Source organism: Streptomyces sp. NPDC091412 (assembly GCF_044756885.1).
Classification (GTDB): Bacteria; Actinomycetota; Actinomycetes; order Streptomycetales; family Streptomycetaceae; genus Streptomyces.
In genome coordinates this window covers 1-54,575 of sequence record NZ_JBIVTV010000007.1, presented here as the reverse complement: position 1 = coordinate 54,575, position 54,575 = coordinate 1, and the positions used below count along the sequence as shown (strand labels likewise).

The 54,575-nt window shown below is 69.5% G+C and carries 64 protein-coding genes and 4 pseudogenes (1 of these 68 running past the window's edge); 57 read left to right on the top strand and 11 right to left on the bottom strand.

Translation table 11 applies throughout. The features are described from left to right. From ACIQMV_RS19365 to ACIQMV_RS19315, 11 genes and pseudogenes are all read left to right on the top strand, one after another. Positions 1-835, top strand: the 3' portion of a protein-coding gene (locus tag ACIQMV_RS19365; protein ID WP_402594114.1) for an ISL3 family transposase. Its footprint begins 614 nt before the window's first position; the window shows 835 of its 1,449 coding nt (coding positions 615-1,449); its start codon lies beyond the left edge, outside the window; it ends in the stop codon at positions 833-835. Continuing rightward, entirely contained in the window at positions 738-986 is a 249-nt protein-coding gene (locus ACIQMV_RS19360) for a transposase (RefSeq protein ID WP_402594112.1), read from the top strand. Before ACIQMV_RS19365 ends, ACIQMV_RS19360 begins: the two co-directional genes overlap by 98 nt. A 469-nt stretch (positions 987-1,455) precedes the next feature. Continuing rightward, positions 1,456-1,914: a transposase family protein gene (locus tag ACIQMV_RS19355; protein WP_402594110.1), complete on the top strand. Its 459-nt coding sequence runs from the start codon at positions 1,456-1,458 to the stop codon at positions 1,912-1,914. Further along, positions 1,892-3,055, top strand: a complete 1,164-nt coding sequence (locus ACIQMV_RS19350; protein WP_402594108.1) for a transposase — start codon at positions 1,892-1,894, stop codon at positions 3,053-3,055. Before ACIQMV_RS19355 ends, ACIQMV_RS19350 begins: the two co-directional genes overlap by 23 nt. 51 nt (positions 3,056-3,106) lie before the next feature. Further along, positions 3,107-3,538, top strand: a complete 432-nt coding sequence (locus ACIQMV_RS19345; protein ID WP_402594107.1) for a DUF4259 domain-containing protein — start codon at positions 3,107-3,109, stop codon at positions 3,536-3,538. Between the two features lie 647 nt (positions 3,539-4,185). Next, a complete protein-coding gene (locus ACIQMV_RS19340; RefSeq protein ID WP_402594106.1) occupies positions 4,186-5,010 on the top strand; it encodes a tyrosine-type recombinase/integrase in 825 nt (274 codons plus the stop codon). A 5-nt stretch (positions 5,011-5,015) separates the two neighbouring features. Further along, complete coding sequence (locus ACIQMV_RS19335; RefSeq protein WP_402594105.1) at positions 5,016-5,471, top strand: DUF6262 family protein; 456 nt, start codon at positions 5,016-5,018, stop codon at positions 5,469-5,471. Between the two features lie 82 nt (positions 5,472-5,553). Beyond that, a complete protein-coding gene (locus ACIQMV_RS19330) occupies positions 5,554-5,913 on the top strand; it encodes a hypothetical protein (RefSeq protein ID WP_402594103.1) in 360 nt (119 codons plus the stop codon). Positions 5,914-5,997: 84 nt separating this feature from the next. After that, positions 5,998-6,582 (top strand): hypothetical protein, encoded by a 585-nt coding sequence (locus ACIQMV_RS19325; RefSeq protein ID WP_402594102.1) that lies wholly within the window; start codon positions 5,998-6,000, stop codon positions 6,580-6,582. 89 nt (positions 6,583-6,671) lie between these two features. After that, a pseudogene (gene istB, locus ACIQMV_RS19320) lies at positions 6,672-7,199 on the top strand (IS21-like element helper ATPase IstB); the annotation flags it as partial. Continuing rightward, a pseudogene (locus ACIQMV_RS19315) lies at positions 7,195-7,395 on the top strand (transposase); the annotation flags it as partial. The pseudogenes istB and ACIQMV_RS19315, both read left to right, overlap by 5 nt. Before the next feature lie 108 nt (positions 7,396-7,503). Here ACIQMV_RS19315 and ACIQMV_RS19310 read toward each other — a convergent pair. The 4 genes from ACIQMV_RS19310 to ACIQMV_RS19295 form a co-directional block, all read right to left on the bottom strand. Further along, positions 7,504-8,442: a hypothetical protein gene (locus ACIQMV_RS19310; protein ID WP_402594101.1), complete on the bottom strand. Its 939-nt coding sequence runs from the start codon at positions 8,440-8,442 to the stop codon at positions 7,504-7,506. A 396-nt stretch (positions 8,443-8,838) separates the two neighbouring features. After that, positions 8,839-9,045 (bottom strand): hypothetical protein, encoded by a 207-nt coding sequence (locus ACIQMV_RS19305; protein WP_402594099.1) that lies wholly within the window; start codon positions 9,043-9,045, stop codon positions 8,839-8,841. Positions 9,046-9,517: 472 nt separating this feature from the next. Continuing rightward, positions 9,518-10,012, bottom strand: a complete 495-nt coding sequence (locus ACIQMV_RS19300; protein ID WP_402594097.1) for a GIY-YIG nuclease family protein — start codon at positions 10,010-10,012, stop codon at positions 9,518-9,520. Then, entirely contained in the window at positions 9,975-10,265 is a 291-nt protein-coding gene (locus ACIQMV_RS19295) for a helix-turn-helix transcriptional regulator (RefSeq protein WP_376653184.1), read from the bottom strand. Before ACIQMV_RS19295 ends, ACIQMV_RS19300 begins: the two co-directional genes overlap by 38 nt. A 251-nt stretch (positions 10,266-10,516) precedes the next feature. On the opposite strand from ACIQMV_RS19295, the gene ACIQMV_RS19290 reads away from it, so the two are divergent. The 12 genes from ACIQMV_RS19290 (at position 10,517) to ACIQMV_RS19235 (ending at position 17,431) form a co-directional block, all read left to right on the top strand. Beyond that, positions 10,517-10,945: a hypothetical protein gene (locus ACIQMV_RS19290; protein WP_384438031.1), complete on the top strand. Its 429-nt coding sequence runs from the start codon at positions 10,517-10,519 to the stop codon at positions 10,943-10,945. Further along, a complete protein-coding gene (locus ACIQMV_RS19285) occupies positions 10,942-11,085 on the top strand; it encodes a hypothetical protein (RefSeq protein ID WP_384438034.1) in 144 nt (47 codons plus the stop codon). Before ACIQMV_RS19290 ends, ACIQMV_RS19285 begins: the two co-directional genes overlap by 4 nt. Continuing rightward, positions 11,082-11,258, top strand: coding sequence for a hypothetical protein (locus ACIQMV_RS19280; RefSeq protein ID WP_384438037.1), 177 nt, complete (start codon positions 11,082-11,084; stop codon positions 11,256-11,258). Before ACIQMV_RS19285 ends, ACIQMV_RS19280 begins: the two co-directional genes overlap by 4 nt. A 260-nt stretch (positions 11,259-11,518) precedes the next feature. After that, a complete protein-coding gene (locus tag ACIQMV_RS19275) occupies positions 11,519-12,160 on the top strand; it encodes a hypothetical protein (protein ID WP_402594094.1) in 642 nt (213 codons plus the stop codon). A 60-nt stretch (positions 12,161-12,220) separates the two neighbouring features. After that, positions 12,221-13,318: a hypothetical protein gene (locus ACIQMV_RS19270; RefSeq protein WP_402594092.1), complete on the top strand. Its 1,098-nt coding sequence runs from the start codon at positions 12,221-12,223 to the stop codon at positions 13,316-13,318. Further along, positions 13,318-13,461, top strand: coding sequence for a hypothetical protein (locus tag ACIQMV_RS19265; protein ID WP_402594090.1), 144 nt, complete (start codon positions 13,318-13,320; stop codon positions 13,459-13,461). Before ACIQMV_RS19270 ends, ACIQMV_RS19265 begins: the two co-directional genes overlap by 1 nt. Beyond that, entirely contained in the window at positions 13,458-14,216 is a 759-nt protein-coding gene (locus ACIQMV_RS19260; RefSeq protein ID WP_402594089.1) for a nuclease-related domain-containing protein, read from the top strand. The genes ACIQMV_RS19265 and ACIQMV_RS19260 overlap by 4 nt, the downstream gene beginning before the upstream one ends. Then, positions 14,213-15,091: a hypothetical protein gene (locus ACIQMV_RS19255; protein ID WP_402594087.1), complete on the top strand. Its 879-nt coding sequence runs from the start codon at positions 14,213-14,215 to the stop codon at positions 15,089-15,091. The genes ACIQMV_RS19260 and ACIQMV_RS19255 overlap by 4 nt, the downstream gene beginning before the upstream one ends. Before the next feature lie 13 nt (positions 15,092-15,104). Next, positions 15,105-15,500 carry a hypothetical protein gene (locus tag ACIQMV_RS19250; RefSeq protein WP_402594086.1) on the top strand — a complete coding sequence of 132 codons (396 nt, stop codon included), beginning with the start codon at positions 15,105-15,107 and terminating at the stop codon, positions 15,498-15,500. Positions 15,501-15,506: 6 nt separating this feature from the next. Next, positions 15,507-16,613, top strand: a complete 1,107-nt coding sequence (locus tag ACIQMV_RS19245; protein ID WP_402594084.1) for a hypothetical protein — start codon at positions 15,507-15,509, stop codon at positions 16,611-16,613. Between the two features lie 24 nt (positions 16,614-16,637). Then, the gene (locus tag ACIQMV_RS19240; protein ID WP_402594082.1) at positions 16,638-16,880 is read left to right on the top strand and encodes a hypothetical protein; all 243 of its coding nucleotides are present in this window, start codon (positions 16,638-16,640) and stop codon (positions 16,878-16,880) included. A 395-nt stretch (positions 16,881-17,275) separates the two neighbouring features. Then, positions 17,276-17,431, top strand: a complete 156-nt coding sequence (locus ACIQMV_RS19235; protein ID WP_402594081.1) for a hypothetical protein — start codon at positions 17,276-17,278, stop codon at positions 17,429-17,431. Between the two features lie 34 nt (positions 17,432-17,465). Here the strand turns inward: ACIQMV_RS19235 and ACIQMV_RS19230 are convergent, their stop codons facing one another. Further along, positions 17,466-17,750, bottom strand: a complete 285-nt coding sequence (locus ACIQMV_RS19230; RefSeq protein WP_402594079.1) for a hypothetical protein — start codon at positions 17,748-17,750, stop codon at positions 17,466-17,468. A 191-nt stretch (positions 17,751-17,941) separates the two neighbouring features. Here ACIQMV_RS19230 and ACIQMV_RS19225 point away from each other — a divergent pair, with 191 nt between their 5' ends. The 7 genes from ACIQMV_RS19225 (at position 17,942) to ACIQMV_RS19195 (ending at position 22,712) form a co-directional block, all read left to right on the top strand. Then, positions 17,942-19,117: a hypothetical protein gene (locus ACIQMV_RS19225; protein WP_402594077.1), complete on the top strand. Its 1,176-nt coding sequence runs from the start codon at positions 17,942-17,944 to the stop codon at positions 19,115-19,117. A 135-nt stretch (positions 19,118-19,252) separates the two neighbouring features. Further along, positions 19,253-19,600: a hypothetical protein gene (locus tag ACIQMV_RS19220; RefSeq protein WP_402594076.1), complete on the top strand. Its 348-nt coding sequence runs from the start codon at positions 19,253-19,255 to the stop codon at positions 19,598-19,600. 17 nt (positions 19,601-19,617) lie between these two features. Further along, positions 19,618-20,088: a hypothetical protein gene (locus tag ACIQMV_RS19215; RefSeq protein ID WP_402594074.1), complete on the top strand. Its 471-nt coding sequence runs from the start codon at positions 19,618-19,620 to the stop codon at positions 20,086-20,088. A 21-nt stretch (positions 20,089-20,109) separates the two neighbouring features. Beyond that, positions 20,110-20,751, top strand: a complete 642-nt coding sequence (locus tag ACIQMV_RS19210; protein ID WP_402594072.1) for a hypothetical protein — start codon at positions 20,110-20,112, stop codon at positions 20,749-20,751. Between the two features lie 165 nt (positions 20,752-20,916). Next, complete coding sequence (locus ACIQMV_RS19205) at positions 20,917-21,540, top strand: hypothetical protein (RefSeq protein WP_402594070.1); 624 nt, start codon at positions 20,917-20,919, stop codon at positions 21,538-21,540. A gap of 80 nt (positions 21,541-21,620) precedes the next feature. Further along, positions 21,621-22,232 (top strand): hypothetical protein, encoded by a 612-nt coding sequence (locus ACIQMV_RS19200; RefSeq protein ID WP_402594068.1) that lies wholly within the window; start codon positions 21,621-21,623, stop codon positions 22,230-22,232. 282 nt (positions 22,233-22,514) lie between these two features. Then, on the top strand, positions 22,515-22,712 hold the full coding sequence (locus tag ACIQMV_RS19195) for a hypothetical protein (protein ID WP_402594066.1): 198 nt from the start codon (positions 22,515-22,517) through the stop codon (positions 22,710-22,712). A 65-nt stretch (positions 22,713-22,777) separates the two neighbouring features. Here ACIQMV_RS19195 and ACIQMV_RS19190 read toward each other — a convergent pair whose 3' ends face one another. Next, positions 22,778-23,050 carry a sigma-70 family RNA polymerase sigma factor gene (locus tag ACIQMV_RS19190; protein WP_376607679.1) on the bottom strand — a complete coding sequence of 91 codons (273 nt, stop codon included), beginning with the start codon at positions 23,048-23,050 and terminating at the stop codon, positions 22,778-22,780. 170 nt (positions 23,051-23,220) lie between these two features. Between ACIQMV_RS19190 and ACIQMV_RS19185 the strand changes: the two genes are divergently transcribed. The 17 genes from ACIQMV_RS19185 (at position 23,221) to ACIQMV_RS19105 (ending at position 41,219) form a co-directional block, all read left to right on the top strand. After that, complete coding sequence (locus tag ACIQMV_RS19185) at positions 23,221-23,898, top strand: hypothetical protein (RefSeq protein ID WP_402594064.1); 678 nt, start codon at positions 23,221-23,223, stop codon at positions 23,896-23,898. A gap of 153 nt (positions 23,899-24,051) precedes the next feature. Further along, complete coding sequence (locus tag ACIQMV_RS19180) at positions 24,052-24,315, top strand: hypothetical protein (RefSeq protein WP_402594063.1); 264 nt, start codon at positions 24,052-24,054, stop codon at positions 24,313-24,315. A gap of 149 nt (positions 24,316-24,464) precedes the next feature. Continuing rightward, a complete protein-coding gene (locus ACIQMV_RS19175) occupies positions 24,465-24,773 on the top strand; it encodes a hypothetical protein (RefSeq protein ID WP_402594061.1) in 309 nt (102 codons plus the stop codon). A 60-nt stretch (positions 24,774-24,833) separates the two neighbouring features. Beyond that, positions 24,834-25,094, top strand: a complete 261-nt coding sequence (locus ACIQMV_RS19170) for a hypothetical protein (protein ID WP_402594059.1) — start codon at positions 24,834-24,836, stop codon at positions 25,092-25,094. Between the two features lie 133 nt (positions 25,095-25,227). Further along, positions 25,228-28,458 (top strand): ParB/RepB/Spo0J family partition protein, encoded by a 3,231-nt coding sequence (locus ACIQMV_RS19165; RefSeq protein WP_402594057.1) that lies wholly within the window; start codon positions 25,228-25,230, stop codon positions 28,456-28,458. A 197-nt stretch (positions 28,459-28,655) separates the two neighbouring features. After that, on the top strand, positions 28,656-29,486 hold the full coding sequence (locus tag ACIQMV_RS19160) for an rRNA adenine N-6-methyltransferase family protein (RefSeq protein WP_402594055.1): 831 nt from the start codon (positions 28,656-28,658) through the stop codon (positions 29,484-29,486). A 165-nt stretch (positions 29,487-29,651) separates the two neighbouring features. Continuing rightward, on the top strand, positions 29,652-30,086 hold the full coding sequence (locus tag ACIQMV_RS19155) for a hypothetical protein (RefSeq protein WP_402594053.1): 435 nt from the start codon (positions 29,652-29,654) through the stop codon (positions 30,084-30,086). Between the two features lie 77 nt (positions 30,087-30,163). After that, positions 30,164-31,108, top strand: a complete 945-nt coding sequence (locus ACIQMV_RS19150; RefSeq protein WP_402594051.1) for a hypothetical protein — start codon at positions 30,164-30,166, stop codon at positions 31,106-31,108. Positions 31,109-31,151: 43 nt separating this feature from the next. Then, positions 31,152-32,021: a hypothetical protein gene (locus ACIQMV_RS19145; RefSeq protein ID WP_402594049.1), complete on the top strand. Its 870-nt coding sequence runs from the start codon at positions 31,152-31,154 to the stop codon at positions 32,019-32,021. A gap of 150 nt (positions 32,022-32,171) precedes the next feature. Beyond that, a complete protein-coding gene (locus tag ACIQMV_RS19140) occupies positions 32,172-35,060 on the top strand; it encodes a DNA cytosine methyltransferase (protein ID WP_402594047.1) in 2,889 nt (962 codons plus the stop codon). Positions 35,061-35,161: 101 nt separating this feature from the next. Next, positions 35,162-35,554 carry a hypothetical protein gene (locus ACIQMV_RS19135; RefSeq protein ID WP_402594045.1) on the top strand — a complete coding sequence of 131 codons (393 nt, stop codon included), beginning with the start codon at positions 35,162-35,164 and terminating at the stop codon, positions 35,552-35,554. A gap of 102 nt (positions 35,555-35,656) precedes the next feature. Continuing rightward, positions 35,657-36,214 (top strand): hypothetical protein, encoded by a 558-nt coding sequence (locus tag ACIQMV_RS19130; protein ID WP_402594043.1) that lies wholly within the window; start codon positions 35,657-35,659, stop codon positions 36,212-36,214. 107 nt (positions 36,215-36,321) lie between these two features. Further along, a complete protein-coding gene (locus ACIQMV_RS19125; protein ID WP_402594041.1) occupies positions 36,322-36,564 on the top strand; it encodes a hypothetical protein in 243 nt (80 codons plus the stop codon). Positions 36,565-36,638: 74 nt separating this feature from the next. Beyond that, positions 36,639-37,748, top strand: coding sequence for a magnesium chelatase domain-containing protein (locus tag ACIQMV_RS19120; protein ID WP_402594039.1), 1,110 nt, complete (start codon positions 36,639-36,641; stop codon positions 37,746-37,748). A gap of 79 nt (positions 37,749-37,827) precedes the next feature. Then, entirely contained in the window at positions 37,828-38,589 is a 762-nt protein-coding gene (locus tag ACIQMV_RS19115; RefSeq protein WP_402594037.1) for a hypothetical protein, read from the top strand. 122 nt (positions 38,590-38,711) lie between these two features. Continuing rightward, complete coding sequence (locus tag ACIQMV_RS19110) at positions 38,712-39,509, top strand: hypothetical protein (RefSeq protein WP_402594035.1); 798 nt, start codon at positions 38,712-38,714, stop codon at positions 39,507-39,509. Positions 39,510-39,785: 276 nt separating this feature from the next. Further along, on the top strand, positions 39,786-41,219 hold the full coding sequence (locus tag ACIQMV_RS19105) for a hypothetical protein (RefSeq protein ID WP_402594033.1): 1,434 nt from the start codon (positions 39,786-39,788) through the stop codon (positions 41,217-41,219). 5 nt (positions 41,220-41,224) lie between these two features. Here ACIQMV_RS19105 and ACIQMV_RS19100 read toward each other — a convergent pair whose 3' ends face one another. Beyond that, a complete protein-coding gene (locus tag ACIQMV_RS19100; RefSeq protein ID WP_402594032.1) occupies positions 41,225-41,398 on the bottom strand; it encodes a hypothetical protein in 174 nt (57 codons plus the stop codon). A 66-nt stretch (positions 41,399-41,464) separates the two neighbouring features. Between ACIQMV_RS19100 and ACIQMV_RS19095 the strand changes: the two genes are divergently transcribed. The 8 genes from ACIQMV_RS19095 to ACIQMV_RS19060 all read left to right on the top strand — a co-directional run bounded on the left by ACIQMV_RS19095 (position 41,465) and on the right by ACIQMV_RS19060 (position 48,934). Next, a complete protein-coding gene (locus ACIQMV_RS19095; protein WP_402594482.1) occupies positions 41,465-42,091 on the top strand; it encodes an HNH endonuclease signature motif containing protein in 627 nt (208 codons plus the stop codon). Next, positions 42,088-42,996 (top strand): ParB N-terminal domain-containing protein, encoded by a 909-nt coding sequence (locus ACIQMV_RS19090; RefSeq protein WP_402594030.1) that lies wholly within the window; start codon positions 42,088-42,090, stop codon positions 42,994-42,996. Before ACIQMV_RS19095 ends, ACIQMV_RS19090 begins: the two co-directional genes overlap by 4 nt. 30 nt (positions 42,997-43,026) lie before the next feature. Next, positions 43,027-43,656, top strand: coding sequence for a hypothetical protein (locus tag ACIQMV_RS19085; RefSeq protein ID WP_402594028.1), 630 nt, complete (start codon positions 43,027-43,029; stop codon positions 43,654-43,656). 732 nt (positions 43,657-44,388) lie between these two features. After that, entirely contained in the window at positions 44,389-45,408 is a 1,020-nt protein-coding gene (locus ACIQMV_RS19080) for an HNH endonuclease (RefSeq protein WP_402594026.1), read from the top strand. After that, on the top strand, positions 45,354-46,487 hold the full coding sequence (locus ACIQMV_RS19075; protein ID WP_402594024.1) for a hypothetical protein: 1,134 nt from the start codon (positions 45,354-45,356) through the stop codon (positions 46,485-46,487). Before ACIQMV_RS19080 ends, ACIQMV_RS19075 begins: the two co-directional genes overlap by 55 nt. Positions 46,488-46,667: 180 nt before the next feature. Continuing rightward, positions 46,668-47,207 carry a YrhB domain-containing protein gene (locus ACIQMV_RS19070; protein WP_402594023.1) on the top strand — a complete coding sequence of 180 codons (540 nt, stop codon included), beginning with the start codon at positions 46,668-46,670 and terminating at the stop codon, positions 47,205-47,207. A 566-nt stretch (positions 47,208-47,773) separates the two neighbouring features. After that, positions 47,774-48,058 (top strand): hypothetical protein, encoded by a 285-nt coding sequence (locus ACIQMV_RS19065; RefSeq protein WP_402594022.1) that lies wholly within the window; start codon positions 47,774-47,776, stop codon positions 48,056-48,058. Positions 48,059-48,679: 621 nt separating this feature from the next. Further along, positions 48,680-48,934, top strand: a complete 255-nt coding sequence (locus ACIQMV_RS19060) for a hypothetical protein (RefSeq protein ID WP_326753844.1) — start codon at positions 48,680-48,682, stop codon at positions 48,932-48,934. A 93-nt stretch (positions 48,935-49,027) separates the two neighbouring features. Here ACIQMV_RS19060 and ACIQMV_RS19055 read toward each other — a convergent pair whose 3' ends face one another. From ACIQMV_RS19055 to ACIQMV_RS19045, 3 genes are all read right to left on the bottom strand, one after another. Next, complete coding sequence (locus ACIQMV_RS19055; protein WP_402594480.1) at positions 49,028-50,581, bottom strand: ISL3 family transposase; 1,554 nt, start codon at positions 50,579-50,581, stop codon at positions 49,028-49,030. Between the two features lie 600 nt (positions 50,582-51,181). Then, entirely contained in the window at positions 51,182-51,700 is a 519-nt protein-coding gene (locus ACIQMV_RS19050; RefSeq protein ID WP_402594020.1) for a hypothetical protein, read from the bottom strand. A gap of 333 nt (positions 51,701-52,033) precedes the next feature. Then, positions 52,034-52,843 carry a leucine-rich repeat domain-containing protein gene (locus ACIQMV_RS19045; protein WP_402594018.1) on the bottom strand — a complete coding sequence of 270 codons (810 nt, stop codon included), beginning with the start codon at positions 52,841-52,843 and terminating at the stop codon, positions 52,034-52,036. A gap of 312 nt (positions 52,844-53,155) precedes the next feature. On the opposite strand from ACIQMV_RS19045, the gene ACIQMV_RS19040 reads away from it, so the two are divergent. After that, positions 53,156-53,356, top strand: a complete 201-nt coding sequence (locus tag ACIQMV_RS19040) for a dehydrogenase (protein WP_402594016.1) — start codon at positions 53,156-53,158, stop codon at positions 53,354-53,356. Between the two features lie 135 nt (positions 53,357-53,491). Here ACIQMV_RS19040 and ACIQMV_RS19035 read toward each other — a convergent pair. Next, positions 53,492-53,833, bottom strand: a pseudogene (locus ACIQMV_RS19035) (hypothetical protein). A 177-nt stretch (positions 53,834-54,010) separates the two neighbouring features. On the opposite strand from ACIQMV_RS19035, the pseudogene ACIQMV_RS19030 reads away from it, so the two are divergent. Beyond that, a pseudogene (locus ACIQMV_RS19030) lies at positions 54,011-54,454 on the top strand (RHS repeat-associated core domain-containing protein); the annotation flags it as partial. Positions 54,455-54,575 lie beyond the last annotated feature (121 nt).

Here is a 54,575-nt window from a genome sequence, read left to right as displayed (position 1 = left end):
GCCGGGGATCGAGGTGATCTGCCGGGACCGTGCTCCGTTCTTCGCGGAAGGCGCCACAGCCGGGGCACCCCAGGCGACCCAGGTCGCCGACCGCTGGCATCTGTGGCACAACCTCGGCGAGGCCGCCGAGCGAGCCGTCACCCACCACCGCCAGTGCCTACGCGTCCTCGTCCCCGAACCGACCGGAGACGAGGGCGACGAGCCCACGCCACCCGAAGGGACGCTGGCCTCGCCCTGGCAGAGCGACCGATTCGCCAACCGCATCCGAGCCAGGCACGCCACCGTCCACGCACTGCTGGAAGCCGGCCACAGCCGCCGGTCCATCGGCCGCCGACTTCACATGACTCATCGCACGGTCAAAAGCCTTGCCGACGCTGCCAGACCCGAAGACCTCTTCCGCGGGCAGTGGCAATACAACCGTTCCTCCGCCCTGGACGAGTACAAGCCTTATCTGGACGACCGGTGGAACGAGGGCTGCAGCAATGCCTGGAAGCTCTGGGAGGAGATCGCGCCGCTCGGCTATCAGGGCAGTTACGGCATTGTCAGCGCCTACATCAGGAAGAAGCGCACCTCGCCCCGCCCGGTCACCGCACAGCCGCCAGCACCCCGCCTGGTGACCAGGTGGATCCTCAGCCGCCCAGATTCCCTGTCCGATCGAACAACTCCGGCTCAAAGCTGTCCTGGCCAACTGCCCCGAACTCGAAGCCCTTACCGGACACGTCCGATCCTTCGCGCAGATGCTCACCGAGCGCCAGGGCGAACGGCTCCCCACATGGCTCGACGCTGTCCGCAAGGACGACCTGCCCAGCCTCCACACGCTAGCCGCGGGGATTGACCGCGACCGCGAGGCCGTCATCGCGGGCCTGACCCTGCCCTGGAACTCGGGCGTCGTCGAAGGACACGTCAACCGGATCAAGATGCTCAAGCGCCAGATGTTCGGCCGCGCAGGCTTCGCGCTCCTTCGCAAGCGAGTCCTCTTCGCGTAAGAGCCTGGCCGGGCATCGCGAAGATCCAGTGTCTGGTCGTGGACGTCGCGCGAGTGCCAGGATGCGTGACGGAGCGCAGACGGAGGGAACGTATGCGAGCGTTGTTGGCAATGCGTGAGTGGAGTACCCGGCGCAAAGTGACTGCTGCTGCGATGTTGCAAATGCTATGGCTGAGCATGCTGATCACCGCCATAATCACCTGGGACCTCTCGCTTTCTGTCTCCGTCGCGATCGCGATATGGGCCGGGCCAGCCCTGGGAGGAGTAGCAGGCACCTGGGCCGCATCGAAGACATCTGCTAGATGACAGTCAGTCACCGCTTCACGGAAAGTGAGCCAGAACCCGAGTCGGATCTGGCTCAACTTCTGTGGTGCGACCACTCTGAGTGACATCCGGGCCCCTTCGAGCCGTACGTGAAGTCGCCCGAAAATGGTCCGTGGGCAAAGCGGTTGGGCTGACAGTTCGGGGCCGTGGAAGAGGTCGTGCTCCGGCTGAAGGAGTTGTTGTTCCCGTCGATCGCGGACGTCGCGGTGCTGTCGGTGGACGTGAACATCGAGATAGTGCGCGTTGACGCGCAGTGCACGGCGGACGGCGCCGTGTGCCCGGTCTGCGGGGTCTGGTCGAACCGCGTTCATGGTTCCTACCTGCGGTTTCCCGCTGATGTGCCGAGCGGTGGCCGAAGCGTTGTTCTCCATCTGAGGGTCCGTCGGTTCACCTGCCGGATCGGGCTGCGCACGCCGTACCTTCGTCGAGCAGATATCCGGCCTGACACGCCGGCACGGTCAGCGGACCGAACGGCTGCGCTCGACTCTGGCCGCGGTAGGTCTGGCCCTCGCGGGCCGGGCCGGGGCCCGCATCGCCCGCGTTCTCGGGGTTTCCGTCAGCCGCAGCACGGTGCTCCGGCTGGTGGACGCTCTTCCCGAGCCTGAGGTGGCCGCCCCGCGTGTGGTCGGCGTCGACGAGTACGCCACCCGCAAGGGCCGCCACTACGGCACCGTCCTGGTCGACATCGAAACCCGCCGCCCCGTCGACCTGCTGCCAGACCGCGAGGCATCCAGCCTCGCGGCCTGGCTCGCCGAACGGCCAGGCGTTGAGGTCATCTGCCGGGACCGGGCACCGTTCTTCGCCGAAGGCGCCTCCGTCGGCGCCCCGCAGGCCGTCCAGGTCGCGGACCGGTGGCACCTCTGGCACAACCTGAGCGAAGCTGCCGAACGGGCCGTCGCCCAGCACCGCCGCTGCCTCCGTGTCCTGGTCCCGGCCGCCTCCGAACCCGAGCCGGAGCCCGCCCCGGAAGAGGAGCCGCCCGGTTCACCCTGGCCGACCGGGCACCGGTTCGCCGACCGGACCCGGACCCGGCATGCCGCCGTCCACGCACTGCTGGAGGCCGGGCACAGCCGCCGCTCGATCCAGCGTCAGCTCGGCATGACCTGGCGGACCGTCAAACAGCTCGCCGAGGCTGCGGCCCCGGAGGAGCTGTTCGCTGGCCAGTGGCAGAACCGGCCCTCGGTCCTCGATGACTACAAGCTCTATCTGGACGACCGTTGGAGCGAGGGTTGTACCAACGCCTGGAAGCTATGGGAGGAGATCATGCCGCTCGGCTACAAAGGCAGCTACCAGCGCGTCCGCGCCTACCTGCACAAGAAGCGCACCTCACCGCGACCGGTGACCGCCCGGCCACCGTCGCCCCGGACGGTCTCCGGATGGATCCTCAGCCGCCCGGAGACCCTCACCGAGCCTGAACAACTCCAGCTCAAGACCGTCCGCACCCACTGTCCCGAGCTCGATGCCCTCACCCGGCACGTCCGGTCCTTCGCGGTCATGCTCACCGAGCGCCAGGGCGAGCGTCTCCCGGAGTGGCTCGACGCCGTCCGGCAGGACGACCTGCCCAGTCTCCATACCCTCGCCGCCGGCATCGACCGCGACCTCGACGCCGTCACCGCCGGATTGACCCTGCCCTGGAGCTCAGGCGCGGTCGAGGGGCATGTCAACCGGATCAAGATGCTCAAGCGCCAGATGTTCGGGCGTGCTGGCTTCGCCCTTCTGCGGAAGCGCGTCCTACTCGCACAGTGATCGCAATGTCAGCGGCTGATGCGAGGATCCCGGCGACACGAGGAGATCAACATGGGCACCTGGGACACTGGCCCCTTCGACAACGACACGGCCGCGGACTTCGCCAACACGCTCGACGACGCCAAGCCCGAGGAGCGCGAGACGCTGATCCGTGGCGTCCTCACGCGCACCGTCGACGCCACCGGCTGGCTCGCCGAAGGAGAAGAAGCGGTGGCCGCCGCCGCACTGATTGCGACCCAATGTCCAGGCGGCGACCCAATCGACACACCCTACGGCCCTGAGAAACCCATGCCCGCCTTTCCCAACGATCTTCGGACGCTCGCGGACGAGGCCCTCGCCCGCGTCATCAGCGACGAGGCCGGGCCAGCCTCGAACTGGGTCGACCCGGCAGACTGGAAGCAGTGGCGAGCCAACCTCACCCGCCTCCGCACAGTCCTTGCCCCGCCTCCACCGTCCATCCCGCTGTTCGATGTCGAGCAATGACAGAACGCCACTCGCCACAAAACCTGAGCCAGAACCCGAGTTGGGGAGTCACTCCGAACCACGGAGGGGTGATGTTCACGAGTTTCGACGTCACCGGGGTACTTGCCAGGCCAGCATCGGGAGTGCTCCTGGTGAAAGGCCCTGGTCATGCCGCAGATGTCGAAGGTCGAGCTGTACGCCGCGATCCGGCGCGACCACCGAGACGGCATGACGATGCGGGAGATCTCGCGCAAGTACAAAGTGTCGTGGCGGACGATCAGGAAGGCTGTGGACTCGGTCTGGCCGGAGCCGCGGAAGAAGCTGCCGCCGCGAGCGACTGCGCTGGACCCGTACAAGGCGGTGGTCGACGGGATCCTGCGGGCGGACCTGGACGCGCCGCGCAAGCAGCGGCACACGGTCACCCGGATCTTTCACCGCCTGGTCGAAGAGCACAGCGCCGAGGTCTCCTACCAGCAGGTCCGCCGCCTGGCTCATCCAGGCCATGACCGGACGCCGGGCCAGCGAAGTGCTGATGATGGACTTCGAACCGCTCTCCGACATCCCCGGCCTGGATGCCGCAGCCGTCCCCGATGGCGGGATGGTTGCCCGGCTCCGCTACCAGCAGACGAAGATCGACGCGGCACCGAACACCATCCTCGTCGGCCGCGATGTCGTCGAGATCGTCCGGGAACAGCAGGCGTGGGTGCGCGAGCAGTGGCGCTTGGGCGCCGCCGACACCATCCGCTACCTGTTCCCCAAGACCAACCGGCAACCGGCACGGCACCAAGTCCTGGGAGACCAGCAACTACAACCGCGTCCTGAAGGACTTCAGCCACCACCTGGACCTGCGCGACTCACGCGGCGAACTCCTCCTCTACTCACGAAGCCACCGACTCCGCCACACCAAGGCGACCACGCTGATCAACGCCGTAGCACCCATCCACGTCGTCCAGCGCTACCTCGGTCACCTTTCTCCCGAAATGACGATGCGCTATGCCGCGACTCTGGCCAGCACCGCCGAGCGGGAATTCCTCGCCCTGGCCAAGGTTGGTCGGGACGGCCGTGAGCTCGGCATGGACCGCCGCGACATGCTGGACCTGGTCCAGCTCGATCGCCGCACCGACCGGATCCTGCCTAACGGCTACTGCCTCCTGCCGCCCACCCGCTCCTGCGACAAGGGCAACGCCTGCCACGGCTGCGACCACTTCGCCACCGACCGCACCTTCCTGCCCGACATCCAGCGCCAGCTCGCCGAGACCGAGTCGCTGGTCGCATCCCGGCAGGCCCGACACGCCAACCGCTACGGCGAGCCGATGAGCGCGGCCAACGTCTGGCTGGAACAGCGCAACGCGGAGATCCGCAGCATGCAGCTGGAGATCATCGCTCTGGAGGCCCAGCCGGACGGCACCACCGCCGTCGTCCGCGGCGCAGGCGTACTCGGTCGCACCGGCTACCAGCAAACCGTCAACACACCTGCTCACAAAGGGACATAGCCCGCATGACCACCCGCCCGACCGCCTCAGTTCCTGACACTGCCCCAGCCGAGAACCGGCGCATCGTCGCCCTGCGGCAGGCAGCCCAGGACAAACACGAGCAGGCCGTCCAACGAGCAGAGGCAGGCATCCGGCGACTGGTCAAAGCGGGCGAGGAAATCAACTTCCGGGCTGTCGCCCGCGCGGCGGGCGTCAGCCTGGACTTCCTCTACGCCCACACCGACCTGCGCAAACGCATCGAAACCCTGCGAGGCCAGCAACGGGCTGACCACCGGCCCCTCCGACAGGAGCCCGCAGCCGACGACGGCACGGTGATCCATAGCCTCACCAAGGCCCTCCGCCGCGAACGCGCCGCCCACCGTGAGCGCGTCCAAGAGCTCGAACAACGGTTGGCCGCCGCCCACGGCGAGATCCTCCGCCTCCAGCGTCAGATCCGGGAACGCGGCGACGTGCCCCGGTGAACGACATGCCAGCCGCCGCACGCCCGCAGCGTGCCAGAACAATGCAGTTGAGACCGGAGGATCAGCCCGGCACACTCGCCCGGTGAGCCACAGCAAACAAACGGGCAGATGGGACGGGCCCTGGTTCAGGGTCTGCACGGAGCACTTCGAGGCGGCGTTCCTGCCGAATGCCGGCGAGGACTTGGAATCGGTGGACAACATCGACGTCTTCGTGGACCTCAACGACGGAACCCGGTGGAGTGTGACCGTCATCACCCTCGCTCAGGTGGAGACCATCATGGAGCGGTGGGCGGCGACTGGGGAGGCCCTCGGCGGCGCCTACTTCTCGTGCTCGGACGGCCTCATCGTCCGCGACGCCGGCATCAGCAAGATGACCCAGGTCCTCGTCGGCCTGGTCGAGACCGGCGACTTCACGCACATCCTTCAACGCATCGACGAATGACGGCAGCCCCGGTCCACGACGAGCTGATTCTGAACCACCAGTAAGCTGCCCTGGCCGAGCCTGGGACACCATCCTAAGGACACGATGCTCTCCGAATACCAGCAGCAGCTGAGGGATCGTTTCCTCGCTGCCCCCGTCATCCCAGCACCACACCCCTGGCAGCCCGTCTCCGCGCGGCGAACGCCCATCGGCGGGCTACTCGGAGTCGGTTTCGGGGTCGACCCCGACAGCGGAAACGACCTCCTGATGGTCGTCTCCAGCAGCGGCCACGGCATTTTCAACGCCTCCACGGGCCAGCGACTCGCCCGCGACCACGACCCCGACTTGGATCACAGCACACCAACTGGCCCCGACTTGTCCTGCCCTGGACTCGGACCGCTCGCCGGCACCGAGGTCCGGATCGCCGGCCTGTTCGGCGGCGGCCTCCACTCCACCACCGAAGACGGATGGACCGTTGAGGTCGTCAGCCCGGATTGGCCGCACCACCGCGTTCTCCTCTCGGCCGATGGCGGACTCTGCCGTGGTTCCGCCGGTGAGAAGTGGTGGCACATCTTCCACGCCCACTACTCCGAACTGCGAGCCGCCGGGTTCTCCCCCTCCGGACGCACGCTCGTCGTTGCCACCGGCAGCGACATCACGCTCTGGACAAGGCCCAGCCTCGACGCCTGAACCAGAGTGTCGTCCACGTTGCGGACGCCGTCGGCAACGCTACGATCTGCACAAATGCGGTCGCCGCTGCCACCGACCCCGGATAGGGACAGACCTTCGACTTCGACGCCAACCCCAACATCGACCCGGCTGTGGTCAACACTCTCGCCAGCTGCGAGTGGATCAAGAAGAGCCAGCCGCTCTGCCTGATCGGCGACTCCGGCACAGGCAAGTCCCACATGCTCATCGCCCTGGGCCCCGAGGCCGCAATGCAGGGCTACCGGGTCCGCTACACCCTCGCCACCAAGCTCGTGAACGAGCTGGTGGAGGCCGCCGACGAGAAGCAGCTGAACAAGACGATCGCCCGCTACGGCCGTGTCGACCTTCTCTGCATCGATGAGCTCGGCTACATGGAGCTCGACCGCCACGGCGCCGAACTGCTCTTCCAGGTGTTGACCGAGCGCGAGGAGAAGAACAGCGTCGCCATCGCCTCAAACGAGTCGTTCGGTGGCTGGACCAAAACCTTCACCGACCCCCGCCTCTGCGCGGCCATCGTCGACCGCCTGACTTTCAACGGCACCATCATCGAGACCGGCACCGACTCCTACCGCCTGGCCAGCACCCGGGCGCGGGCTCAATGCCCGCTACCGGCGGGCGGCCCAGGCCTGCGGGCACTTCCCCAACGAGCAGGCCGCCCTCAAACGCCTCTACCTTGCCACCATCGCCCTCGACCCCACCGGCCGCGGCCGCCAGCGCTGGAACAACCGCTGGAAGTCCGCTCTCAACGAGTTCGACGTCCTCTTCGACGGCCGGCTCACCGCCGGAAGAGTGTAGGCCGAACAGCCCACCGAACAACTCGTAGGCCAAACAGACGAATCACACCTAATTCCTGATAGACCCCGGGCCGAAGCCCCCGCCAAGGCCGGCTGACCGCTGCATGGTTCAGCTTGATGGTTCTCCACCCCAAGGGTCGTCAAGCACTGTTTCGGGGATGTTCGCCGTGAGCATTTCGTCGATGCAGCTGCGCAGCCCGGCGCCATTGTGGTCGACCCAGGTGAGCCATGGCACCGCCTGGAGCAGGTCGTCGTATTGACGGCTGCCGGGGTCGGTGAGGAGGGCGCGGAGCTCGTCGGGGGCGGGGTCGGTGGCCAGGCACAGCCAGGCCAGGCCGGCGCCGATGCGGACCTCGGGCGGTCGTCCGGGATCCGACCACAGATCGTCGGCCCATTTGGGAGCGTGTCCATCTTGGTGTTCCCGGGCGAGTTGGGCGATCGCCAGGATCAGGCTCACCCGGACTACCGCATCGTCTTCCTTCGCCAGCCTGGATTGCAGTGCAGAGGAGGCGTGTGAAAGCTCGCCGGTCGCCGCCGCCAGGACGTAGGCGGTTACGGAGCGGACCTCGGGGTCGGGGTCGGAGAGAAGCGGGAGCAGAAGGTGCAGGTCGTTCGTGACGGCTTGACGGGCGGCCTGGATCGTCCAGTCCACCGGGCACATCGTGCTGCCCTCGATCATCAACGGCTCCTCGGCGACCTGGAGCAGGCCTTCCCGTGATCCGTCCCCCATGTGCTGGCACCGGCCGATCTCGGCGATCAAGCGAAGGGTCTGGGCTCGGAGTTCGGGGCGCCCGGCCGCCGCGATCCGGAGCAGAAACGGCACCGCCAGTGCTCCCACCGCGATCGTGCCGCCCTGATGATGAAGATTCGTCCAAAGCTGCTGCAAGGCTCTATCTGCAGCTTCGGCGTCCCCGGACGCGAGCGTGGCGAGCAGGCCGGGGATCTCCTCGCCCGGGCCGTAGAAGTGCCGGAACCGCTGCCAAGGGACCTCGTCATACCTGAACCCGTCCTTGACCTCCCGCGGGATCGCGCCCACGGCCGTCCGCACGTCGCAGTCCGTGCCGGTCCATCGTTCCGGCCAGCCGGCCCAAAAGTCATCGTCCACGGCTTGGCCTTCCAGTCCACCGACAGCACCCGAACCCCGGGAGTCTAACGACCGGTGATCAAGGAACGGCCTTTCTGCCGCACTCCGGTGGCACCGCACCACGGCGACGTCATTTCTAGTGAGCATCTGCAGCACTCAAGATCGCCAACTGCTGCCCAACCCGCTGATCAAACGCTGCTACTTCACGTGAACGAAGCCAATCCGGCCCCAGATCAGTAGCCATAGCTGATCACAATGGCGTAGCCACACCAAGAAGGCCCACCCTTTCGACATATCCGCATCGAGCCATGCCCTGCACCGCAGCAACCTCCGCTCGATCCGGCGGCCAGGGTAGTCCGCTCACCCCACCCACCCGACGTCTTCCACGCACAGCACCCCGCCGCCCACCTCGTACGCCACCCACCACCACGGCCCGAACGCCACCCCGGACCCGGCCTGGGGCACAGCCGGCACCGCCGAGTCCACCAGCTGCACCACCGCCTCGTGCACCTCGTCCGGCAGGTCACACATCACCGCATCGGCCAACGGCCCCAACGTCACCCGCATCCCGCACTCCTGCCTTCCGGCTGCCGAAGCCAGCACAGTACGGTCCGAAGCTCGCGGCCGTGCCGACCTGTGGACAACTCGCCCAGCCGTCCCTGGTGGGGGCCGCGGTGTGTCTCAGGGTCCTGACGGCCATACGTCCGGGCCGCCGCCCTGCCACTCGATCAGTTCCGACGTCTCGACGTCCACGTCCTCCAGGCCCGCCCGCCGCAGGCACTCCTCGACGTCACGCGCCCCAGCGTCCGCCGCCCGCCCGGACACGCACCCGGACAGCGCCCGGACAAGCGACGACCCCCTCGCCGCGCTGTGAGGGGGCCGTCCAGGGAGCTCGGCTACCGCAGGCCCAGCCGCTCCGTACGGTCCGGGTTCGGCAACGAGCCGCCCCAGTCAGTGAGGTGTCTGGCCCTCCTCGTCGCGAGGATTTCGCCCGTGCTCATCTCCCACGTCAGCCGGCCGTTCACCGCCCTGGGCAGGCTCATGTTCCGTGAGTTGTAGGTGCCCCCGTGTTCCATGGCGTGCCGCCACTTCGCGCGGCCAGCCCCTGCGTGAGCCCGGACGCCTCCAGGTACTCCACCTCTGCCCACCCGCCAGCGTTGCGCGCTTCGCCCTCGGACGCGCCAGCCCGGATGGCGGCGAGGGCGACACTCCAGCGGGCCTCACTCGCCTCGCGCTGGACGCGGCCCCGCTCCGTCGGGCCGGTGTGCCGGGGCGTCCCGACCACGTTGTGCGCCGGGTCCTCCGCAGCGATGGCCCGGGCCTCCTCGTCGTAGGCGCGCCACCGGGACGGGTGCCACTCGTCGGTACGCCGGGCGACCAGGTGCCCCCAGACTGTGTGGCTGTGCGCCTTGGACCGCTCCTCCGGGGTGTACGACGACCCGATGTAGAGCAGCGTGCCATCCGCGGCCCACAGCCGGTACACGGCGGCCGGGCGCTCACTGCTGCTGGTCGTCTCCTGCTGTGCTGTCGTCACTGTGCGCTTCCTCCTCGGCCTGCCGTTGCAGGTCCGTGCGGGCGCCCGGGCGCTTGGGGTTCGCCGCGATGAAAGCGGCCACCTTCGACTCCCGCCAGGCCATGCGGGTGCTCCCCGGGCTCGGTTCCGGCGCCGGGAACCGGCCGCGCGCTCGCCACCGGTGGAGGGTCTGCCTGCTCACCCCGAACCGCTGAATGATCTGGCCGATCGTCAGCAACTCGTCCCTCCCGTCATCCGGGTGCTCGTCCGACACGGGACCGTCCTCTCCGGCAACCCGTTGACAAATGTAACGAGGTTACGCTTAGTATTCAATCAGCAGCACAAAGCCCCGGACGCCGTGGTTGAACACGGAGGCCGGGGCTGCTGAGACGGCGGGGCCCGGTGGTTGCACACCGGACCCCGCCTCACCCCCGCCCCGTGGTTGCACACGGGAGCGGGACCGCCCGGCCCGTGGTTGCACACGGGTCGGGCCGCCAGACACCTGCCACAACAGGAGCTGACGCAGTGAGCAAGACTACTGATCGAGTTCGGGGCTCGGCCCTGGACGTCACCGACGAACACAAGAACCAGGCCGCCGCCGTGCTGGCACGGCTGGCCAAGCGGTACGCCGAGGACGCGCCCGGCGCGCTGGTCGACGACTTCACGTTCACCATGCGGGTGGGCGCGGAGGCGTACGACGAGACGGGCCGCGGCCTCGCCGGTGCGCACAAGGTCGTGGCCGCCGTGGTCCGCCAGCATGCGCCGAGCGTGGAGGGCACGGCCTGCGGCCTGTTCGCCGCTGGCCTCCTGGAGGCCGCGCGCGCGATGGGCTGGAGCGAGGACGACAATGCCCCCGCGATCCCGAGGCACCCGGTGCCCGGGCCGCGCCGTACCGACGAGTCCGGCCGCGTTCCGGCACCGCGCCCCGAGCAGTTCGCGGGGGTGGCCCGGTGACGACGGAGCAGCAGCGCGCGAAGAAGGCGTACGAGGCCGGCCGCGAGCAGCGGGACCCGGCCAACGTCCAGAGGTCGCAGGACAACGCGCGCATCGACGCCACGAACACGACTGGCAGCCGGGCGGGGGGTTCCCGGTGACCCGCCAGATCGACACGAAGACGCCGAACCAGGTTGCGACGCCGCCCGCGACCGTGCAGGCGTGCAAGCAGGACCGGGCCGGCCGCAACGACAAGCTCCAGGGCGCCGAGGCGGCTGTACAGAAGGGCCTGGTCGGCAACACCGGTTCCTTCACCGCGAGGGGGGCCGTCTGATGGGGGCCATCCGCAGGTTCGTCCAGTCCCTTGACGGCCGCAATGACCGCGAGTTGGCGCGGACGCAGTACGCCGGCCAGAAGTCCGCAAGCCAGGAAGCGGCGGAGGCCCGCCGCACGCGGCACCGCAAGGCGGTCGACAAGTTGGCGGCCAAAACCCGTAAGGACGCCAGTCGGGATATCCGCGGCCGATGACGTCCCTTTGACCGGCCCGGCCCGGGCAGTGCGCTGCCCGGGCCCCGAGCACGACAGAGACGGACTGTGACGACACTGACCGTGTTGCCCAAGATGCGCGCCCAGTCGAGGCGCCGGGTGTGCGTCGGGTGCAGCGTGCAGATCAAGGGCAAGATCCGCCGGGGCAAGTGCGAGCCGTGCTACCGCTCACGGCGTGGCATCCCCCACCGCCCCTCGCGGCACCGTGTTTCCCCAGGGGAGCTGGTCCTCGCCAACATCGAAGTGGCGCCGGATGGCTGCTGGCTCTACACCGGGCGCGTCGACCGAGAGGGCTACGGTAAGGACCCGGCCGTCAAGGGCTACTCGCAACAGCGGGCACACCGCGCCGCCTACGTGCACGCCGTGGGTCCGCTACCGCGGACGGTCCACCTGGACCACACCTGCCACAGCAACGATCCGACCTGCCCGGGCGGTGTGACCTGCAAGCACCGCCGCTGCGTGAACCCGGCCCACCTGGAGCCGGTGAGCCCGAGGGTCAACAACGAGCGCAGCAACAGCCGTTCGGCGATCAACGCTCGCAAGACCCACTGCCTCAACGGCCACAAGTTCACGCCGGGAGACACACGCCTCCGGAAGCGAGGCGGCAGCACCAGGCGGGAGTGCCGCCAGTGCGCACGGGACCAACAGCGCGAGCGTAGGAGACGGCGTCGCCAGGCCCAAGGCGACTAACGACCGGCAGGCCGTCCCGCCCTTTCCCTCTGTCGACCAACGAGCCCGAAGGGCACACCCATGACCGAGACACCCCAGACGCCGCCGCACCGGCAGCCGGGCGTGCGCTACAAGAGGGACAAGGTCCAGCGGCCGGTGACGACCGTCATCGACGGCAAGCCGTCCACGCGGATGGTGACCGAAGAGGTGTGGGTCGCCCTGCCCCCGCGCGACTGGGACGAGATCATTCGGCGGGGCGCCGTGGCTGTGGCGATCGTCGTGACGCTCCTCGCCGCGGCCGGGACCGTGGCCAGCGTCGGCGGCCTGCTGTCCCGCATGCTGCACCCCGGCGTCAGCTATGCCACGGGAGCCGTCTTTACGGCGAGCTGGCTGGTGTGCTTGGGCATTGAACATATCGAGCGGGTGGACGCCGCCCGGGCCGCCCGGGCCCGCGGCGCCGGGTGGGCGATGCTCGTCGTCGGCATGGGCGCGGTCATCACCTACGGCGCCGTGCTCCACCAGCTCCCCGCCGGCATCATCGGCTCCTTCCTGGACGCGGCGGCCAAGGGCCTGTGGTGGCTGATCATGGGCCTGGACCGCGTGAAGCTGGACCCCGACGTCGCCCACTGGGTCGCCGACCAGGAGCAGCGGATGGCCGGCCGGTACCTGCTCGGGGTCCGCCTGGGCCGTCTCAACCGGCGGGCCGCCCAGCTCCATGGGGGTGGTTCGGAGTTCCAGGCTGCGGAGGCGATCCTGGCGAGCGCCGCCCAGCCTCAGCAACTCCCCGCTACGGACACGTCCGGACATGACCGCGAGGTGTCCGAGTCGGTGTCCGGACAGGCTGACGCCTCGTCCGCTCCGACCCCTCCGGCTGCCCCGGTGCCGCCCCCGGCTACCCCCACACCGCCCGCGCAGCCCGCCCCTCCGGCGGACGCCGGCGCGACCGGCAGCAGCCAGCAGCAGGGCGCCCAGGGCAAGGCCCTGCGGCCGGTCGGCCCGCCGTCCATCGCCCAGACCATCCGGGACGTCCTGTCCACCGATCCGAAGATCTCCGACGCCGACCTGATCGACCGCGTCAAGGCCGTCCATGGCGACGGCGGAGACCCGGTGAAGTTCGCTGCCACCGTCACCCGGACCCGGCACCGCATCGAGAAACCCCGCCCGAAGAGGACCGCCTGATGTCCAGTCTCCTGGCGCTCGGCGCCGCCGTGGTGATGGGCTTCCTGGTGTACGGGCTGGGCGACGGCCGTCACGCGCGCCGCCTCGGCATCGTCATCGCCGTCGTGGCCGTGGTGCTGCTCATGGCGGGAGTGCCCTGGTGAAGGGCACCGCCGTGCTGCTGGTGGCTGGGGTCGCCGCCTACTGGTGGTGGCGCTACCGCGGCCCCGGCCGTACCTCGAGCTACTGGTGGTGGCGCTACCGCGGCCCCGGCCGTACCTCGAGCATCCCCGGCCGTGGCGGCCGCATCACCGGGGCCGGCGCCTCGGCGGACGCCCACGCCCGGGAACTGCGCACGCCGTTAGTCCGCCTTGCCACGGCGGCCGGGATCCACACCCGTGCGGAGGCTCGCGCGAGGCGCTTCAAGATCGGAGCGGTGGGGGAGCGGTACGTCGCGGGACTGCTGGAGCCGATGATCGGCGAGGGGTGGGTGTTCCTGGCGGACCGCAGGCTGCCGCGCGGTAAGGCCAACGTGGACCTGCTGGGTTTCAGCCCGCGCGGCCTGGTCGTCGTCGTGGACCCCAAGAAGTGGGGCGGTTCTCGGCTGACGGTCCGTAACAACCGCCTCATGCACGGCGGCAAGGACGTGTCCGGTCGCCTCGGAGGCATGGACTACGAAGCGCGCACCGTGTCCAGCCTGCTTCGCGTCCCGGTCGTGCCGGTCGCCGCGATGGTCGGGCCGATGAAGCCCGGAACGAGCCTTCGCTTCCGCGGCATCCGCCTGGTCCCGGCCGAAGACGTCCCGGAGCTGCTGCGCGCTCTCGACCGCAAGTACCGGCCCACCGTCCCGGCCGCCCAGCTCGTCGCCGCCGCCCAGCGGCTGCTGCCGCCCAAGACCGGAAGGAAGACCGTCCGATGACCGCCGGACCCGACGAGAAGCAGCTGCTGCGCGTGATCCCGGGCGGAGCTACTGCCGGCCACTCGGTCGACACGAACGATCCCAGCGACGAGGAGTCGATCCGGGAGGACCTGCGCCGCATGGGCGTCGGCCCGGACGCCTACCCGCCCCGGCCGCCGTACCCGCCCACGGTGCCCGGACAGCCGGCCGCCGCCGACGCCGACCAGGCGCCGGGGGAGCAGGACACCGACGACCGGTCCGCCCCCGCTCGGGCGGCCAACGACCGGCTGCCGTTCTGGTACGAGCGGCGCAAGCCGGACCTGGCCGACCTGGGCCCGGCCGGTGGCGAGCCTGCCGCCGAGGAGTCCGAGCCCGTCGACGAGCAGCCCGACAACGACGAGCCGTCGAAGAAGCCGGAGGCCCGCGGCCCCCGCCGCTTCCTCCGCCGCGCCTCCAAGTCCCCGCGCCCCGCCGACAGCAAGGGCGACGACGGCGTCGATGAGGGCGTCGAGGGCGAGGACCATGTACCGGCCGGGCCGCGCTGGTCCCGGCCCCTCCTCGGACGGCCGCCCGGCCTGCCGCCCAAGCGCGACAACCTGTTCACCTGGTGGCGCAGCGTCGAGCCCCACATCAAGTGGGGTGCCTACCACGGCACCGGCCTGGCCGCAGGCGTCTACTTCGGCGTGGCAGAGCAGGGCTTTCGCGGAGCCGAGTTCGTCACCACCCACGACACAGGCAGCATCGACGTCCTCGCCACCTACGGCCTCCTCGCCATGGTGCTCCTCGTCGACTACCGCGTCCGCGACCTGCTCCCCCCGCTCGCCTGGGCCGTACGCGGCGTCAGCACCTCCCTGATCATCGGCGCCCTCTGGTACGGCGCCCCCCTCTCGCACTGACCGGGAGTCACCTGTGGCTATCCATCTCGGCATCGGCGGCCTGGCCGCCGCCCTGGCGCTGCTGCTCTGGTTCGGCACCACCCCGGGCGGCAAGGTCGGCCCCATGTCCTGGGGCTGGACGCTGTTCCTGGCCATGGTCGCCGGCTGTAGTTTCAAGGCGGCAGGGCCGCCGTTCTCGTGGATCTCCGACCTGATCAACGAGGGCCTGGCAGCGATCGGGGAATCGCTGCCCAAGATGACCGCAGCCGGTATGGCCGTGTGCCTGGTCGTCCTGCTGTGCTTCAAGAGGCTGACGCTGCGGCAGCTCGCCATGACCGGGATCGCCTTCTTCCTCGTCGCCTCCGGGGCAGGCGGCCCGTTCGGGCAGGTGGCCGCGTTCATCGAGCGGTTCGCCCAGCACTGGGCGTGATGGCTGATGACTACCGCCCTGCACCTGGTCCCCGACCCCGACGACGAGCACACCCCGCCGTCCGACACGGCGGGGGAGCAGCAGCCCACCCAGGCGGCCCCGGCCGCCGTCGAGGCGGAGCTGGAGGACGAGGAGCCCGCGCCCATGCGGGCCCTCGCCATGCCCGACCTGCGCCCCTACGCCAGCCTCGCGTGGATCCCGGCCGTCATCAATGCCGGTCTGGAGGCCAACCGCCGCTGGCGCAAGCAGGCGCCCGAACGCAAGGCCACCCGGCGCGCACGCAAGAAGGAGCGCCGCGCCGCTGGCGAGCCCCCCGGCCGCCGCAGGCTGTGGGCGATGGGCGCGGACTACCTGGCCGGTACCCGCATCCTGCTGGGCCACCTGGCCGCCTGGCTCGGGGGAGAGTACGGCCCCAAGGACATGAAGACGCCCGCCCGCCTGGCCGCGCTTGGGTTCGCCGGATACTGCGCCGTCCGCACCATCACCACCTGGCCCGTGTGGGGTCCGGTCGGCATCACCGTGGTGTGGTGCTGCGCGGCCCTCGGCGCCCTCCACCGGCAGCGCGCCGAGCAGGGCGAGAAGAAGCCGACCCGCGAGGCCGCCAAGGAGGAGGCAAAGCCCCGCGATCAGGCCCCCGTTGAGGGCGCCGAGCAGACCCCCACCGAGGCTGCTGCGGAGCCCCCCGCGGAGGACCCGCTGACGGCCTTGATCCGGGCTGAAATCGGGGCGGAAAACGGGGTGCATTTGGCCGACCTCCGGCCCGCCATGCGGGCCGCTCTCCCGACCCTCAGTCAGGCCACCGATGAGGAGCTGCGGGAGAGGCTGGTGCGGGCCGGCTGGGACCCCTCCAAGAAGTTCCGCGCGAGGGGGCGCGCGGGGAGGCAGGGAGTGCATCGAAATCAGCTCCCGCCGCTACCCTCCCCTGACGGCGGCCCAGGACCGGTCTCCGCGCCCGCTCTCCGCTGCGGAGACGCAGGTCAGAGGGCATCTGCGGAGAGCAGCGGAGAGCAGGCGGAGAGGGGCGGAGAGGGGAGCGAACGGCAATTCGACGTCCTCCCTGACCCCGAACGGGGCCCAAGCGCGTGGCGGATCGTCCACCATGGGGACACGTAGACCGTGAGGGAGAAGGCGGCGGCCATGCTCAGGAAGTACCGGTGCGACGACTGCGCGAGCACGTCGACGGTGTGTGTCACGGATGGTGTGCTTCTGCGGGAGGCTCGTCGGCATCGGATCCTCGCCCATGCCGGGCTGATCCCGGACGGTGAGCGAGTCATCGACGTGCCGGTGGCCAAGTTGCTCGACGTTCCGCGAGGGCAGGCCATCGCCACGGCGCTCCTGGCCGTGTTCCTGATCGTCGCGTTCCTCGTCCGCCTGAACTGACCCGGTGAGGGAAAGACGAGAGGGGCCGCACCCGTGTGTGGCCCCTCTTCCCGTTCTGGGTTACCGACGGGTGTTCGACGACAGTGGGGTACCCGGGAGCTGTCGTTCCACTGGCTGGAGCGACAGGGCAGGCGTTCCGGAAGAAGGCGACCGCAGTGAACTTCGTAGAACTCGCCGAGGACCCCGTTACCGACCTCATCGTGTGGTTCGCCATCATGGGCGCGATTCTGTTTGTGGCTCTTGCGACCATGCTGGTGAAGACCAGGCACCGTTGACCGTGCCGCGTTTCCGCAGGTCAGCGAATTCCTCCGGTAGCCCGTCCGTCTCGCCATCCTTCCCGGCCCTGTGGTCGTTACGTTTGTCGACCATAGGTTGACGAAACGGGAGGTATCGGGATGGCTGGGACAAGCGCGCTGGTGTGGGTGCTCCTCGGCGGCTGTGTCGTGGCGCTCGGCGTGTGCGTCGTCGGCGGCCTGGCCGTCGTCGTGCGCGGCAGGGTGGAGATCGCCCGCATCCACGCGGGCGCGACCGGCAAGCCCCGCAAGAGCTGACCTGGGTCGCCGCCAACTGGAGGCGGCGGCCGGCCTACTCCTCCTTCACGGGCGCCTTGTTCGGCTGCCGGTACGGCACGTCGTACTCGCGGGCGATCCGCCGGACCATTTCGACGTCCCAGGGGACCTCTGGCGCCTTGGCGAGCGCCGCCACGGGAAGGTCGGGGAACCGGATCAGCTCGTCGGCGACGGCCTTGCGGGCAGCTTGGCGAAGCTCCTGCTCGCGCTTGACGCTGTCCTCCCAGTCCCTGATGGCGGCTTTCAGTTCGGGGCTGGGCTCGTGTGGTGGGACCGGTGCAGGTCCGGGGCGCCTGGGCATGACGACATCGTTCCACAACCCGATTAGGCCAAACCGGATAGGTGACAGTGGCGCGCTGGATCGGGTGCGTGACCTGCGGCTTCTTAGAAGCCTCTTTGCCTAATTAATTCGGCCAACATGGTTAGCCCAAGATGTTTAGGTCAAGGATGGGTGAAGTACCACCTATCACCCAACAGGGAAGGAATCGGCACATGAGTGACAGTCCCACCCTCCGCGTCCACCGCTTCGCCTCCACTCAAGAGGCCTACGACGTCAGCCAGTGCTACGACGAGATCACGGACGGAGACGTCCTCGTCGTCGAGGGCGAGAAGGCCATCGCGGTCCTCATGGGCGCCTGGCCGGTCGCCATCACCGCCGGGCACGGCGAGTTCCACTCCGGCGCCATGGAGTCCGCCAGCAGCGTGAGCGGCAGCCGCTACGCCGGAAGCGTCGCCGTCGCCAAAGAGGTCGCCGACGAACTCGGCCTGACCATCGACGCGTACCACCTGGAGCCCGGCCCGGCCGTCCACCGCTTCGAGAGCAGCGCCGAAGCAGTCGCCGCGGCCGAGCGCGGCGACGTCGAGGAGGGCGCCGTCCTGGTGGTCGTCTTCGAGCGGGCCGCCGCGGTCTGGATGAACCGCCTGGCCGTCGCCCTCACCGCAGAGGCCGGCGCCTTCCAGCCGGTCGCCACCCTGCGCCGCCCGCCCCGCGAGTACGCGTGCGGCAAGTGGGCCGCCAGCGTCGACGCCGCCGAGCGGATCGCCCGTGAGTACCGGTACGAGCTGGCCGAGCCCGCCCCCGGCCACCAGCCCGGACAGCGGAGCGTCTGCCCGGACGGCGTCGTACGCACCGTCGAAGCCGCCACCGACAACCCGGCCGCCCTGGTCACGACGCTGACGATGGACGACGGCACCACCTTCCCCGCCCACAGCTGCGAGCTGGTCGACGCCGCCCGCGTGGCCGCCGCCAAGGCTGCCGCCCGGCAGGCCTCCGCCCGCATCGCCCACCGGCCCGACCCGCAGGACCCGGCATGGTGCAAGGCCGTGACCGACCTGGAAGACGCCCTCGGCTACCTGCGGCACGCCGACCCGGACGCCGCCGAGGAACTGATGGGCGGGCGCACCCGCCGGATCACCCTGGAGATCCCGCGGACCCTGGTCGCCAAGGGGGACATCCTGCACGGGTTCGGCGCCCGCCTGACCGTCCTCGACACCGACGTCACGGCCACGCCGGACGGGGACGCCGAATGGTGGGCCAAGGTCGAGGGCGTGACCACCGCCGACCGTCGGACCACCTACCGCGAGGCGTGGCGGGTGGCCATCGACCTCGGCACCGCGATGTGGGACATCGTCACCGTCGAGCGCGTCATCCCCGAGCCCCTCGCCTGAACCGCCGCAGGTCGCTGACCTGCGGCTTTCTTAGAAGTTCCTTTGCCTATTCAAAGTGGCCAACAAGGTTAGCCCAAGTTGATTAGGCCAAGGATGGCAGTAGTACCACCCACCACCGCCCCCCAAGGAGCTGCCATGCGCGCCACCAAGGTCACCACCACGGAACCCACCCGGTGCCTGAGGTGCCGCAGGCCGCTTCGCCGCCCCAGCCCGGACGGGTACGGACCGCGCTGTCGCCAGAAGATCCGCCGCACCGCCCGCGCCGACGTGACCCACCCGCAGTGGCAGGTCGCCAAAGCGGTCGAGCTGCTCGAACTGGGCGCCCTGGTGCCCCTCCGGCAGAACCGTGTCTTCCTCGTCGTCGCCGACGACGGCGAGGGCGTCTACCGCACCGCGGCCACCGGGCAGTGCAACTGCCCGGCCGGTCTGCGCTCCGTCCGCTGCTACCACTCGGTGGCCGCTCACCTGGTCGCCGCCGCATGACAGAGAAAGGAACCACCGTGGAACGCCTCACCCTGCTCCGCGCGGTCGCGCCCCAGTGGCCCGACCTGCCCGCCCCCGAACAGTGCGTGCCCGACCGCCGGCCGGTCCCGCCCGAGGAGTGGCCCCCGCTGGCCCTCACCTGGTGGGACATCAGGCCGACCGTCCTGTCCGCCGACAAGTACACCGGCTACCGCACCGAGAGCCTGCTGCAGGCCGACGGAGCCCCGGCGCCCGTCGCCCTCGTCTCCTGGGTGCCGGTGTCCGGCGCCCGCTACGGCCACGGCTGGCTGTGGCGCTGCCAGGTGCACGTCGTCGGCGCGCACTGCGACAGCGCCGGCTGCTGCAACTACGACTGCACGAAGACCGGCCGCTCCACCACCCGCGACGGTGCGCGAGACGCAGCCGAGGCCCACATTCGCGACACCCACGCGGACGCCGCGGTGCCGTACCGCTCGCGCCGCTTCCACGCCGTCCGCTCCTGGATCTGACCCGCACACGAGAGGAACGTCATGACTGCTACCGAGACCATCGTCACCGAGGCCGCCGCCCGCCGCCTCAACCTCCTCGCCCACGGCGCCCGCGAGGCCGCCGCCGATGCCGGACCGAAGGACGGGGACAAGCTGATCGCCGCCCTGGCGGAGTTGGGCATCCCTGCCTTCTTCGCGGAGGACTGCGGCGTCTCGTACGTCCTCGTCGGCGTCGACTGCACCACCGACGAGGGAGACGCGCACACCGGGCCGAAGGTGTTCCTGTACTCGGGGGAGAGCGCGGACCTGGAGCCCGAGGAGCACACCGAGCCGTGGACGGCCGCCCTGTACGACGGCACAGGCGAGTACATCGACCAGCTGTTCACCGTGGGGCTCGGGCTCGACCTCGACACGGAGTGCGCGCACGCCGCCCTGTACCTGACCGTGTGGCTCGCCGCCCACGCCGCCGACTACCCGCGCGCCGGGCAGGCCGCCGAGACCCTGGAGCCGGTGAGCGGCGCCCGGGCAGAGGAGCCCGGCGGCCCGGCCGAGGAGGAGCGGAAGCCGGGCGACACCGGCCGGGGTGCCGGCGAGGGTGTCGTCTACGGCAGGCTCCCCGGGGCTGGTGAGCGGGCTCCGGGCCGATCGGCGGCCGACGTCCTGTTCGGCGGACTGGCCCGCTGACCTGCGCTTTCTTAGAAGTTCCTTTGCCTAATAAATTTGGCCAATGAGGTTAGCCCAAGTTGATTAGGCAAAAAATGTAAGTAGCACCACTCACCGCCCACCAGCCGGGGCCCGGCCCGCTGCGAAGGCCGGGCCCCGCCCCCCACCAGACGAAGGGACACCGCCATGTTCACCGAGAAAGTCACCAGCGAGAGCGGCTCGGAGAGCCGCGGCACCGCCACCGAGGTCCACGCCCTCAGCCTGCTCCGCCGCAGCTACAACCGCGGCTACGCCATCACCGCCACCCGCGAGGGCGGCGCACTCATCCGCTGGCGCAAGGTCAACCCGGCCACCTCGTGCGCGCTGCGCTCCATCAGCCTGCGCCCGCACACCGAGGTCGGTGACCTGTCCGAGGAGACCCGGCGGAACCTCGCGGTGATCGACTCGGTGCGGGTCGCCCGCTACGCCCGCAGCATCGAGCGCCCCGGCTGCCGGATCATCGAGGCCGGAACGTACGAGATCCCGGTCGCGCAGACCGACGTGCTCACCGCGCACCGCCTGGTCGTCGCCGACCGAAACGGCCGACTGCGCCTGACCCTCTCGGCGCGGCTCGCCCAGATCGCCCAGGAGCACGCCAGCGTCATCGACCCGAGCGCGCCGGTCGTGACCTGCCTGTGCGGGTTCACCGTCCACGCCCGGAACGAGGAGAAGGCCGCCCAGTTGCAGCACGCCCACCAGGCCCGGGTCGGCGCCCTGTTCGTCGAGTCGCTGTCCGCCACCTTCACCGCGGCCGTCGCCGCCACCGCCTGACCGACCCACCTCTGTCCGGACAGTGTCCGCCCCGTTCAGCGGCTGTCCGGACACCGCTCCCCTTCTCCCAGGAGGTATCCATGCGGATCTCACAGACCACCCTCCGCGCCGTCTGCGCCACCGCAGCGACGTTCCTCCCCTCCGACCGGCAGCCCGCCGCCCCGCGCGACCTGATCCGCGCCGTGAGCGCTGCGGTCGAGCGGCGCCTGGAGGACGAGGACCTCACCCTCGGCGAGAAGTACTACGTCCGCGAGGCCGCCGTCGAAGCCGTGGGCCCGTGGTCGAACCGGTGGGCCCGCGCCGACCTCGCCAGCGAACTCTGCGACGTTGCCCGCGAAGGCCTCGACCTGACCGAGCTCGTCGGCGCCCCGTACGGGCTGGCCGCCGGCCGGATCTGGTGGCACGGAGCCTTCAGCGCCAGCCGCGTCATCCGGAGGCTGCACGGTCCGAGGTCCGGCCTGTCGTTCTGCGGCAGGCCGTGGGTGAACGTGTGGGTCGACGACGAGCACGCCGTGAACCCGCGCGTCCTGCGCGCCGAGTTCACGGGCGGTCGGCGGGACACGTCGGGACAGTGTCCGGTCAGGTCGGCGCCCCGCCTGGACAGCCTGTCCGGACGTGTCCGCATCCTGTCCTCACCTGCGATTTCCTCGGTCCTCCCCGGTACCTCAGGCGACCTCCAGCGTTGGACATAGTGGTTACCCACTAAGCACTCTGAAAGGAGCCCAGCGGATGAAGAACCTGCCCGCCCCCTCCTCCCCGACGGTTGCCATCGCGCGCGTCCTGCGCGGCCTCGGCCTCACCCAGGGCCGCGGCTGCGACTTCCGGGTCACCGGCGACTACCGCAACGGCGAACGCATCGGCACGTACGTCCTCCCCCTCACCCGCCACGCGGACGAGGTGATCGCCGGGCACGCCGACGAGATCGAGCGCCTGGGGAACGAGACCGGCTGGGCCGCAACGTCCCGGCTGGCTGGGTGCCCACTGCCGAGGAGGTCGCCGAGCACCGCCTGGACGCGGAGGTCGTCGCCGAGCTGCGCGCCGAGGCCGCGCGGCCCACGCCGAGGCCGGAGCTGCCGAAGGCGTCCCCGCTGCGGCCGGTCGAACTCCCCCCGCTCCCGGCCGCGCCGGACGAGACCGAGCAGCTCAGCCTGTTCGCCCCGGCCGCCGCGTGAGCCGCGACGCGCGAGCGCCCACCCGCCCTGCTCTGCAGGGGCCGGCGGGCGCTCGCCGTGCGAGGTCACGCAGTCTTGCGGGGCGCCTTGCTGCGGGTGTGGCCGCTGGCGATGTCGGACACGCGCTGCGGGGTCACCTCCAGGTGCGGCGCGAGCTCGTCCCGGTTGTGGCCCGAGTCGAGGAGACCGCGCACGGTCTTCTGCCGTTGGATGCGCAGCCACCGCTGCAAGTCGGGCACGGCATTGAGTGCGGCGGTGAGGGCCCTGGCCTGCTCGATGGTCGGCTCCGCTTCGAGGCCGGCGAGCGCGGCGAATGGCTCGGGGAGGGTGTTGTCCATGGGGACCAGAGTAGAGGGTACCCACTACGCACGTCACGCCGACGAGGCGGGCAGGCCGCTGACCTGCGATTTTCTGCGATTTCTTCCGGATTACCCGGTATCTCCAGGGTCGAATACGCGTTGGGCATAGTGAAGACCCACTAAACCCCACATCCTCAAAGGAGCCCGAAATGGACGCCAAGATCGCCCTCCAGTTCCTGAACATCCGCGCCAACGGCGAGTTCCAGGCCGCCGAGGACGCCCGCAAGAAGCTGGCGGACGCGTGCGCGATCAAGGGGTCCAACCTCACCCACCTGATGAACACCGCCCTGGTGGCCGACGCGAACGCGAAGCCCTGGGCCGACCTGTTCGTGCGCATCGAGCGCCACGGCGTCCGCGAAGGGCTGGCCAAGATGCGCCAGAAGGCGACGGAGGCCCTGGTGGACTTCGGGATCGCCCTCAGCACCAGCCTGGTCACCAACGCGGAGCGCCTCGCCGAACAGGACGGCCTGCGCCGCTTCCTGAGCAGCACCAACGGCATGGACATCGACGAGGACCAGGCCCCGGCCGAGGAGGCCGCCCCTGAGGTCGCGGCCCAGCCCGAGCCCGCGCCCGCCCCGGTGGAGGCCCCCAGGGTGACCCCGGCCCAGAAGCGGACCCTGGAGGCCATCCGGGACAACGGCGTCAAGCTCTCGGAGTTCAGGGTCGGCCAGACGCAAGTGTCGGTCGAGAGGGGCGAGAAGCCCCGCAAGGACATGGTCATGTGGGTGATCGAGCAGGGGTGGGCGCAGTGCGACACGAGCCGCTCGCTGTTCACCGGGCAGCGGGTGACCCTGACCAAGGCGGGCGAGGCGATCCTGGCCGGCTGACCGCCAGCCGCCCCGGCGGGGCCACCCGGCCCCGCCCACCCCCTCTGACCTGCAATTTCCTGCGATTTCTTCCGAATGACCCGGTACCTCCTGACCCGAACACGCGTTGGACATAGTGAAGACCCACTAAACCCCAACCCAAGGGAGCCGGAAATGGACGCCACCACCTCCTCCGCCATCTTCACCGCAGCGGCCACCGCCACCAGCTGGAAGAAGCTGAACACCGGCCTGGCCGCCACGGTCAGCCACGGCGGGTACGACTGGACAGTCCAGATCCCCCCGAGCGCGGAAGGCGCCAAGGCCGAGATCATCGCCTGCTCGGGCTACGGCGGCACCGAGTTCATGACCGTGCAGGCCACCTGGGGCCAGACGTTCGGAATCGTCGAGGCTGCCATGGCTGCCACCCGGCTCCCCTGAGCCCGCCCGGGCGGGGCCATCCGGCCTCGCCCACCCCATCTGACCTGCAATTTCCTGCGATTCCTCGCGGAACACCCGGAACTACATGGGTCGTACACGCGTTGGACATAGTGACGACCCACTAAACCCCCACTCCCCGGGAGGCCCCCATGCTCGCCACCACCATCTGCGAAGAGACCGAGCTGATCGCCGAGATCGGGGACGCCGAGGACGCCCTCGACCTCTCCCGGCGGCTCGCTCGCGAGAACGACGTCACTCGCGCGGTCGCCGTACGCAGGACGGTGAGCAGCGGGGTGCTCGACCGGGCCGCCCTCCGCCAGCTTGGCCTGGACATCGCCGAGGAAGCCACCCGCCAGCAGATGGCCGCCCAGCGCTCCTTCGCGGCCATCACCCGCGCGATGACCAACGGGGACGACGTCCTCGCCCGCGCGGCCCGCGAGGCCATGCGCCTGTTCTGACCGCTGCGCGCTGCCCGTAGTGGCCGCCCACCGCACCCCGTGAACGAGGAGGACCCCACCATGACCACCCAGCTCGCGCACACCAGGCCCGCCCAGACCATGAGCCCGCAGGACCGCGAGGACCTCGCCGAGGCCATCGGCAAGATCGCCGCGATCGCGGCCAAGTCCCTGCACGAGTCGTTCCCCCACCTGAGCCTGGACAGCCTCGTCGAGACCTTCACCCGGCCCAGCGCCGTCAACATGCTTGGCGCCCGCTACCTGTCCAGCCTCGACCGCGGCCTGAGCGCCGGCGAGGCCGCCGCCGAGGCCGGACCGCCCTGATCCGCGCGTGGGCCGACGCCCGCCTGGCCGCCCGCGCCCAACTCGACCGCGAGAAGACCGCCGCCTCCGCCTGACCACCACCGGGCGGGGCCACCGGGCCCCGCCCTCCCCAACCGCCCAGGAGGAACGCCAGATGGCAGAGATCACGATCACCCACACCCGAGCGGAAGGCACGATCCTCACCGGCTCCAGCAAGGGGGACGGCATCTTCGAGATCGTCAGAGAGTACGGCTTCTGGTTCTCCCGCTCCATCGAGGGCTTGTTCATCAAGCGGTCGCGCGACAAGGCAGCCGACACCTGGCGGATCAACCGGGCCGCCGAGGCCCTGCGGGCGGCCGGACACACCGTGACGGTCGAGATCAACGAGCGGGTGCGGCGGTCCTTCTCGGAGGCCGAAGCCGACCGTGAGGAGCGCGCTGAGGGCCGCGCCGAATGCTACGGCGACCGTGCGGGCCGGGCCGCCGCCTCCTCCGACGCCCGGCGCGGCGTGGCCGAGAACATCAGCCGGCGGTTCGAGTTCGGCCAGCCGATCCTCGTCGGCCACCACAGCGAGCGCCGCGCCCGCCGCGACCAGGAGCGCATCCACACCAACATGCGGAAGTCGATCGAGGACGGCGAGCGGTCGGCGTACTGGGCGGACCGGGCGAGGGCCGCCGCGAACTACGAGGCGTTCCGGAAGGACCCGTACCGGACCCTGCGTCGGCTGAAGAAGCTGCGCGCCGACCTCCGCCAGCAGGAGCGGTACGTTACGGAGGCCGCCGAGAAGGGCTGGGACGGCGAGCGGCACGAGGTGAACGTCCTCGACCTCCGCGAGGAGATCCAGCACTGGGAAGCGATCGTCGAGAAGGCCAAGGCCGACGGCGTGAAGATCTGGGGCCCGGACGACTTCGCGCCCGGCGACTACGTCCGCTACCTCGGCTCCTGGTACCAGGTGAAGCGGGTCAACCCGACGACGCTGAGCGTCGCGTGGAACCTGCGACTGGCCCCGAAGCAGGTAATGACACTGGAGGACGCCACCGACCGCGGACGGGTCTGGACGCACCCGGCGGACTACACAGAGGTGCGCGCCCGGTGTCCCGAGGCGGCCATGGACGCGTTCCTGGCTGAGGGGAAGGTGCCCGGCACGAAGCTGGCCGACGAGGCGTCCGAGGCCCAGTCGGCGAGCGCGGTACGCGAGGCGCAGGCCGCCAAGCCGAAGGCGGCGAAGCGAAGCGATCCGAAGGTGGCCAAGCGGGTGTTCGTCACCTGCGACCTGGGCGGCGAGGTGGCCGAGCTGGTGTGGCTGAACGGGAACAGCCGACCGCACAAGGACTTCACGCCGGAGCTGATCAAGCCTCCGGAGGGCGAGCGGTTCCACCGGGCGGTGTGGTCGAAGTCCCTCCAGGCCGAGATCACGAGGCTGCTCGCCAAGCGCGGCTACGTGTGCGGAGAGGAGGACTGGGCGGTATCCCGGGACCGCAGCGGCTTCGTCCGTGACGTCGTCCTCGCCCCGGCGGCGCCCGAGCCGCCCCAGGCGGAGGAGCCCGCCGCGGTGGTCGACGAGCAGCCGGCGGCGGAGCCCGCCATCGAGGAGCCCCCAGCGGGCGAGGCCGAGGCGCCTGCGGGGGAGGCCCCGGAGGCGCACGGAGAGAGCCCGGAGGAGAGCGGTAAAACGGCTCTGACCTGCGATTTCTCCGGAAACACCCGGAACCACGCGGGGCGTACACGCGTTGGTAATAGTGAAGACCCACTAACCCACCCCACCCAGGAGGACGCGATGACCGCCCCCATTGGAACTCGGCTCACCCGGAAAGAGCGCAAGGCGGCCCAGATGGCCGAGATGCGCGAGCGCGCCGCCCAGCGGCCGGACGTCGAGCGCACGCCCGAGCTGGACGCCGCATACCGGGCCTACGTGGACGAGGGCATCGCCATGGCGGACGGTTATTACGCTCCGCTCGACTTCCAGGCATGGGCCCACACCCTGGGGTCCGTCGAGGTCGCCGCGGCGGCGACCGAGAAGGCTGCGGCGGCCGACGTCGAAACGCCGGTCGACGAGCTGTCGGCGGAGCCCCCGGCCGAGGAGCCTGCGGCGGCCGAGGCTGAGGCGCCCACCGAGGAGCAGCCGACGGAGCCCGAGGAGTCCGCAGGGGAGGTCCCGGAGGGGAACGGAGAGACCCCGGAGGGGAGTGAAAAAACGGCTCTGACCTGCGATCTCTCCGGAAACACCCGGAACCACACGGGGCGTACACGCGTTGGTATTAGTGAAGACCCACTAAACCACCCCACCCAGGAGGTTCCGACCATGACCGCCACCACCACCCGCGCCCCCAAGACCGCCAAGGCCGCGAAGGCGGAGAAGGTGACGGCCGCCCCCCAGGTGAAGACCGTCCAGAAGGTCGTCCCGATCGACCGGATCGACCGCGACCCCTCCCAGCCGCGCAAGGTCTTCGACCAGGCCAAGCTGGAGGAGCTGGCCGGTTCCATCAAGGAACTGGGTCTGCTCCAGCCGGTCAGCCTGCGTTACATCCCCTCGACGAAGAGGTACGTGCTCATCGCAGGTGAGCGCCGGTGGAGGGCGTCCAAGCTGGCAGGTCTCACCGAGATGCCCGCGGTCGTCAACCACGGCATCGAGGACGGCAGCCGCGAGACCCTCGCCCGCCAGGTCGCCGAGAACGTCGGCCGCGCGGACATGACCCCGATCGAGGAGGCCGAGAGCTTCCAGCGGCTGGTCGAGGCCAACTACACGATCGACGAGGTGGCCAAGATGGTCGGCAAGTCCGCCGCCTACGTCGGCTGGCGGATCGACCTCCTGCGCCTGTGCGAGCCCGCCCGTGAGGCCCTGGGCAAGGGGCACCTCCCGGTCGGCCTCTCGTGGTACGTGTCCCTGCTGAACTGCGACAACCAGATGCGGTTCCTCACCCGGTACGCCCGAGGCGAGTTCAAGAGCACGCGGGACGCGGAGGCGTTCGCGCAGGCGGCCCGCGCGGAGGAGAAGCGGCAGGAGGAGCAGGGCAGCTTCTTCGTCCTGGCTGACGAGGTGGCCGGCGGCAAGGACGGTCAGGACGCCATCCCCGGCTCGCTCGACCTCCCCGAGAGCGAGCGCGAGCGGATCGTCAGCGACCGGAACGCGCTGGTCAAGAAGATCGACCGGCTGAGCCAGGCCGGAGAGATCCTGTCCGAGCTGGCCAGCGCCGACCCCGAGCAGCTCGCCCTCCTGCTCGCCGGTACGCCCGGCGGCGTCCCCGGTCACCAGATGCGCATCGAGCACCTGCGGGAGCTGACGCTGCGCGCCCACAAGAACCTCCGTCAGGCCCAGGCGATCGCGGCGGTCCGTGCGAGCAGCATCGAGATCAACCCGGAGGCCGCCGCCTCGTCCGTCGCCTAGATAGTGGGTAGCCACTAGCGCCCCGCCCGGAAGGGCGGGGCGCCCCCTGCCCCGCTCAGCGGAGTAAGCGGAGCCCCCCTCCCAACCCCCCAGCCCCGGCCACGCGGCGGTCACAGCGGCCCCCACGCCATCCCCGCCGGCGGCCCCCCGACCGAAGGCACCATCCCACCCGATCAGCGAACACCAGGAGGCAAACCATGATCTTCCCGACCGACGTCCTCACCGTCCTCACCGACCAGCGCACGGAGATCCAGCACGACCAGGTGCGCATCCCGTTCGAACTCGACCGGCCGGTGTACGAGCAAGTGGACAAGGTGCTCAAGGAGATGGGCGGCCGATGGGACGGCCGGAAGAAGGTCCGGGCGCACGTCTTCGCGTACCGGATCGAGGAGTTCATGCGCCAGTGCCTCGCGGCCGGTGAGTACCCGTCCCGGTACGACCAGGGCTGGTACGCCACCCCGCCCGCGCTCGTCACGCAGATCGTGGACCAGGCCGGGATCAGGGCCGGGGACACCGTGCTCGAACCGTCGGCGGGCGCGGGCGCGATGACCGCCGACATCGCCAGCCGCGGCGGCGTGGTCGACGCCGTGGAGCTGGACGAGCGGCGCGCGGAGATCCTCCGCGCCCAGGGCGACTGCCGGAAGGTGCAGAACGCCGACTTCCTCGCCCTCGACCCGCTCGACATCGAGGAGGGCTACGACCGGATCGTGATGAACCCCCCGTTCAACAACGGGCTGGACCACATCCTCCACGCGGTCGGGTTCATGAAGGACGACGGCATCCTCGTCGCCGTCATGAGCCAAGGGCTGATGTGGTGGAGCGACCGGAAGACGACCGACTTCCGCGAGGTGGTCGAAGAGGTCGGCGGCGAGATCGAGAAGCTGCCCGAGGACTCGTTCGCGGTCTCCGGGACCAACGTCCGCACCTGCCTGCTGTTCCTGCCGGGCTACGCCGGGAGCCGGCTGCGCACGCACGACTGGCTGCTGCGCCAGCCGCGCCAGCTCGACCTGTTCGACGTCGCGGCCTGAGCCGCTGACCTGCGCTTTTCTCGAAACCCCTGGGGGTCTCCCCGGAACCACAGTGGGTATCCACGCGTTGAACATAGTGGGCACTCACTACACCCCCCCATGTCAGTCGAAGGAGGCCCTGCAGGATGAACCAACCCAATCCCGTCCAGAGAGGACGAAAGACCCATGAGTGACCTCCGCGTCGCCACCTGCACGTTCCAGGAGTTCCAGCCCGCCATGGGCACCCCGGTGCGCACCACCGCAGGCCACCCCCGGTTCCGCCTCCCGTACCAGCTCGGCGGACACGCGAAGCTCGTCACCCCGCCCTGGCCGCTGGTCCGCGCGGGCCTCGCAGAGGACGCCTACGAGTTCCAGTACCGGCGCATGCTCACCGAGGCCGGGATCGACGCCATCCGCGAGGAGCTGCTCGGAATCGCCGGAGCCAACGACCTGGACGCCCCGGTCGTCCTCCTCTGCTTCGACAAGCTCGGAGTGGAAGGCAACTGGTGCCACCGCTCAATGGCCGCCAAGTGGTGGACCGAGCAGACCGGCGAGCTGGTCCCCGAACTGGGCGCCGTAGCGCGCGCCCGCAAGCCCGAGCCCACCCTGTTCGACTTCTAGCCCTCACCCACGACGGCCCCCGGGGCGGACACCCGCCCGCCCCGGGGCCGACCCATGCTCGAACGGAGAGAACCACCATGCGCCACCAGATGATCGCCAGCCGCGTCTCCCTCGACGACATCCTCGGGCCCTACGACTGCCAGCTGGACCCGACCAACCGGTGGAACGGCTGGATGAGCCCGTACTTCACCCTGGACGTCGCCCGAGAGCTGTCCGCCCAGACGCTCCGCGAGGCCGACGAGTACGGCTACGACTGCTACGACACGATCCACGTCATCGACGGCCGCGCGGACAGCCGGGACACCGTCCACATCCTCGCCAGCGACATCAAGCGCAACACGGACGACGAGGACGAGGACGGCGACCGCGAACCGCTCGCGGTCGCCGTCCGCATCAACTGGCGGGACCTGGACCAGGGAGCCGAGCAGGCCACCACGATCGCCGTCGCCACCCGGGCCGCCCGCAAGGCAGCGCGCCGGCGGAAGCCCAACGGCAAGGGCGCGAACCGCACGGTCGTCGTCCACGTCCGCTGGCAGTGGGTGGACGAAGGCGAAGCAGCCGCCGACGTCATCGAGCCCAACCGCAACGGCCTGTACGGCATCGGCGGCTGGGAGTGGACCTGGAGCTGCGAGGTCTGGTGGTGCCCCCGCTGCGGCGGCCACCAGGACTGGCACGAGACCGACTGCCTGTGCGGCCTCACCCGCCCGGCGACACCGCTCGGGATCGCCACCTGGACCGCCGGGGCCGTCCTGCACGACCGGGTGCCCGAGGCGACATCGGCCCTCGTCGACCTCACCAACTCGGCCCGGGTCTGCGCGGTGTTCGCCGACGAGCGCGAGATCGACACGGCCGACGACACCGGCCCGTTCGACACCGAGACGCTCGGCACCGCGGACCGGGCCCTCCGCCGAGGCTTCGACCACGTCACGCCCGCCGACCTCGCCGCGGCCGGATGGGAGCACGTCCCGGACGAGCAGTCCGCCCAGCTCTACCGGATCACCTTCCCGGCCGCCCGCCAGTAGCCCCGCCCACCTCCACCACGCCAGACAGAAACGAGGACGTCACATGACCGACCAGACCCCCACACGCCCGGCCTACACGATCCCCGACGGCCTGAGCGCGGCAGCCCACGCCGCCCTGCAGGCCGCCGAGACCGCGCACGACCAGCTCGGCCGCGCCATGGCTGCCGTGACCGCCGCGGCGGTGCGCGACATCCTGACCGGCAGCAAGCCCGACGCCCCGTTCGACGCGGGCCGGGTCGAGCTGGTCGAAGGAGAGGACGGCTCGCTGTTCCCCACCGGCCGGTACTGGACGGTAGACGGCGACGAGCGCACCTTCACCGAAGCCGTCGGCGAGAACGAGGCCGGGAACGGCGTACACGACATGAGCGAGTGGACGGTCTACCTGGACGACCGCACGCGCGACGCCTGGTACCCGCTGTGCACCAAGCTGCCCGACCAGGACGGCCACCCCGCCTACGCCCTCGACCTCATCCGGGCCGCCGCCCTCCTCGACGACCGCGCCGGCGGGCAGAGCGCAATGGTCGAGGTCCTGGTGTGCGCGAACGACCGCGACCGCTACCCGGCCATGGTCGACCCCGCCGACCAGAGCGACGACGGGTACGTGCGGCCCTGGTTCGACCTCGACACCGTCCGGCGGATCGCGGACGACACCCAAGCCGCCGCCGAGCGGCACGGGCACGGCTCGATCGACACGGTGCACGTCCTGGACGGCACAGTCGGCCGCCAGGCGCACGCGGTCGTGCTGGTCATCTGCTGGATGTACCTCGGCGGCGAACGGCGCCAGCAGGCGGTCGAGGTCCTCCAGCCGAACGCGCACGGCCGGTACGCGGTCGGCGGCCATGACTGGTGCTGGTACGCGCTGGATGACCTGCTGAACCCGCAGATCCCGTTCCAGCCGACGGCAGCCTCGTAGCAGCCCCGCACCCGCTCTGACCTGCGGATTCATAGAAGTTTCTTTGCCTACACTGCTCGGCCAAAAAGGTTAGGCCAAGCGGTGTAGGCCAAGGATGGAAGTAGATCAACTCCACACCACACAGCCCCCTGACCAGCAAAGGAGCGCCCTGTGCCCTACATCGACTCCACCTCCCGCCAGTGGGCGGCAGCCTCCGCCGAGGCCAAGGCCCCCCGGCGCGTCCGCGCCTACAAGCACGACGGCGGCGACCTCAGCCTCATGGACTGGTTCTGCGCGGACACCGAGACTGAGATCCTGACCGCCCGTGGATGGCGGCGCTACGACCGGGTGGCGGTCGGCGACCTGGTGGCCAGCCTCGACCTGACGGACGGTCGCGCGCGCTGGGTGCCGATCCAGAGGATGAACGTTTTCGAGGTGACCGACGCGAAGATGCTGAGAGTCGAAGGCAAGACGCTCTCGGCACTGGTGACGGCCGGTCACCGCTGGCCGGTCCGACAGCGCGTGGGCACGCGAACCGGACGTCAGAAGGTCTGGCAGGTCCGGACCTCCGACCAGCTCACCCTGGAATCGTCGGTCGTTCACCGCGCTCCCTTCGAGACCCCGACGGACAGCAGCCAGCCCGATGCGCTCGTTGAGCTGGTCGGCTGGGCATGGACCGAAGGCCACTACCGCGAGAGCGGCGGGCTTCACATCTCCCAGTCCCCGTCGGTGAACCCCGAGAAGTGCGAGCGGATCGAGCGGGCGCTGACCACGCTCTACGGCCCGCCGATGGGCCGCGCTGGCCGGCGGCGCGGCCAGCCCGCCTGGAACGTCGGAACGTACGAGGGGACCAGGTACTGGCGACTGAACGGCGCCGCCGCGGCCCCCATCCTGGCTGCCGCTCCTGACCACGTCCTGGACTCGGCCTGGCTGCTCACCCTCACGCAGGACCAACTCGACCTGCTGATCGAGGCGTCGATGCTGGCGGACGGGACGACCCGTGTGCGCAACGGAGTGCGAGAATCGCACCTCTCGCAGAACCGGAAGGACCGCGCGGAAGGGTTCCAGTTCGCTGCCACGCTTGCTGGCCGGGGGACATCGATCCACCGGCGGGAGTTCCAGTACAAGGGCAAGGCCTACCCGATGTGGCGGGTGTCGCTCCTGGAGCGAGTCACCGCCAAGCCGCTCCGCCAGGCCGTTGCTGAGTGGACCACCTACACCGGCACCGTCTGGTGCCCCACGGTCGAGCACGGCACGTGGCTCTGTCGGCGCAACGGCCTGGTCCACTGGACCGGGAACTGCGGAGCCGGCGGCAGCGGCCAAGGCGCAGAAGCCGTCCCGTTCCTGCGAGTGGCCCGCGCGGCGAACCACTGGAAGCAGGCCATCAAGACCCACCAGTTCAACTTCCCGGGCGTCGCGCACTACATGGGCGACATCCGCAAGGCCCCGGTCTGGGCCTGGCCGATCACCGACGTCCACTGGTCTAGTCCTGAGTGCACCAATTGGTCTATTGCCAAGGGGAAAAAGCGGTCGTTCGCCAAGGCCGTGCAGGGCGATCTCCTCAGCCTCTACGCGGACATGGAGGAGGAGCGCTTCAAGACCGCCGACCAGGAGGACGACAACGAGCCGACCGAAGAGGAGGAGGCCAGCCGGGCGCTGATGGAAGAGGTGCCCCTGTACCTGCGAGGCGTGATTGAACGAGGCGGCCTCATCAAGGCCGGGGTGGTCGAGAACGTCACCGACGTCCGCGCGTGGACCGAATGGGACCGGTGGCTGAAGGAGTTCCACAAGCTGGGCTACCGCACGAAGGTGATCGCCCTCAACTCGATGCACGCCGACCCGAGGTCGGTGCACCGCGCCCCGCAGTCCCGCGACCGGCTGTACGTCGCCTACTGGCACAAGAGCCTCGGCCGCACGCCCGACTGGGACAAGTGGCTGCGCCCCAAGGCGTACTGCGCGAACTGCGACGAGATGGTCTCCGCTCTCCAGGTCTTCCGGAAGCCCGGCAAGGACATGGGCCGCTACGGGTCGAGCTACGACTACCGGTGCCCGCGCAAGAGCTGCCGGGCGCTCGTTGAGCCCGACGTCCTCCCGGCCGCCGCGGCGATCGACTGGTCCATCAAGGGCACGCCGATCGGCTCGCGCCCGAAGTCGAAGGACTGCCCAGAGGGTCTCGCCCCGAACACGATGGCCCGCATCCGTGCTGGTGTCCGCAAGTACTGGCCACTGCCCGGCGCGCAGGTCGGCCAGGAGGCCCTGTTCGACGACCAGCCCGACGCCGACCGGATCGCCCCGTTCCTCGTCCCGACCGGCGGGACCTGGCGCAACGGCCCGGCCAGCGTCGACGACCCGATGTCGACCCGGACGACGGTCGAGAGTGACGCCCTGGTCGTGCCCCCGATCCTGATTCCCTGCGAAGGCCGCGACGGCAAGAAGGCCATGCCGGTCGATGAGCCCCTGCGCACCCAGACCGCCCGGAACGAGACGGCGATCGCCTACGTCCCGTTCGTGGTCCCCATGCGCGGCGGCGGCGACAAGGAGAAGGCCCGGCACATCGGCCACCCGGTCCACACCGTGTCGGCCGGCGGCAACCACCACGGCCTGGTCATGGCACCCCGCCCGCTGATCATGCGGAACAACACCCCGAACGGTGACCCCGCCCAGATGGTCACCGGCGCCGACGAGCCACTCCGGACCATGACGGCCACCGGCCACCAGTCGCTGATCACGTCGGACCCCCTGCTCGTCCCGTACTACGGCAGCGGCCAGGCGCGACCGACCTCCGAGCCGGTCGGCGCCCTGCCCACCCGCGACCGGTACGCCCTCCTCGATGCCAACGGCGAGTACGACCTGTCGAAGGTGCTGTTCCGGATGCTCCAGCCCAAGGAGATCCAGCGGGCGATGGCCTTCGCGGACAAATACAAGATCCTCGGCAGCAAGCGCGACCAGGTAAGGCAGCTTGGGAACGCGGTCACCCCGAACGCGGCCGAGGTGCTGCTGTGCGCGCTGGTCGAGTGCATCACGGGCGAGCCCATCGACCGCTACGCGATGGCCGCCTGACCTGCACTTTCCTCGAAAACCTCCCGGGTCAACCCGGAACCCCACGGGTAGTCACGCGTTGGACATAGTGACGACCCACTACACCCAGCACGGAGGCCGCCATGACCGCCAAGCTCCTCCCCGCTCACCTTGCCCAGGCCATCGCCCAGGAGGCCGTCAAGCACGAGGCCGCCCCGCTCCGCGAGGGCCAGGTCTACGCCGTCCTGGTCGCCGCCGGGTACGCCGCCAAGGAGATCGCCGAGCTGGCCGGAGCCGACTGGAACCGGGTCGATCTGCGCCTTGCCCCCCTCGACCTCGTCGAGGAGGGCAAGGGCGCCCTGGAACAGGAGCTCCTGCCGGTCGGCCTCGCCTCGTACGTCGCCCGGCTGAGCGAGCCGAACCAGCGGCTGATGCTCGTCCGCTGGCTGCGGGGCGACTTCAAGAACGCCCGCCACGCGGAGCGCTACGCGAGCGCCATCTACGAGGACGAACAGACCGTCCTCGCAGGGCTCTGACCTGCACTTTCCTCGAAAACCCCCCGGGTCAACCCGGAACCCCACGGGTCGTCACGCGTTAGGCATAGTGGCGACCCACTAAGCCCAATTCAGGGAGGACGTATGACCGTCACCGCCGACCACGCCCGCCACGCCCTCATGAAGGAGGCGTTCGCGGCGCTCGACATCGACGACGCCGCCACCTACCGGATGACGATCGCCGAGGGATCCCCGGTCACGGTGCTCAGCGAAGACGAGATGCCCGGAACCACGGTCCGTGCCCTGCTCCGCGCTCAGACCTGGCTCGCCTCCGGAATCGAGCAGGACGCCACCGGCCGGATCGACGTCCGCCTGGCCGGGCAGATCGCCGACCGTAAGAGGGCCTGCACCTTCACCAAGGTCTGCGAGTTCATCATCGTCGGCCAGTGCCAGGGCACCGGCTACACCTTGTGGGACATCGCGCCCGCCCCGACCAACCCCGCCCGCCGCGCGGCGGTGCTCGAGGAAATCGGCGTCGACGCGGCCGACGCCTTCGGCTCCGTGAGCACCGAGCGCGGTGCCACCCCCCGCGAGGCCCTCGACAAGTTCCTGGCCGACATGCGCGAGCAGTCCGGCCTCGACGAGTACGGGCTGACCGCCGACAGCCAGACCGGCAGCCTGGACGAGGCGCCGACCTCCTGACCTGCGGTTTTCTGCGATTTCTCGCGAAACACCCGGTACCTCACGGGGCGAACAAGCGTTGGACATAGTGACGACCCACTAAACCCCCTCACCAAGGAGGACCCCAAATGGCCACCAACCTCACCCCCCTCGCCCCCGGCACCAAGCTCGCCACCATCGGCACCTTCTACCCGGCCGAGGTCGTCACCTCCGAGGTCGGCACCGCCCCGACCACGAAGGCGCCCATGCGCAAGACCGTCATCCGCTGGACCGAGAGCATCCCGGCGGCCGGTGTCCACAAGGGCGAGACCGAGGTCTGGGTCCAGATCGCGGGCCGCACCCCGCGCTTCGTCATCACCGCCGACAACTGACCGACAGCACCACGGACCGGGGAGCAGGCAGCGCTCCCCGGCCCGCCCCTTCCACCTGCGAGAGGAACACCACCATGACCGAGCCCCTGGGCACCGACCTGATCACCGCCGCGCTCTCCCGCGCCTGCACCAGCTCCTTCGAGAGCGCCCTGCAGGTCCGCTCGACCCTGCTCGCCAACACGATCGCCTACGCGGCCCGCCTCATCCGCGACGTCCTGCCCACCGCGGCCGCCATCACCGTGGACACCGAGGAGAAGGAACTCCACGAGGTCCGCGACGCCCAGGGCAAGACGCTCTGGTGGGCGCCCGCGAGCGTCGGGCACGCCTTCAACGACACCCTCGTGGACGACGTGGACGACCTGTTCCGGCAGGCGATCCCCTTCGGCGGCCTGGTCGGAGCCGGCTGGAAGATCTCCTACAAGGGCCTGCCGTACCGGGACGTAAAGCTCCCCGAGCAGCCCCCCGCCAAGCGCCACGCCCGCGCGCACGTCCGCCACGAAGGCCTCGTGTGCGACGTGCACGTGGACCTGGTCCCCGCCGAGCGGCCCTCGTTCACCCTGGCCGACCCGGACGGCGAACTGCGCGAGACCCGCGACCGCGTGCGTGCCGCGATCATCAACGGAGGCTACGCCTGGCCGGACGGCGAGCTGTCCGTCCAGCTGCACACCGACGCCCGCCCCGGCCCGACCGCCGACCTGGCCATCGCGTGCGCGATCCTCGCCGCGGCCGGATACGTCGACCCGGCCACGCTGAAGCGGACCGTGCTCCTCGGCCAACTCGGTCTCGACGGCCGGGTCCGCTCCACGCCCGAGACCCGCAGCGGCGTCCGCTACGCCGACATCTGCGGCGGCTACGAGCGGGCGATCGTCGCCTCCTCGGTCGTGACCACGTGCCCGCTGCTCCCGGGCGGCACCGTCCACGGCGTCCTGAACCTGCGCCAGGCCCTCGACTTCCTCGCCCGCCCCTTGGACGGAGCCCCGGCCGCCGACAACCGGCCGCACGGGACACCGGGGGAGAACGCCGGGAACTGCGCCCAGTGCGGCCGACTGCTCATCTGGGACGCGTCCGGCAAGCGCGTGAACGACGAGTGGGGCGAGTACCTGTGCTACGGCCCCCGCCCGGAAGGCGCCCGGTCAGCGGTCCACGTCCTGGCCGCGCCGGAGGAGACGGAAGCCCAGAACTGACCGGCAGATGAGGCCGGGGAGCAGGCAGCGCTCCCCGGCCTCACCCCTCATCCAAGCAGCTCACAGCGGAAGGACCGCCATGGACGACTTCACGACCGAGCCCGCGTACAAAATGTACGGACCGGACCGCTTCCCGGCCCACCTGCCGTTCGGCCGGAACGGCTACCTGTTCACCGTCCCCGGCTCGTTCCCCGAGGACACCCCGGCGCACACCAACGTCACCAACTGGGAGATGGCCGTCTACCGCACCGAGGACGGATGGGAGGTGCGGGACGCCGACGGCGAGCGGCGCGTGTGGGGAACCGGCGGCAGCCGGCGGACCGCGGTCGGCCTGGCCTTCCAGGAGATCGCCCGCAAGCGCCGCCAGCGCGCGGCCGACATCACCGACAAGCGAGTCAACGTCCTTGGCCTGGAGGCCGTCCCTCCGTACGCGGTGGAAGTCACCGGCAGCGTCACCCTCGTCGTCGCCCCGACCGCGATCGGCATCCTGCGCAGCACCGAGCCCGGCGAGGACGGTCGGCCCCACCTCCACGTGACCGACGTCGACGGCGGCGACCCGTACGAGATCCGCCAGGACCGCACGGTCACCCTGCGCCACACGACGATCGGCGTCCTGCACGACCGGTGCGGCTGCGACCCAGAGGACGCCACCCGGTTCGAGGAAGAAACGCAGGCCCTGATCTACGTACGGCACGCCCTGACCGAGTGCTGGCCGTGCCCCGCCCTGCACCCCACCGACTGCCTGCACTGCGCCGACTTCGACGGACGGCCTCACTACGCCTGCACGTACAAGGAGCCGTGCACCGTCTGCACCGAGGACGGCATCAAGCCCGCCGGGTGAGCCACCCAACGCTCCATGAGGCCGGGGAACAGGCAGCGTTCCCCGGCCTCACTGCTGCTCTACGGGGCCCAGCCGCGGCCCCGCTCCACCACCCCCGACCACACCTGAGAGGACGTCACCAGATGACCACCGGATGGACGATGCGCCCGATCCGCCTGCCCGACGACCACCTGCCGACCGGCGCCGAGACCGAATGGAAGTGCCGCACCTGCGCCACGGCCTGGCCGTGCGCGACGGCCGGCGAGTACCTCCGCCCGAGCCGGTGCAGCTGCGGCAGCCCCAGCTACTGGGAGAAGAACGGTCCCCGGAACTGGCACGTCGGGCCCCGCTGCTACACGGACACCGACGTCGTCAGGCGGCAGGCCGCCGACCTGAAGGCCTACCGGGACGCCCACCCGCACTACCCGCCGTCCCACTTCTACCCCCCGAAGCCGTGGCGGCGCCGCCGCCAGCGCCCGCCCTACCGGCACACCCCGGCCGGGCCCGGCGACATCCGCCCCGGCACCTGGACGTGGATCAAGCCCGGCGGCTTGCACCCCGGCTGGGGCGACATCCACCAGCTCGCTATGGTCACCCGGCCCGGCCTGCCCAAGTGCGAGGTGTGGCTGATCCTCGACGGCACCGTGCACGACGTCCGCGCCGACCACCTCATCCTGACCGGCGGCCTCCGGCAGGCCCGGCCGGACTGGTGGCGGTGGACGGCAGCCCAGCACCTCGAACACCAGCAGGCCGGGCGGCAGTCCGGGGACCGTACCGCGGTCCAGCCCGAACTGTTCCCCGCCCTCACGCCCGTCTCAGCCGCTCAACCCCCCGAGCCTCCCACCACCCCAAGCCCCTGCAACGAGGCGGCCACAGCCGGAACCACAGCCCCTCCCAGGCCTCCCAGCCAGCCGAACAACACCCTCCGTGGGCGTTTGTGACGGTTGGTGAGGTATGCTCCGTGGCGTCTGGTCGTCCTGAGCAGCGGCGACGACCGGCCACGCGCCGGAGGTGTAACCGACGCACGGTCCCCTTCCAGGGGGCAGGACCACGTTCAAGTCGTGGCCGGCGCTCCAGCCTCGAAAGCCCCCGCCGATCCCAGGGCGGGGGCTTTCGCGTGCGCCCGCACCGTTTGTGCTGAATGCACATGATGCCTGATCAGCTACCATCTGCGGCCCCTCGTCACGCTGTCCACCCCATGCGAGGAGCCAACCCCGATGTTCCACGGCTCGATCCCAGCGGACATGTGCCGCATCGTCAGAGAGCACGTCTCCCTGTGGAAGGACGTCACCGACGTCTACAACGTGTGCTGCGGGAACTTCACCGTCGAGAAGACCATCGCCAGCCTCGGCAAGCGCCTGCACTCGTGCGACGTGCTCATGTACTCGACGGCGATCGGCCGGTACTACGCCGGCGACCCGCTGCCCCTGGTCCTCACCCCGTCCGCCGCCGCCGAGTTCCCATGGCTGGAGGAGCACCACGACACCCCGGAGAAGCAGCTCGCGACGATGATGCTGTGTACCCGGCTCGCCCCGCTCATGGGCAAGAAGTCGAACCCGTACTGGGACAAGATGCGCCGGGCCTACGAGCAGCAGTGGCCCGACCTGCACGCGAAGACCACCGCGAAGATCGTCACCGCGCAGGAAACGCTGAAGCTCGCCTCGTACGCGGCCGAGGACGCGCTGACATGGGTCGAGAAGATCCCCGACGGCGCCGGTGTCGTCTCCTATCCGCCGTTCCACGGCGCGGGCAAGAACTTCGTCCGCGACTTCGCGAAGCTGGAGGAGATGTTCGAGTGGACTCCGCCCGAGTTCACGATCATGGAGGATCCCGAGCTTGAGTTCCTGATCGACCGGATCACCGACCGGGACCACTGGCTCCTCGGCACCAACGAGGAAATCCCGGAGATGGCCGAGTACCTGCGCGGCCGGACCCGCACCACGAACCGCGGCATCCCGATCTGGGTGTACGCCAAGTCCGGCCCGCTCCGCCTCGTCCAGCCCCGCCAGCACACCGAGAACTGGCCCGGCCCCCACCTCGCCGACGAAGAGATCGGCGACACGCCCTCGCTCGCCGTCCTCACCTCGGGCCAGTTCGCCGCCCTGCGCTCGGCGTACATGAACCACAACATCCGGCCCGGCTCCGAGTCCCTCGGCGTGGCCGTCCTCGTCGACCGCAAGCTCGTCGGCGTGTTCGCGTACTCGTGGGCGCCGACACTCGGCAACTGGGGCGCGCACCTGCCGCAGCAGCCCACCGTCTACATGCTGTCCGACTTCCCCGTGTCGACCAGCCGGTACGCGAAGCTGTCGAAGCTGATCGTCATGGCCGCCGTCTCGCGCGACGCCCAGTTGCTCGCGTGGCGGCACGGCCACCGCCGCTACCAGTCCCTCGCCACGACCGCGTTCACGAAGCGGCCGGTGTCGATGAAGTACCGCGGCGTGCTCCGCCTCCTCAAACGCGACCAGAAGAACGTGCTCGGTGAGGACTGGGCCAAGGGCATCGACCCCAACGACTCGTACTACGCCCAGCAGTACCAGCTGCAATACGGCGGCCCGTTCACCGGCAAGCCCCTCGCCGACGTGCTCGCCGAGTGGAAGAAGCGCTACGGCAAGGATCTGAAGCCCGGTTGGCGCCCGAGGGTGGCGTCGTGAGCGTGTCAGTCGGCCGCCGGCGTCTCGCCGCCGGTCGTCTCCATCCACCAGGAGTACGGCACCAGCACCGCCCTCGGCTCGCCGCTCTTCTCGACCACCGTCACGTCGTCGCGGAAGTGTGCCGCGTCGACCCGTCGGCCGAGCTGTTCCCGCAGTTCCCTGACTCCCATTCGCTCCATGCGGTGAAGGGTACACACGGTCACCAATGCACACACGGTACACACGGTACTTTGTGTACCGTGACCATGATCGTGTGCAGGGTCTGCAAGACCGAGAAGGCCGAGACCGAGTTCCACCGCTCGAAGACGACCATCACCGGCCGCCGTAACGAGTGCAAGGCGTGCCGGAAAGCCGAGCGGCGGTCCCGCTACGAGGTCAACCGCGACACGGAACGGGCGCAGATGCTCGCCTACCGCTCGGTCGACGCCCACAGGGAATCGGCGCGACGGCGAGCCCGCGAGCACAAAGAGGCGGCACGGCAGGACCCCGCGTACCGGAAGCGCGAGACCGATCTCAACCGCGAGTGGCGCCGCCGGAACCCGGACAAGATGGCCGCCGCGAACGCCCGCCAGCGCAACCGCGGGCGCTTCTCCCCGGACTGGACGCCCGAGGAATGGAACGCGCTCCTCGACCTCTACGACCACCGCTGCCTCGCCTGCGACGGCCCCGGACCTCTCCAGCCCGATCACGTCGTGCCGCTGTCCTGGCCCGGCGCCAGCAACGGCATCGACAACATCCAGCCGCTCTGTGGCCCCTGCAATCGGCGCAAGAGTGACAAGCACATCGACTACCGGCCCGCAGGCCACCGACTCCCCAGCGTCCCCGCCCAGGTGACGCTGTTCGACCTCGCCTCGGAAGGACAAGACACGTGAAGATCGACATCAAGAGGGGCGACCCGCGCTCGCTCAAGCTGCTGGACCTTAACGCTCGATTTATGCGTCATGAGCAGTTCCAGCAGCTCGTGACCAACGTCCGCAAGGACCAGGTCCTCACGTCCACGCCGTTCGTGTGGCGTGACACGGCCACCGGCGACGGTCACGTCCTGTCCGGCAACCACCGTGTGAAGGCCGCCATCGAGGCCGGCCTGGAAGAGATCGTCTGGCTGGAGACCGACGAGCCGCTCACCGAAGAGCAGCGCATCGCGATCCAGCTGTCGCACAACGCCATCGCCGGCGAAGACGACCTGGCGATCCTCAAGACGCTGTACGAGCGGATCGGCGACCTCAACCTGCGCGAGTACGCGGGCCTCGACGACGCCACCCTGGAGAACCTCGCCGAACTCGACAGCCCGTCCATCTCCGAGGCGAACCTCAGCTTCCAGACCCTCGCCATCGTCTTCCTGCCCGACGACCTGAAGGACGCGCAGGCCACGATCCGCGACGCGATCGCCCTTGCCGCCAGCGCAGACGACGTCTGGGTCGCCCAGCTCCGCCAGTACGACCAGGTCATGGCCGGCCTCGATCTCGCCTCCAAGAGCTACGACGTCACCAACGTCGCCACCGCCCTCGGCGTCATCCTGGAGAGCTTCCGAAGCCACGCAGACGAGATCACCGACGGCTGGTTCAACCGTGACACCGGCGAGCCCCGCCACCACGGCATGGCCCCCCTCCTCACCCTCTTCCACACCGACGCCATGCCCGCCGCATCAGCCGCCGTCGTAGAGCGCGCCCTGCAAGCCGCCGTAGGACGCGGAGACATCCCCGCCGAGCACAGGTACAAGGCACTCGAACTCTGGGCCCGCACCTACCTTGACCAGCCCGAACAGGCCCACGCCTAGCCCCACCCACCTGTACGGCAGGACCCCACGATGGCCAAGCAGATCATCCTCAGCCCCACCCTCGACCCATGGGAGCGACAGCCCGGAGAAAGCACCCGCAAGCACGGCCAGTACATGACATACCGCGACCTTGGTCGCGCCCGCACACTGGCGAAGACTGCGGAGAGCCTGACACTCGCCCACGGGCACGTGAGAAACGTCGCCGCCGAGTACCGGTGGCGGGAGCGCGCCGAGGCGTGGGACCGGCACCTGGACCGCCTCTACGAGGCCACATGGATCGAGGAGCGGCGGAAGGCGGCCGAGACCGACGCGAAGATGCTCGGCGCGGTCATCGGCAAGCTGGCGCAGCGGCTGGGCACCCTCCGCGCCGAGGAACTCTCGCCGACGAACTTCCTCCAGCTGCTCGACGTGGCGCTGAAGCACCGGCGCGTCCTGTTCGGCGACCCGACCGAGACGATCGCGCTGACCGGCCAGGGCGGCAACCCGCTCGCCGTCCAGTTGCAGGAGTTCGCACAGATGCCCCCGGAGCAGCGGCGCGTCCGACTCAGCGAGCTGGCCGCCTCCGTCACCCGCCGGATCAAGGCGACCGACGGCAGCAACGACGAAGATGCAGCCGACCCGGAGCCCGACGACGAAGAGGAGGTCGGCGGCACAGAATGAGCGGGCCCCCGGTCCCCGACGAGCTGGCCCACCTCGACGACGCCGAGGTGTACCAGCGGCTGCAGGCCGCCCAGCGGGCGCTGGGCCAGGAGTTGCTGAAGAACCCGGTGACGATGGCGCGCGCCCTGGACCGGTCCTACCGGATGCGCCCGCACCTGAAGGTGATCGGTGAGGCCCTGGTCGGCCTGGAACGCGGCGACTACGACCGGCTGATGATTTTCACGCCTGCCCAGGTGGGGAAGAGCACCACGGTCGCCGAGTGGTTCCCGTTCTGGTGGCTGTGCAAGCACCCGGAGGATCGGGTGGCGGTGACGTCGTACTCGGACGACCTGGCGATGCGTCGGGGCAAGGCGATTCGCCGGTACATCGCCGAGTTCGGCGAGGAGTACGACCTGGCGTTGCTGGCCGGCTCGGCGGCGGCGCAGGACTACGACACGACCGCGGGCGGTGGTGTCCGGTCTGTATCAATTGGCTCTGGTCTGACAGGCTTTCCGGTAAACTGTGTAGCCGGTGAAGTGCTCATTGCCACGCCTGGCGGGGCCGTGCCCATCGGCGCCTACGTCGAGTCCGGATGCACCGCCCCGGTGCTCGCCTACGACCACGACCAAGACCGGCCCGTGTGGGCTCCCGTCCTCGCCACCAGCGTCAGCGAGAGGGAGACCCTTGAAGTCGTCAGCCGCTCAGGCCGTGTTGTTCGATGCACCCCCGAGCACTGCTTCTACGTCCCCGGCCGTGGCTACGTTGCCGCGGCCGACCTCCAGCCCGGAGACCCGCTCGTCACGTGGGCGCACGCTGGTGCAGGCGACGTGCGTCCAGTGCGGGAAGCCGTTCCAGCGGCTCCCGTCGGTGCTGGCGCGGGCGCAACGCGAGGGCAAGCCAGGCCCGTTCTGCAGCAGGGCCTGCTCGAACGCGGCCAGGACGAAGCCTCAAGAGTCGTGCAAGCACTGCGGCGGGCTCCTGCCGAAGGCCAACGGCCGGACCTACTGCTCCGTCGAGTGCCGCCGGACGGCGTTCCTGCTGACGCTGACCTGCGGCCAGTGCGGCGAGCAGTTCCAGATGGCCCAGGCGGACCACGCGAAGAAGGTCCGCAAGGGGCAGACGGCCTTCTTCTGCAGCTACGCCTGCTCGGGGCAGGCGCGGGCGCAGACGAGGCCATGCGTGGGCTGCGGTACGCCGATGCCGAACCAGCAGTGGCGGTACACCCGGTACTGCTCGCCAGCCTGCAAGACGGCCAACCCGCCGAAGAAGGGCACCCGCAAGCTCGCGGAGAAGCCGTGCAAGCAGTGCACGAAGCCGTTCCGTCCCAGGAGCAGCCGGACCGAGTACTGCTCCCGCGACTGCTCGAACCTCGCCCACGCCTGGCGGCAGACCGGCTCGGGCAACTCCCGCTTCAAGCACGGCAACTCGTATGCGGCCTGGTTCCGCGCGATGCGTCCGCTGATCCTCGACCGGGACGGGCGGCGCTGTGTGGCCTGCAAGTCCCCGGAGACGTTCATGACGGTCATCCGCAAGGGCAAGGCGCAGCAGCGGACGACGTTCCACGTGCACCACATCAACGCGAACCCGAGGGACAACCGCCCGGAGAACCTGGTCAGCCTCTGCAAGACGTGCCACGCCGTGCACCACAAGTCGAGTACGACGCCGTGGCCGTGGTTCGCCCAGTACGCGAAGGACGCGTCCGCGTCTATGACCTCCAGGTGGAAGGCACGAGCAACTTCTTTGCAGGCCAGGTACTCGTTCACAACTGCCTGATCGTCGACGACCCGCACAAGGACCGGGCCGAGGCCGAGAGTGCCCGGCTGCGTGAGCACGTCCACGAGTGGTGGTCGTCGGCCGCGCTGAAGCGTCTGCAGCCGGACCGGAACGCCGTGGTGGCGATCCAGACCCGTTGGCACCCGGACGACTTTGCCGGGCGGCGCCTGGAGGAGGAGGGCCGGCTGGAGGACGGCGGCCGGTGGAAGGTCGTCCACCTGCCCGCGATCGCCAACCCGAGCAAGTTCGGTCCGGACCCGCTCGGCCGCCAGGACGGCGACCCGCTGCCCCATCCGAAGATCCCCACCCGGAAGCGGCGGGCGCTGCTCGCCTGGTGGAAGGACGTCAAGGACACGTCGACCGTCCGCGACTGGCATGCGATGGCGCAGGGCGATCCCCAGCCGGCCGAGGGTGCTCTCGTCTCCCGGGACCTGCTGCGCCTCATCCGTGACGGCGTCACCGCCGTGGAGCCGCAGAAGATCGCTGTGACGGTCGACCCGTCGGGCGGCGGCCGGGACACCGCGGGCGTCATCGGCGGTTTCCTCGGCGCCGACAACCGTGTGTGGGTCACCCATGACCGCTCGGGCGCCATGTCGTCGGCCGAGTGGTCCACCGAGGCCTGCCTGCTCGCCCACGAGACGAACGCGGCGGTCATCTACGTCGAGGGCAACTACGGCCGCGACATGTGCACGCTGGCGATCCGCACGTCGTGGGAGAAGCTGCGGGACGAGGGTGTCATCCCGAAGAAGGTCCTGATGCCGCTGGTCGACCTCGTCTTCGCGAAGCAGGGCAAGCTGCTGCGGGCGGAACCGATCGCGCAGCAGATGGTGCAGGACCGGGTCCGGCTGCGAGGCGCGTTCACCGACCTGGAGAACGAGTGGGCGACGTGGCAGCCGACCGATCCGAACTCGCCGGGCCGGATCGACGCCTCGTGCATCCTGGTGTATGGCCTGATCCCGGAGGCCAACCAGGGGGCCATCGCCCACGCGCCGCTGCCGAAGGCTCCGCAGCCCCAGTCCGGCGGCTTCGGGCAGTCCAGGGGCGCAGCATCCGTGTACGGGCGGAGGATCGGGAAATGAGCAGGTGTAGGTGGAAGTCCCGGTGACGCCCGAACAGCAGGCCGGCATCTCGCACGGCGACCGAGCTACTCACTCACACTGACGCGGGCGCCGCCGGCCGCCCGCATGAGGTCAGAACACGTCGTGGCTGGGGCGGTCGGGGATCGAAAACCGGTTGCGCCGTAGTACAAGATGAAGGACGTGGTCACCAAGGAACGCGCCGTGGAACTGGTCGAGTCCCTGCTGTCGAGAGAGCGGCAGGAGTCGCCATGGATGGCACGGCTGCCCGAGCTCGCTGTTCTCGACGTGAAGGAGCACGCGCTCGGGTGGCTGGTCACCTGGCAGTCGGTTGAGTACATCCGCAGCCGCGATATCAAAAAGATGTTGGTGGGCAGCGGGCCCTACCTGGTGGACCGCCAGGATGGGAGCATCCACCACATCCCTGTCACCACATACCGGCGCGAGGGCTGGGAGAAGCTCTATCTCCAGCAGGTCAGGGGGGTCCAACCGCCCGATCCGCTGATCACGGCTGTCCAGGCACTCGTGCACTCCGACGGGACGATGGCCGCGATACGCCACCTACGGAAGCAGGCCCCCCGGTTGGGACCACAGCAGGCGAAGGCCTATGTGATGGCCGTCCAGGACGGAAACGAACCTCCGGAGGAACTGGTCAGCCTCACCCGGAAGCCGGAGAAGTGTCCTCCATTGCCCATCACCACGCTGGCGGGCCCGGCTTGGTAGCGGTCCGGCAAAGGCGGGGCAGTCTTGTCAAGACCACGTGCGGCGGCTGACACCAGCGGTTGACACCAACAAGCGCGAACAGCAGCGGTCGGCGCCGGACCTCAGTGGACGATCGACCGAGGCGCAGCGGCCGTTGGTCGACGTTGACAGACCCCCGTGATCGACCTGATAAGGATGATCACAGACCTCAAAGCCTTGGCCTCGTTCGGGCGCCGTCCTCTTGTCGACCGGCGCCCGTCGCCTTGACTCGGTCACTGAAATCCCTCGCGCCCCGCCAAACTCCTACGAGCCCGCCCAGCGCAGGGCCGCACCACATGCCAACCCAGACAGGGAGCGGCACACCGATGCCCTCGCCGACCACCACAGCCACTACCACCCACAGCAGCAGGGCTTGCGAGACCAGATAGACCGCAACCTTCTGCCGCACGCTCCAGTTCCACGTGCGCTCAGTGAGCCGACGCCGCATAGTTCCCCCTGCCCGAGGATCAGCCGACCCGGAGTCTACGGCTCCCAACTACAGGCATGGCTCGCTGAGCTGAGGAGCGGGCTGACCCTAAGCTGATGACATGGCAGCGTCAGAGTGGGAACAATTCACCCGCGCCCGCGGACGCCAGCGCTTGAAGATCATGGCGCGGCACATCATCCGACATCCCGTGCTCATCGCCGCCCTGGTCGGCTGGGTTGTCCTGGTCAACCTGGTGAAAGACAGCCCGCTGGCCCCGCTGGCCTATGGACTCGCAGCTCCGGTCGGAGGCGTTCTGATCGCGGCGAGCATGGGCCGCTACCGCACCCCAGCCGAAGACCCAGCGCACGAAGATGCTTCATTTCCCGCTGACACCGACGGGAAGTGAAGCAAGACCTTTTAGCCAGCTACACACCACGCGATGCCACAGCTCAGTTTCCCGGTGCCACCGCAGTCCGGGCCGTCTGTGGGCCGTACGAGGTCACCCGATGCCGACCGACAACGACAGAAGCCCACGGCGTCTGAGCTGGTCAGAGCCGTGGGCTTCTTCTGTTCCGCTGGTCAGCGGAAGGGCTGATCAGTAGACCGGCAAGTCAGGTCGCGTAGGCCGGGACGCCCGTGCCACACGCATGCCAGATCGTGCGGTGAACCACGGGGAACACCGGGAACCGAGACGACGACCGGCCGGACGTCGGCACCGCTCCGCCGCAGCTCAGCCCAGCAACCGTTCAGAGATAACCCGAGCTTCCCAAGCTGAGGGCTCAAGCACCGTCAGTACGTGCCGGCCGTCGTGGCTTGCTCTGGTCGACAGCGCTGGCAGCGTGGTGGAGGCCGGTGGGGGTGCAGCGAGGCATACGCGCGCCTGGTCCGTCGGTATACCCGTCGTCGTGGCTGACTGTCGTCGGCTAAGGTCCGTGCCACAACCGTGCCAGATGCATGGGGAACGAAGGGCCCGCGAGGGCGTCTCCAACGTCGAGACGTTCCGCGTGAAGCCGGGGGAGTAGTGGGGATGCTAGAAAACCTTGGGAAGTACGGGGAGATCACGAAGCAGGCGGCTGAGGCGGGGGGCGTCGACAAGCTCATCAGCGCCATTGAGAAAGCTGCGTACACGAAAGGCGCGGCCGTGGGCGTAGTGGTCGGCGGAGCAGCCGTCAGCGGGGTCACTGCAGCCGTCATGGCCTACCGCTCTCGTAAGGCGCGAGCCGAAGAGGCGAAGGAGCAACTGAGGACGACAGCGCGGGAGGCTGAAAGAAGCGACTCCTAACACAGAAGTGTCGCCGTTCCTTGAACCGTGGTTCTGGATCACTTTCAGTGCCGGGGCCACGGAGGGTCACCACAACCGCGATCATGAACGGCCTCACGCCGTGAGGAGGACCCGCTTGCGGAGCAGGTCGAAGTTGGCCCGGCCGAACATCTGCCGTTTCAGCATCTTGATCTTGTTGTTGTGGCCCTCGACGGCGCCGGAGCTGTAGGGGAGGCTGAGGCCGGCGACGACCGCGTCGCGGTCCTGGCCAAGCCCGTTGACGAAGCCGTGCAGGGCGGGCAGGTCGTCGGCCTGAACGCGCTCGATCCACTGGTCGAGGTCCTGGCCTTGGCGGTTGTTCATCAGCTCGGCGAAGGCCCGCACGTGCCCGGCGGTCCGGTCGAGTTCGGGGCAGCGAGCCAGGATCGTTTTGAGCTGCTGGGCCTGGTCGTCGGTGAGGTGGTCGGGATGGCGGGTGAGCCAACTGGTCACGTCCCGCACGGACGGAGCCTTGCGGGGCAGGGTGGGCGGAAAGTCCGCGCGGAGCTTGGCCACGTAGACCTTCACGACGCTCTCGCCTCCGGGGTAGCCGCGCTCGCGGAGTTCCTCGAACAGGCGGCGGGCGACGGTGCAGCCCTCGGCCCACCGCTGGTGCAGGTAGGGCTTGAAGGGATCAAGGATGCTGGACCGGCCGGTCCAGCGGCCGACCAGCAGTTCGTCCGCGGTGGCCGCGTGGGCGAGGCGGCGGACGGTGTTGCGGGCCAGACCGAGCCGCCGGGCGATGGGCCGCAGCCCGAGCCCTTCGTCCAGGAGGGCGTGGACGGCCGCGTGCTGTTCGCGAACCCGGTCGGACAGGCGGCCGGTGGTCCGTGGCCCTGTGGGAGACAAGTCGAGGTCCAGCCCTTCCACGGCCTCGGCAGCCGCGGCAGTGGTGGTGGCCTGGGGCTCGCGCAGCAGAGCGCGGTGCTGGACGACGGTCTTCTCGACGGCCTCGACCAGGTTCTTCCAGATGTGCCACCGGTCCGCGACGTGGATAGCGTCCGGGGCGCCGAGCCGCCCGGCTTCGGCATAGGCGGCGGAGCGGTCGCGGCAGATCACCTCGACACCGGGGTGTTCGGTGAGCCACCGGGCCACCGTCGAGGTTTCCCGGTCGGGCAGCAGATCGACCGGGGTGCGTGTCTCGATATCCACCAGGATCGTGCCGTAGTTGTGCCCCTTGCGCAGCGCGAAATCGTCGACCCCGAGCACCCTCGGTGTCGAGGTCTCGGGGTCCTGCAGACGGCGGATCAGCCGTAACAGGGTCGAGCGGCTCACCTTGGCCGCCAGCGCGTGGGCCAAGCGGGAACCGGCCCGGCCGGCCAGCATCACCGCCACCCGTTCCAGCACTGTCTGCAACCCGGCACTGCGTCTGCCGTGCCGGAACGTCAGTCCGTCGGCCTGCTCGGCGAACGTCGCCTGCAAGCAGCCCTGTTGAGAGCAGCGGAACCGCCGGACCTGTAACTCGATCAGCGCCGGACGGCCGCCGACTGCGCTGTCGGCGAGTCGGCGTACGTACCGGCTGTGCACCCGGACCGACGCCGTCCCACACGCGGGACACGCAGCCCGCTCTGCAGCCGTCCGAGCCCGCACGACCACCAACTCGCCGTCGGGTATGACACTTTCGACCACAACACCTTCGACCCGGTGGAACCACAGGTCCTGGAAGAGGACATCACCCACGGCCGTTCATGATCGCGGTTGTGGTGACCCTCCGTGGCCCCGGCACTGAAAGTGATCCAGAACCCAGGTTCAGAGACCGCCGACACAGAAGAACCTCCCGGCGCTCTTCCGGCGGCCGGGGGTTCTTCATCATCGAAACGCGGCACCTCGCCCGGGGATTACGTCGGGGCGCGCCCGGTGCCACCTCGCGACGTGCCGCCACCAGCCGCCGCTGTCGCGGGCGACGTCCACACCAGCTTCCACCACCAGTTCCGGCGCCAAGAGGATCACATGCAGGGGCTCCCGTGTCCCCACCCAACGGAGAACGTCCAGCCGGTCCACTGATGCTCCGGGCTGGCTGGGGTAGCGCAGCCCCAACAACCGCCCCCAACCTTCACCCCCCAGCCCCCCGTTATGGCATGGTCTGGAGGGGCACCGTGGACTCCCGCATCCGTGCAGCGTGCCGCACCGCCAAGGAATCCACGTCAGCAGCACCGCGGCATATGGCGCCGGGTAACTTTCGGGCACCTACCGTGCACGAGCTCGTTAACCTCGCTCCTAAATCGGTGCTCATCTCGGTATGACGAGGCGGAGCCAGTCGGCGAGCGCGGTGAAGTCGGCGTCCGTTAGGCCCTTGACCGGGTCGACGCGATGGAGCAGCGACAGCCCGGGATGACTGGCGTCGACCCACAGGCGGTCCATGGCGCTGATCTCGTCATCGACCCAGATGAACGGTCGGCCATTGGCCCACTCGACGAGGTGTCGGGTTTTCCAGTGTAGGCCGCGCGGGCCCTCGTCGACGTAGGAGGCCGGCCACTCCACCACGGGCAGCCTGGGCAGTCCGATGCGTGGGGAAACGACCTTGTTCGCCTCCTCCATCCAGGTCGTGGCCCACATGAGATGACATCCCAGGGCTGTGAGGCGAGATCCGAGCCCAGGGTCGAGTCGCGTCAGCAGCGGGTTTCCCTGATCGCCGGACGTCGAGGCGTCGGCGGCAGCGGCCTGAGGGCGACCGGACGACGCCCCGAACGGGATCAGTGGACCGTCGACGTCGAGGAAAAGGAGGGGACGCTCCGTCGCGCTTGTCACGACGGCACGATAGCCCGGTGTAGCAGGGGAGCAACTCCCCCATTGCTGGGCCGTCTCTGGGCCGTCCGAGGTCGCTCGACAGTGGCCAAGGACGACCAACGATGACCACTAGGCACGCGAGCCCACCACTTCTGAGCAGGGAAAACGCAGGTCATCAAGATCCTCGGTAAGAACCAGGGCAAGAAGACAGGTGCCTTTCTCCATAGCCGCGTGTCGACGGTCATGTATTTCCCCATCGCGAGCGTCAGCTTCCCCGCGCAGGCGTTCGCCCCGTCGTCACACCATCGTGGTCGTTTCTCGACCGACCGGAGGGTGAGGCTAGGTTCGGACTGGTCAGTCCCAGTCGGATGCCGGCTGGTCGACTCGACCGCCCTTGTGAGGTGTTGGGATGTAGTCGCGAGCACCGCCGGGCAGGGCGGCGACACACGCCGCCGAGCAGGCGCTGACCAGCAGGGGCAGTACGTCAGTGGCCATACGCAGTGAGATCCACACCTGATGGAGTCCGCTCTGTTCGATCGGGCGGTCGCAGACACTGCAGCTGCGGATGGCGGTGGCGCCCCAGTGCCGAGGATCCAGGTTTCCCGGATCGAGGTCCGCGACGGAGTCCGAGGAAGGCTGTAGCCGCGGGAACGGCGGCCGCAGCTTGTAGTTGCCGAACAACGCGCGCGTGCTCACCGTGCTGCGGGTCAGCTTCCGGCATCGGGTGATCTCGTACGGGAACCAGTGCAGCCGGTAGGAGGTGTAGGGGGTGAACTCCACCAGACTGGTCATGGCCCCGATCTCGGGCGGGATCCGGACCAGATTGCTGCCGTAGAGCACGAGGCGCCTGACCGCCGTCAGTTGGGCGATGCTCGGTGGCAGAGTGATGATCTGCCGCCGCTCTTCCGGGCTGAGCTCGGTCAGAGGACGGAACTCTTCGCGCCCGTCGGCGGCGGCCTCATCGATCAGCTCCAGCAGGTGGCGCCAGCCCGGAGTTGCGGTGTCCTGCCGCTCGGCGTGGAATCCGACTCGGGCTCGCGGATGCGGCCTGGACTGATCGAAGCACGAGCACGCGTCCTGGCGAAGACCCCGCCGCTCCGGGGCCGGGTCCGATGTGTCGCCCCAGCGGTTCAGAATGAGCCCCGGCTCTGCCTCGTCCGTCATGGTGCCAGGATACGGAGGTTGCTGCAGGCCGTCTCAGGATTATCCGGGTGGGAGCACAGACGACACCCATCGCCGTGCTCGAACGCTTGGCTGGGGAACCTGACGCTGCTGATGGGGAATTACGTGGAGTTCCACACCGCGCCAGCAGGAGGTGGAGTGAGTGTCTAACTGCGTGACAACGCCGACGCACATCGGTGAACAAGCACGGACGCCTGCGGACCGTCAGCACAGGTGAGTGCCACACCGGCCCACGGTCAGGCGCTCGCCTAAGTTGCTTCGGGACGAAGCGGTCGCTCCGTTAGGGTGCGCCGCATGACCAACGACGCCCCGAACTGTCCCAAGTGCGGCCAGCCCATGAAGTCCGGCGGCCTCGTGCGCTCCGAGCGGGAGGACGATGGCCTGCGGACCTGCCGGTCGCTATGGAAGTGCCACGGTCGGCATGTCTGGTGGGGCTGGGCCGACCGGCCGGACGAGCCATTGGAGGCCTGCCCGGTGCCGGATCTGTTCCGCTGATATCCAACGTTGACATCAACAACGACGGACGGCGGTGACAACCAGCAGCCAGATGCGGTAGCCGTGCGCACGGTGGACCGCGGCTACGCCGGGGCGGAATCGAACTCCTAAAGTGGTGCTCACCCTAGGGCGAGTTCAAAGCGAGGAAGAGAAGCCGCGAGAGAAGCCGGCGGACTGCTCGAGGTGAAACGGTGAGCCTGCACGCGTGGGAATCCAACCCTGCCGTAGGGCGGCCCCGATGGCGTCGGCGACATCCGAGGGCAGTACCGGACTGCCCGGGCGGCCGACCCAATTGCCAGTGTGAGGCTGATTCGTGGTGACGACGAGAGTCGTCACAGGGTGCTACGCATGCTCCACGGCGTAAGTGCACGGCGACCAGCAGAGAGCCTGGCAGTAGGTGGGCCTGCGCCGCAGCCGCCAGCGATAGGTCGTTCCGTCGACAACTATGCGTCGTGATCCCTTGCGTCCCAGTGCCATGCCTCCCCCTTCGATGCCAGGATGCTAGCGCGCCCAGCACCTAGACGATCGGGCCGTCTCCGGGCCGTCCGAGGTCGCCCAACGCCAACCAACAACGACAGAAGCCCACGGCATCTGAACTGGTCAGAGCTGTGGGCTTCGTCAGTCTCGCTGGTCAGGTGGACCGGTGATCAATAGACCGGCTTGTCCTGGATGGTCGATGACCACCACGGCACCGCCTCGATGACGTTGGACGCCATCACGCAGGCCGTCACCCGCCGCTACACCAAGCCCTTCGGCGAAGCCCGCGGCGCGACACCGCCAGCCTGGCCCGACGACAAGGGCTTCCTCGGCAAACCAGCCGACGTCGACACCGGACTCACCCACATCGGCGCCCGTGAGTACGACCCGGCCACCGGACGCTTCCTCTCCGTCGACCCCGTCCTCGCACTCGACGACCACGAGTCCCTCAACGGTTACGCCTACGCCAACAACACCCCCGTCACCAAGTCTGACGCCACCGGCCTGCGGCCGGACACGGGCTGCGAGCGAGGGTGCACCGACAGCAAGGGCAACCCCGTCCAGGTCTCGGTGACGGCGAGCCGCAACGGCTGGGTCTACCACTCCACGAAGGCCTACTCTCCACCTGGCAGAAAGTCGCACTGTGCCTAGCTACTTGCCCCTGAAGAAGTCTGGGGGCTGCCTCTGGGTTGTCCTCTGGGGAGAGCTGGTAAGGGCGGGCCGTGGCCGCGACAGTGGAGGC

Excerpts from the sequence above, each read along its gene's own strand:
- ACIQMV_RS19360 (WP_402594112.1), top strand. The coding sequence starts at position 738 with ATGCTCACCGAGCGCCAGGGCGAACGGCTCCCCACATGGCTCGACGCT.
- ACIQMV_RS19345 (WP_402594107.1), top strand. The coding sequence starts at position 3,107 with ATGGGCACCTGGGACACTGGCCCCTTCGACAACGACACGGCCGCGGAC.
- ACIQMV_RS19340 (WP_402594106.1), top strand. The coding sequence starts at position 4,186 with ATGTCGTCGAGATCGTCCGGGAACAGCAGGCGTGGGTGCGCGAGCAGT.
- ACIQMV_RS19335 (WP_402594105.1), top strand. The coding sequence starts at position 5,016 with ATGACCACCCGCCCGACCGCCTCAGTTCCTGACACTGCCCCAGCCGAG.
- ACIQMV_RS19325 (WP_402594102.1), top strand. The coding sequence starts at position 5,998 with ATGCTCTCCGAATACCAGCAGCAGCTGAGGGATCGTTTCCTCGCTGCC.
- ACIQMV_RS19305 (WP_402594099.1), bottom strand. The coding sequence starts at position 9,045 with ATGCGGGTGACGTTGGGGCCGTTGGCCGATGCGGTGATGTGTGACCTG.
- ACIQMV_RS19270 (WP_402594092.1), top strand. The coding sequence starts at position 12,221 with ATGACCGAGACACCCCAGACGCCGCCGCACCGGCAGCCGGGCGTGCGC.
- ACIQMV_RS19265 (WP_402594090.1), top strand. The coding sequence starts at position 13,318 with ATGTCCAGTCTCCTGGCGCTCGGCGCCGCCGTGGTGATGGGCTTCCTG.
- ACIQMV_RS19255 (WP_402594087.1), top strand. The coding sequence starts at position 14,213 with ATGACCGCCGGACCCGACGAGAAGCAGCTGCTGCGCGTGATCCCGGGC.
- ACIQMV_RS19245 (WP_402594084.1), top strand. The coding sequence starts at position 15,507 with ATGACTACCGCCCTGCACCTGGTCCCCGACCCCGACGACGAGCACACC.
- ACIQMV_RS19240 (WP_402594082.1), top strand. The coding sequence starts at position 16,638 with ATGCTCAGGAAGTACCGGTGCGACGACTGCGCGAGCACGTCGACGGTG.
- ACIQMV_RS19235 (WP_402594081.1), top strand. The coding sequence starts at position 17,276 with ATGGCTGGGACAAGCGCGCTGGTGTGGGTGCTCCTCGGCGGCTGTGTC.
- ACIQMV_RS19230 (WP_402594079.1), bottom strand. The coding sequence starts at position 17,750 with ATGCCCAGGCGCCCCGGACCTGCACCGGTCCCACCACACGAGCCCAGC.
- ACIQMV_RS19225 (WP_402594077.1), top strand. The coding sequence starts at position 17,942 with ATGAGTGACAGTCCCACCCTCCGCGTCCACCGCTTCGCCTCCACTCAA.
- ACIQMV_RS19220 (WP_402594076.1), top strand. The coding sequence starts at position 19,253 with ATGCGCGCCACCAAGGTCACCACCACGGAACCCACCCGGTGCCTGAGG.
- ACIQMV_RS19210 (WP_402594072.1), top strand. The coding sequence starts at position 20,110 with ATGACTGCTACCGAGACCATCGTCACCGAGGCCGCCGCCCGCCGCCTC.
- ACIQMV_RS19205 (WP_402594070.1), top strand. The coding sequence starts at position 20,917 with ATGTTCACCGAGAAAGTCACCAGCGAGAGCGGCTCGGAGAGCCGCGGC.
- ACIQMV_RS19200 (WP_402594068.1), top strand. The coding sequence starts at position 21,621 with ATGCGGATCTCACAGACCACCCTCCGCGCCGTCTGCGCCACCGCAGCG.
- ACIQMV_RS19190 (WP_376607679.1), bottom strand. The coding sequence starts at position 23,050 with ATGGACAACACCCTCCCCGAGCCATTCGCCGCGCTCGCCGGCCTCGAA.
- ACIQMV_RS19185 (WP_402594064.1), top strand. The coding sequence starts at position 23,221 with ATGGACGCCAAGATCGCCCTCCAGTTCCTGAACATCCGCGCCAACGGC.
- ACIQMV_RS19180 (WP_402594063.1), top strand. The coding sequence starts at position 24,052 with ATGGACGCCACCACCTCCTCCGCCATCTTCACCGCAGCGGCCACCGCC.
- ACIQMV_RS19175 (WP_402594061.1), top strand. The coding sequence starts at position 24,465 with ATGCTCGCCACCACCATCTGCGAAGAGACCGAGCTGATCGCCGAGATC.
- ACIQMV_RS19170 (WP_402594059.1), top strand. The coding sequence starts at position 24,834 with ATGACCACCCAGCTCGCGCACACCAGGCCCGCCCAGACCATGAGCCCG.
- ACIQMV_RS19165 (WP_402594057.1), top strand. The coding sequence starts at position 25,228 with ATGGCAGAGATCACGATCACCCACACCCGAGCGGAAGGCACGATCCTC.
- ACIQMV_RS19160 (WP_402594055.1), top strand. The coding sequence starts at position 28,656 with ATGATCTTCCCGACCGACGTCCTCACCGTCCTCACCGACCAGCGCACG.
- ACIQMV_RS19155 (WP_402594053.1), top strand. The coding sequence starts at position 29,652 with ATGAGTGACCTCCGCGTCGCCACCTGCACGTTCCAGGAGTTCCAGCCC.
- ACIQMV_RS19150 (WP_402594051.1), top strand. The coding sequence starts at position 30,164 with ATGCGCCACCAGATGATCGCCAGCCGCGTCTCCCTCGACGACATCCTC.
- ACIQMV_RS19145 (WP_402594049.1), top strand. The coding sequence starts at position 31,152 with ATGACCGACCAGACCCCCACACGCCCGGCCTACACGATCCCCGACGGC.
- ACIQMV_RS19135 (WP_402594045.1), top strand. The coding sequence starts at position 35,162 with ATGACCGCCAAGCTCCTCCCCGCTCACCTTGCCCAGGCCATCGCCCAG.
- ACIQMV_RS19130 (WP_402594043.1), top strand. The coding sequence starts at position 35,657 with ATGACCGTCACCGCCGACCACGCCCGCCACGCCCTCATGAAGGAGGCG.
- ACIQMV_RS19125 (WP_402594041.1), top strand. The coding sequence starts at position 36,322 with ATGGCCACCAACCTCACCCCCCTCGCCCCCGGCACCAAGCTCGCCACC.
- ACIQMV_RS19120 (WP_402594039.1), top strand. The coding sequence starts at position 36,639 with ATGACCGAGCCCCTGGGCACCGACCTGATCACCGCCGCGCTCTCCCGC.
- ACIQMV_RS19115 (WP_402594037.1), top strand. The coding sequence starts at position 37,828 with ATGGACGACTTCACGACCGAGCCCGCGTACAAAATGTACGGACCGGAC.
- ACIQMV_RS19110 (WP_402594035.1), top strand. The coding sequence starts at position 38,712 with ATGACCACCGGATGGACGATGCGCCCGATCCGCCTGCCCGACGACCAC.
- ACIQMV_RS19105 (WP_402594033.1), top strand. The coding sequence starts at position 39,786 with ATGTTCCACGGCTCGATCCCAGCGGACATGTGCCGCATCGTCAGAGAG.
- ACIQMV_RS19100 (WP_402594032.1), bottom strand. The coding sequence starts at position 41,398 with ATGGAGCGAATGGGAGTCAGGGAACTGCGGGAACAGCTCGGCCGACGG.
- ACIQMV_RS19095 (WP_402594482.1), top strand. The coding sequence starts at position 41,465 with ATGATCGTGTGCAGGGTCTGCAAGACCGAGAAGGCCGAGACCGAGTTC.
- ACIQMV_RS19085 (WP_402594028.1), top strand. The coding sequence starts at position 43,027 with ATGGCCAAGCAGATCATCCTCAGCCCCACCCTCGACCCATGGGAGCGA.
- ACIQMV_RS19065 (WP_402594022.1), top strand. The coding sequence starts at position 47,774 with ATGGCAGCGTCAGAGTGGGAACAATTCACCCGCGCCCGCGGACGCCAG.
- ACIQMV_RS19060 (WP_326753844.1), top strand. The coding sequence starts at position 48,680 with ATGCTAGAAAACCTTGGGAAGTACGGGGAGATCACGAAGCAGGCGGCT.
- ACIQMV_RS19045 (WP_402594018.1), bottom strand. The coding sequence starts at position 52,843 with ATGACGGACGAGGCAGAGCCGGGGCTCATTCTGAACCGCTGGGGCGAC.
- ACIQMV_RS19040 (WP_402594016.1), top strand. The coding sequence starts at position 53,156 with ATGACCAACGACGCCCCGAACTGTCCCAAGTGCGGCCAGCCCATGAAG.